Annotated in this window: 55 protein-coding genes, 1 tRNA gene, 1 pseudogene and 1 other annotated feature (2 of these 58 only partly in view); of the genes and pseudogenes, 9 read left to right on the plus strand and 48 right to left on the minus strand. The window is 40.5% G+C overall.

The genetic code is table 11. The features are described from left to right. From brnQ to rplU, 7 genes are all read right to left on the minus strand, one after another. Positions 1 to 676 carry the 5' portion of a branched-chain amino acid transport system II carrier protein gene (gene brnQ, locus FFM68_RS01435; protein ID WP_137617663.1) on the minus strand. 665 nt of this gene lie to the left of the window's left edge, so only the first 676 of its 1,341 coding nucleotides appear in the window; its start codon is at positions 674 to 676; its stop codon lies off the left edge, out of view. 374 nt (positions 677 to 1,050) lie between these two features. Continuing rightward, the gene (locus FFM68_RS01440; RefSeq protein ID WP_204652627.1) at positions 1,051 to 1,389 is read right to left on the minus strand and encodes a DUF1801 domain-containing protein; all 339 of its coding nucleotides are present in this window, start codon (positions 1,387 to 1,389) and stop codon (positions 1,051 to 1,053) included. A 56-nt stretch (positions 1,390 to 1,445) separates the two neighbouring features. Beyond that, entirely contained in the window at positions 1,446 to 2,642 is a 1,197-nt protein-coding gene (queG, locus tag FFM68_RS01445) for a tRNA epoxyqueuosine(34) reductase QueG (protein WP_137617665.1), read from the minus strand. A 2-nt stretch (positions 2,643 to 2,644) separates the two neighbouring features. Beyond that, positions 2,645 to 3,088 carry a hypothetical protein gene (locus FFM68_RS01450; RefSeq protein ID WP_239585019.1) on the minus strand — a complete coding sequence of 148 codons (444 nt, stop codon included), beginning with the start codon at positions 3,086 to 3,088 and terminating at the stop codon, positions 2,645 to 2,647. A 327-nt stretch (positions 3,089 to 3,415) separates the two neighbouring features. Next, entirely contained in the window at positions 3,416 to 3,709 is a 294-nt protein-coding gene (rpmA, locus tag FFM68_RS01455) for a 50S ribosomal protein L27 (protein WP_010745708.1), read from the minus strand. Positions 3,710 to 3,721: 12 nt separating this feature from the next. Next, on the minus strand, positions 3,722 to 4,072 hold the full coding sequence (locus FFM68_RS01460; protein WP_137617784.1) for a ribosomal-processing cysteine protease Prp: 351 nt from the start codon (positions 4,070 to 4,072) through the stop codon (positions 3,722 to 3,724). 18 nt (positions 4,073 to 4,090) lie between these two features. Further along, complete coding sequence (gene rplU, locus FFM68_RS01465) at positions 4,091 to 4,399, minus strand: 50S ribosomal protein L21 (RefSeq protein WP_137617667.1); 309 nt, start codon at positions 4,397 to 4,399, stop codon at positions 4,091 to 4,093. A gap of 20 nt (positions 4,400 to 4,419) precedes the next feature. Then, positions 4,420 to 4,491 (minus strand) — a sequence feature (ribosomal protein L21 leader region). Positions 4,492 to 4,669: 178 nt separating this feature from the next. Here rplU and FFM68_RS01470 point away from each other — a divergent pair. The 3 genes from FFM68_RS01470 to FFM68_RS01480 all read left to right on the plus strand — a co-directional run bounded on the left by FFM68_RS01470 (position 4,670) and on the right by FFM68_RS01480 (position 6,168). Next, the gene (locus FFM68_RS01470; protein ID WP_137617668.1) at positions 4,670 to 5,317 is read left to right on the plus strand and encodes a uracil-DNA glycosylase; all 648 of its coding nucleotides are present in this window, start codon (positions 4,670 to 4,672) and stop codon (positions 5,315 to 5,317) included. Next, positions 5,317 to 5,985 (plus strand): O-methyltransferase, encoded by a 669-nt coding sequence (locus FFM68_RS01475; RefSeq protein WP_137617669.1) that lies wholly within the window; start codon positions 5,317 to 5,319, stop codon positions 5,983 to 5,985. Before FFM68_RS01470 ends, FFM68_RS01475 begins: the two co-directional genes overlap by 1 nt. A 109-nt stretch (positions 5,986 to 6,094) precedes the next feature. Beyond that, positions 6,095 to 6,168 (plus strand) — tRNA-Arg (locus tag FFM68_RS01480). A gap of 74 nt (positions 6,169 to 6,242) precedes the next feature. Here FFM68_RS01480 and FFM68_RS01485 read toward each other — a convergent pair. From FFM68_RS01485 to FFM68_RS01540, 12 genes are all read right to left on the minus strand, one after another. Next, the gene (locus tag FFM68_RS01485) at positions 6,243 to 7,226 is read right to left on the minus strand and encodes an acyltransferase family protein (protein WP_137617670.1); all 984 of its coding nucleotides are present in this window, start codon (positions 7,224 to 7,226) and stop codon (positions 6,243 to 6,245) included. A gap of 328 nt (positions 7,227 to 7,554) precedes the next feature. Continuing rightward, positions 7,555 to 7,953, minus strand: a complete 399-nt coding sequence (locus FFM68_RS01490; protein ID WP_239585020.1) for a S26 family signal peptidase — start codon at positions 7,951 to 7,953, stop codon at positions 7,555 to 7,557. Positions 7,954 to 8,275: 322 nt separating this feature from the next. Then, positions 8,276 to 9,283: a lipoate--protein ligase gene (gene lplA, locus FFM68_RS01495; protein ID WP_137617671.1), complete on the minus strand. Its 1,008-nt coding sequence runs from the start codon at positions 9,281 to 9,283 to the stop codon at positions 8,276 to 8,278. Between the two features lie 62 nt (positions 9,284 to 9,345). After that, a complete protein-coding gene (locus tag FFM68_RS01500) occupies positions 9,346 to 10,083 on the minus strand; it encodes an MBL fold metallo-hydrolase (protein WP_137617672.1) in 738 nt (245 codons plus the stop codon). After that, positions 10,080 to 10,853: a DUF975 family protein gene (locus FFM68_RS01505; RefSeq protein WP_137617673.1), complete on the minus strand. Its 774-nt coding sequence runs from the start codon at positions 10,851 to 10,853 to the stop codon at positions 10,080 to 10,082. The genes FFM68_RS01500 and FFM68_RS01505 overlap by 4 nt, the downstream gene beginning before the upstream one ends. A 41-nt stretch (positions 10,854 to 10,894) precedes the next feature. Continuing rightward, a complete protein-coding gene (locus FFM68_RS01510; RefSeq protein WP_137617674.1) occupies positions 10,895 to 11,971 on the minus strand; it encodes a M42 family metallopeptidase in 1,077 nt (358 codons plus the stop codon). Between the two features lie 229 nt (positions 11,972 to 12,200). Further along, positions 12,201 to 13,343, minus strand: a complete 1,143-nt coding sequence (locus FFM68_RS01515; RefSeq protein ID WP_137617675.1) for an ABC transporter permease — start codon at positions 13,341 to 13,343, stop codon at positions 12,201 to 12,203. Continuing rightward, complete coding sequence (locus tag FFM68_RS01520; protein ID WP_137617676.1) at positions 13,344 to 14,438, minus strand: ABC transporter permease; 1,095 nt, start codon at positions 14,436 to 14,438, stop codon at positions 13,344 to 13,346. 8 nt (positions 14,439 to 14,446) lie between these two features. Then, positions 14,447 to 15,388 (minus strand): ABC transporter ATP-binding protein, encoded by a 942-nt coding sequence (locus FFM68_RS01525; RefSeq protein WP_137617677.1) that lies wholly within the window; start codon positions 15,386 to 15,388, stop codon positions 14,447 to 14,449. A 71-nt stretch (positions 15,389 to 15,459) separates the two neighbouring features. Next, positions 15,460 to 16,599 carry a sensor histidine kinase gene (locus tag FFM68_RS01530; protein WP_137617678.1) on the minus strand — a complete coding sequence of 380 codons (1,140 nt, stop codon included), beginning with the start codon at positions 16,597 to 16,599 and terminating at the stop codon, positions 15,460 to 15,462. Further along, positions 16,586 to 17,230: a response regulator gene (locus FFM68_RS01535; protein WP_137617679.1), complete on the minus strand. Its 645-nt coding sequence runs from the start codon at positions 17,228 to 17,230 to the stop codon at positions 16,586 to 16,588. The genes FFM68_RS01530 and FFM68_RS01535 overlap by 14 nt, the downstream gene beginning before the upstream one ends. 106 nt (positions 17,231 to 17,336) lie before the next feature. Continuing rightward, on the minus strand, positions 17,337 to 18,011 hold the full coding sequence (locus tag FFM68_RS01540) for a MerR family transcriptional regulator (RefSeq protein ID WP_137617680.1): 675 nt from the start codon (positions 18,009 to 18,011) through the stop codon (positions 17,337 to 17,339). A gap of 148 nt (positions 18,012 to 18,159) precedes the next feature. On the opposite strand from FFM68_RS01540, the gene FFM68_RS01545 reads away from it, so the two are divergent. Continuing rightward, positions 18,160 to 20,592, plus strand: a complete 2,433-nt coding sequence (locus tag FFM68_RS01545; RefSeq protein WP_137617681.1) for an ATP-binding cassette domain-containing protein — start codon at positions 18,160 to 18,162, stop codon at positions 20,590 to 20,592. 48 nt (positions 20,593 to 20,640) lie between these two features. Here FFM68_RS01545 and FFM68_RS01550 read toward each other — a convergent pair whose 3' ends face one another. The 6 genes from FFM68_RS01550 to FFM68_RS01575 all read right to left on the minus strand — a co-directional run bounded on the left by FFM68_RS01550 (position 20,641) and on the right by FFM68_RS01575 (position 26,048). Next, positions 20,641 to 21,411: an ABC transporter permease gene (locus FFM68_RS01550; RefSeq protein WP_137617682.1), complete on the minus strand. Its 771-nt coding sequence runs from the start codon at positions 21,409 to 21,411 to the stop codon at positions 20,641 to 20,643. After that, positions 21,408 to 22,328, minus strand: coding sequence for an ABC transporter ATP-binding protein (locus FFM68_RS01555; RefSeq protein ID WP_239585021.1), 921 nt, complete (start codon positions 22,326 to 22,328; stop codon positions 21,408 to 21,410). The genes FFM68_RS01550 and FFM68_RS01555 overlap by 4 nt, the downstream gene beginning before the upstream one ends. A gap of 1 nt (position 22,329) precedes the next feature. Continuing rightward, the gene (locus tag FFM68_RS01560; protein WP_137617683.1) at positions 22,330 to 22,662 is read right to left on the minus strand and encodes a DUF1048 domain-containing protein; all 333 of its coding nucleotides are present in this window, start codon (positions 22,660 to 22,662) and stop codon (positions 22,330 to 22,332) included. A gap of 1 nt (position 22,663) precedes the next feature. Next, entirely contained in the window at positions 22,664 to 22,987 is a 324-nt protein-coding gene (locus FFM68_RS01565) for a PadR family transcriptional regulator (protein WP_137617684.1), read from the minus strand. Positions 22,988 to 23,281: 294 nt separating this feature from the next. Continuing rightward, a complete protein-coding gene (locus tag FFM68_RS01570; RefSeq protein ID WP_137617685.1) occupies positions 23,282 to 25,291 on the minus strand; it encodes an ABC transporter permease in 2,010 nt (669 codons plus the stop codon). Next, the gene (locus FFM68_RS01575; protein ID WP_137617686.1) at positions 25,281 to 26,048 is read right to left on the minus strand and encodes an ABC transporter ATP-binding protein; all 768 of its coding nucleotides are present in this window, start codon (positions 26,046 to 26,048) and stop codon (positions 25,281 to 25,283) included. The genes FFM68_RS01570 and FFM68_RS01575 overlap by 11 nt, the downstream gene beginning before the upstream one ends. A gap of 362 nt (positions 26,049 to 26,410) precedes the next feature. Between FFM68_RS01575 and nrdD the strand changes: the two genes are divergently transcribed. Together nrdD and nrdG are read left to right on the plus strand one after the other, a co-directional pair. Further along, the gene (nrdD, locus tag FFM68_RS01580) at positions 26,411 to 28,603 is read left to right on the plus strand and encodes an anaerobic ribonucleoside-triphosphate reductase (protein ID WP_137617687.1); all 2,193 of its coding nucleotides are present in this window, start codon (positions 26,411 to 26,413) and stop codon (positions 28,601 to 28,603) included. A gap of 130 nt (positions 28,604 to 28,733) precedes the next feature. Next, positions 28,734 to 29,336: an anaerobic ribonucleoside-triphosphate reductase activating protein gene (gene nrdG, locus FFM68_RS01585; RefSeq protein WP_137617688.1), complete on the plus strand. Its 603-nt coding sequence runs from the start codon at positions 28,734 to 28,736 to the stop codon at positions 29,334 to 29,336. On the opposite strand, the pseudogene dinB reads toward nrdG, so the two are convergent. The 23 genes and pseudogenes from dinB to dnaX all read right to left on the minus strand — a co-directional run bounded on the left by dinB (position 29,328) and on the right by dnaX (position 55,055). Further along, positions 29,328 to 30,449: pseudogene (dinB, locus tag FFM68_RS01590) on the minus strand (DNA polymerase IV). The gene nrdG and the pseudogene dinB sit on opposite strands and share 9 nt — an antisense overlap. Positions 30,450 to 30,736: 287 nt before the next feature. Continuing rightward, on the minus strand, positions 30,737 to 31,267 hold the full coding sequence (locus FFM68_RS01595; protein WP_137617689.1) for a type II toxin-antitoxin system Phd/YefM family antitoxin: 531 nt from the start codon (positions 31,265 to 31,267) through the stop codon (positions 30,737 to 30,739). A 185-nt stretch (positions 31,268 to 31,452) separates the two neighbouring features. Continuing rightward, complete coding sequence (locus FFM68_RS01600; RefSeq protein WP_137617786.1) at positions 31,453 to 32,484, minus strand: DeoR family transcriptional regulator; 1,032 nt, start codon at positions 32,482 to 32,484, stop codon at positions 31,453 to 31,455. A gap of 97 nt (positions 32,485 to 32,581) precedes the next feature. Further along, positions 32,582 to 34,687 carry a heavy metal translocating P-type ATPase gene (locus tag FFM68_RS01605; protein ID WP_137617690.1) on the minus strand — a complete coding sequence of 702 codons (2,106 nt, stop codon included), beginning with the start codon at positions 34,685 to 34,687 and terminating at the stop codon, positions 32,582 to 32,584. 12 nt (positions 34,688 to 34,699) lie between these two features. Then, a complete protein-coding gene (locus FFM68_RS01610; protein WP_174784487.1) occupies positions 34,700 to 36,874 on the minus strand; it encodes a heavy metal translocating P-type ATPase in 2,175 nt (724 codons plus the stop codon). Then, positions 36,875 to 37,084 carry a copper chaperone CopZ gene (copZ, locus tag FFM68_RS13165; protein WP_174784488.1) on the minus strand — a complete coding sequence of 70 codons (210 nt, stop codon included), beginning with the start codon at positions 37,082 to 37,084 and terminating at the stop codon, positions 36,875 to 36,877. Between the two features lie 81 nt (positions 37,085 to 37,165). After that, positions 37,166 to 37,600 (minus strand): CopY/TcrY family copper transport repressor, encoded by a 435-nt coding sequence (locus FFM68_RS01615; RefSeq protein ID WP_137617691.1) that lies wholly within the window; start codon positions 37,598 to 37,600, stop codon positions 37,166 to 37,168. A 244-nt stretch (positions 37,601 to 37,844) separates the two neighbouring features. Then, entirely contained in the window at positions 37,845 to 39,902 is a 2,058-nt protein-coding gene (locus FFM68_RS01620; RefSeq protein WP_137617692.1) for a heavy metal translocating P-type ATPase, read from the minus strand. A gap of 187 nt (positions 39,903 to 40,089) precedes the next feature. Beyond that, entirely contained in the window at positions 40,090 to 41,388 is a 1,299-nt protein-coding gene (gene asnS, locus FFM68_RS01625) for an asparagine--tRNA ligase (protein WP_137617693.1), read from the minus strand. A 39-nt stretch (positions 41,389 to 41,427) separates the two neighbouring features. Continuing rightward, on the minus strand, positions 41,428 to 42,615 hold the full coding sequence (locus tag FFM68_RS01630) for a pyridoxal phosphate-dependent aminotransferase (protein WP_137617694.1): 1,188 nt from the start codon (positions 42,613 to 42,615) through the stop codon (positions 41,428 to 41,430). Positions 42,616 to 42,642: 27 nt separating this feature from the next. Beyond that, positions 42,643 to 43,146: a cell wall elongation regulator TseB-like domain-containing protein gene (locus FFM68_RS01635; protein ID WP_137617695.1), complete on the minus strand. Its 504-nt coding sequence runs from the start codon at positions 43,144 to 43,146 to the stop codon at positions 42,643 to 42,645. Between the two features lie 54 nt (positions 43,147 to 43,200). Next, on the minus strand, positions 43,201 to 45,954 hold the full coding sequence (locus tag FFM68_RS01640; RefSeq protein WP_137617696.1) for a helicase C-terminal domain-containing protein: 2,754 nt from the start codon (positions 45,952 to 45,954) through the stop codon (positions 43,201 to 43,203). 282 nt (positions 45,955 to 46,236) lie between these two features. Continuing rightward, positions 46,237 to 46,437: a cold-shock protein gene (locus FFM68_RS01645; RefSeq protein WP_010740784.1), complete on the minus strand. Its 201-nt coding sequence runs from the start codon at positions 46,435 to 46,437 to the stop codon at positions 46,237 to 46,239. A 188-nt stretch (positions 46,438 to 46,625) separates the two neighbouring features. Beyond that, a complete protein-coding gene (locus FFM68_RS01650) occupies positions 46,626 to 47,729 on the minus strand; it encodes a baeRF6 domain-containing protein (RefSeq protein ID WP_137617697.1) in 1,104 nt (367 codons plus the stop codon). A 345-nt stretch (positions 47,730 to 48,074) separates the two neighbouring features. Then, positions 48,075 to 48,935, minus strand: a complete 861-nt coding sequence (gene rsmI / locus FFM68_RS01655; protein WP_137617698.1) for a 16S rRNA (cytidine(1402)-2'-O)-methyltransferase — start codon at positions 48,933 to 48,935, stop codon at positions 48,075 to 48,077. Positions 48,936 to 49,075: 140 nt separating this feature from the next. Further along, positions 49,076 to 49,423: a DNA replication initiation control protein YabA gene (locus FFM68_RS01660; protein ID WP_167483436.1), complete on the minus strand. Its 348-nt coding sequence runs from the start codon at positions 49,421 to 49,423 to the stop codon at positions 49,076 to 49,078. Then, entirely contained in the window at positions 49,423 to 50,235 is an 813-nt protein-coding gene (locus tag FFM68_RS01665) for a PSP1 domain-containing protein (protein WP_137617699.1), read from the minus strand. Before FFM68_RS01665 ends, FFM68_RS01660 begins: the two co-directional genes overlap by 1 nt. A 26-nt stretch (positions 50,236 to 50,261) precedes the next feature. Beyond that, positions 50,262 to 51,200, minus strand: a complete 939-nt coding sequence (gene holB / locus FFM68_RS01670) for a DNA polymerase III subunit delta' (protein ID WP_137617700.1) — start codon at positions 51,198 to 51,200, stop codon at positions 50,262 to 50,264. A gap of 1 nt (position 51,201) precedes the next feature. Beyond that, entirely contained in the window at positions 51,202 to 51,531 is a 330-nt protein-coding gene (darA, locus tag FFM68_RS01675) for a cyclic di-AMP receptor DarA (protein ID WP_137609501.1), read from the minus strand. Between the two features lie 13 nt (positions 51,532 to 51,544). Continuing rightward, a complete protein-coding gene (tmk, locus tag FFM68_RS01680) occupies positions 51,545 to 52,189 on the minus strand; it encodes a dTMP kinase (RefSeq protein ID WP_137617701.1) in 645 nt (214 codons plus the stop codon). A gap of 62 nt (positions 52,190 to 52,251) precedes the next feature. Continuing rightward, positions 52,252 to 52,848 carry a recombination mediator RecR gene (recR, locus tag FFM68_RS01685; RefSeq protein ID WP_137609499.1) on the minus strand — a complete coding sequence of 199 codons (597 nt, stop codon included), beginning with the start codon at positions 52,846 to 52,848 and terminating at the stop codon, positions 52,252 to 52,254. 148 nt (positions 52,849 to 52,996) lie between these two features. Continuing rightward, positions 52,997 to 53,311 carry a YbaB/EbfC family nucleoid-associated protein gene (locus FFM68_RS01690; protein ID WP_137617702.1) on the minus strand — a complete coding sequence of 105 codons (315 nt, stop codon included), beginning with the start codon at positions 53,309 to 53,311 and terminating at the stop codon, positions 52,997 to 52,999. 16 nt (positions 53,312 to 53,327) lie between these two features. Further along, positions 53,328 to 55,055 (minus strand): DNA polymerase III subunit gamma/tau, encoded by a 1,728-nt coding sequence (dnaX, locus tag FFM68_RS01695; RefSeq protein WP_137617703.1) that lies wholly within the window; start codon positions 55,053 to 55,055, stop codon positions 53,328 to 53,330. Positions 55,056 to 55,236: 181 nt separating this feature from the next. On the opposite strand from dnaX, the gene FFM68_RS01700 reads away from it, so the two are divergent. From FFM68_RS01700 to FFM68_RS01710, 3 genes are all read left to right on the plus strand, one after another. After that, positions 55,237 to 56,472: an SPFH domain-containing protein gene (locus FFM68_RS01700; RefSeq protein WP_137617704.1), complete on the plus strand. Its 1,236-nt coding sequence runs from the start codon at positions 55,237 to 55,239 to the stop codon at positions 56,470 to 56,472. Positions 56,473 to 56,569: 97 nt separating this feature from the next. Continuing rightward, complete coding sequence (locus tag FFM68_RS01705) at positions 56,570 to 57,637, plus strand: TFIIB-type zinc ribbon-containing protein (RefSeq protein ID WP_137617705.1); 1,068 nt, start codon at positions 56,570 to 56,572, stop codon at positions 57,635 to 57,637. After that, positions 57,634 to 57,671, plus strand: the beginning of a protein-coding gene (locus FFM68_RS01710) for a TPM domain-containing protein (RefSeq protein ID WP_137617706.1). Its footprint extends 757 nt past the window's final position; only the first 38 of its 795 coding nucleotides appear in the window; its start codon is at positions 57,634 to 57,636; its stop codon lies off the right edge, out of view. Before FFM68_RS01705 ends, FFM68_RS01710 begins: the two co-directional genes overlap by 4 nt.

Raw genomic sequence — 57,671 nt, forward strand, 5'->3', positions numbered from 1 at the left:
GATCTTTTACTCCCATTGATCGAATCGTCGTTACGATAATGATCCCAAAGGCCAATGAAGCAAGTGCATCCAACGTATTATAGCCCTCAGTAAAACCTGTAAAAAAAGCCGTCGTTTGATAAGTCGGCTGCACTGCAGCATCCGATATCGAACCTAATGGCCGTGAAAAACCAAAAATAAGCAATACACCGAGCAAGATCAAAAAGATTGGATTCAAAAATTTCCCCACATAATCTAAGATTTTCGTAGGTTTACGGGAGAAGAACCAAGTTAACACAAAGAAAATGATACTAAAAACAGTCAACATGATTTTTTGCTGTCCACTAGACACAAAGGGTGCGACTCCGATCTCAAACGAGGTAGTCGCAAGCCGCGGCAAGGCAAAGAAAGGGCCAATCACCATGTAAATCAAAAACGTAAACACAAAGGCATATTTTCGACCTACCTTAGAAGCTAAATCAAGCACCCCTTCACTTTGAGAGATTCCAATCGCGATTACACCCAAAAACGGCAAGCCGATTCCAGTAGCTAAAAATCCAAGATTCGCTAAAAATACATTGCTTCCGGCAAGTTGTCCCATATTTACCGGAAAGATCAAATTTCCTGCACCAAAAAAAAGACCAAAAAGCATCGAACCGATATATATGTATTGTTTTAATGAGAGTTTTCTTTCCATAATACCTCCAGACTAAATATTTGATTAAATTTACATTAGTTAATTGTACACAAATGTTGCAACTCTGACAAAATATTTCGATCAAAAAAGAACAAATCTCCTCAAATTTTCAGAATAATCAATCTTTTGAGCAAAGGATCGACATACTTATCCCAACACCGTCAGGATACTATTCTTTTTTTCAGCTTATCTGTAAACAAAAACATATCGAAAATGGGCGACTTTGAGAAACTTAGTCTTATTTCTGAAAAAGTGATTGGAATAACGTCTATTCAATTTTCATCCCCGCTTTGAAAGCAAAACGCACTAAAGGCATAAAAAAAGAAGCGACAAAACTTTTGCCCCCTCTTCTCATTAAAAAACACTCGATACCTCTAATTCAATGCCACGGCTTGTTGGATCAACACTTTTATCGCTTCAGGTTGAATCTCTTCCACATTTTTGATACGGATGTGTCGCATCGTTTTTGCTTCGCCTTGCAATAAATGTTCAGAATCAAAGGCGGCTAATTCATTCCCGCGATGAAAACCGAGACTAGTATGTTGCTTTGCCACTTGGATAAAGCAGACCAGCCCTTGATACGAATAATTAGGCATTGACCACTTAAATTCCTCAACCAAATCCGGTGATGCTTCAAAAATCAATTCTCGCAATGCTTTTGCGATCGTTTTATTTGGTTCTGACAGTTCTGTTATAAATTGATCGACTTTCAAAATCTTACGTTCATTTTCCGTGACACACTCCCCCTTTTTAAACATCCAACAAAAAATTATTGCTCTTCCGTAGAACGCTTTGCTCTTCTTTCTTTTTTTAACGCTTTTTGCTGCAATTGTAAAATAGCCTGTTCAATTTCTGCCAATGCTTCTGGATCAACTTCTTTATTTTTTAATTCTTCCAAATGCACGAGCCATTTTTCCGGCTCACGATTGCCTAAGCGACCGATCGCCCAAGCAGCAGTTCCGCGAATCACTGGTCGCACATCTTCTTGTGCACAAGTTAAGATCTCCGGCAACGCACCGCGCTCACCAACATTCGCCAATGCGATCAAGGCATTTCGCTGCAACGGTTTTTTTCCGCGCCACGAGCCCGCCAAATGACCAAACTGTGTTTTGAATTCTTTATTGGAAAGATCTAACATCGGTTTTAATTTAGGATACACTTCATCGACTTTCGGTTCCATTTCTTCATGAAAATGGAAGTCTTTTCCTTGATTGTACGGACAGACCAACTGGCAAATATCGCAACCATAGATGACATTCCGAATTTTTTTGCGATATTCTTCCGGCATCATTCCCTTTGTTTGAGTCTGATAAGAAAGACACCGCTTAGCATTCATTCGACCATCGCCGAGCAAAGCATTTGTCGGACAAGCCGTCACACATCTCGTACAATCACCGCAGCCAAAAGGTACCGGTTCATCTACCGCAAATTGAATATTCGTAACGATTTCTCCTAAGTAGACAAACGAGCCGTACTCTTCTGTAATCAATAGACCATTTCTGCCAATGAAACCTAGTCCTGCCCGTTGCGCAACTGCTACATCGACTAATTCTCCTGTATCTACTTGTGGGGCAAAACGCCAATCCTCTTGCTCTTGCAAGTCGGATGCCTGCTCTTTAATAAAGGCAATCAACTTTTCTAAGCGATCACGCAAGATATCATGATAATCGATTCCCCATGAAGCCCGCGCAAACATTCCGCGCTTCTCATCATTTGGGACCTCTTCACGGATCTTTGTTGGGTAGGCTAACGCGATGGCGATGATCGTTTGCGGATTTTCAAATGTTTTTTCAGGATAAATCCGCTCTTCCACGATTTTGTGTTCAAATCCAGAATTATAGCCTCTTTCTCGTTGTTCATGTAAGGAAGCTTCCAATTCATAGAAAGGCTCAGCCGAAGCAAATCCAATTTTATCAATCCCGATCCGTTTACTTTCGGCGATGATCTTTTCCTTTAAAGACAACATGCTCATTCACTCTTTTCTATTCTTTGATAACGCTGAAACATTTTTACCAGCGGTTTTTTCAATAACACATAAAAGACAGCCGTTCCGATACCATGCATCACATCAAATGAGAGCCCTGCTAAATAATAAGGCCAGAACTGCTTGATTCCAAAAAACGGTGCCAACATAGCAGAAACAAGCAAACCATACAACAAACTCATTACAAAACCTAGCACAACTTCCACTAACAGAAATTTCCTCAGCAATTTACTCAACAGTCCCGTCAATAAAATAATAATAGCAAAAGCCAAAATCTGGGCGATCGTCCAAATCCCCATTCCCAAATAAAAATTTGTGATCATGATCGATAGAGAACCAATGATCATTGCCGGTGCGACCCCGATATTCAGCGTAACAATCAGCAAAATGGCCGTGATCGGCTGAACATTAGGAATTACCGAAGTCATCAACCGACCAACCACACAAACCGCTGTCAACAACGCAAGGAGCGCTAAATTATAAGTAGAAAAAAATTGTTTTTTGATCGCTCATTCCTCCCATTAACTTTAAGGTTATTTTAGCATAAAACAAAAAACAACAGCTGATTCATATTAGATTTTAACAGGTGATTTTTCTCAATTTAAGGGGCCCATTTTCATCATCGATAAACAACTCTCTTTTATCTTAATACCATTGAGAAGAAAGGGGCAGACCTTTAGAATTCTGACCAGCCAACGATCCAAATAAAAAAAAGCTCTACCTCTTGCTAATGCAAGAGATAGAGCCGATTAGTTTTAAGCTTCTTGAGCGACTGGATATACAGACACTTGTTTTTTGTCGCGACCTTTACGTTCGAAACGTACTACGCCGTCAACTTTAGCAAACAATGTGTCATCGCCACCGATACCTACGTTTACACCAGGGAAAATTTTAGTACCACGTTGGCGATAAAGAATTGATCCACCAGTAACAGTTTGACCGTCAGCACGTTTAGCACCTAAACGTTTTGATTCTGAGTCACGTCCGTTAGAAGTTGAACCGCCACCTTTTTTATGGGCGAATAATTGTAAGTTCATATTCAATAACATGAGCTGCACCTCCTATGATTTAGATTTTGTTTGGATCTCAATGAAATCCAAATATTCAGTTTCGATTGATTGCAAGCCTAATAATAAATGCTCTAGTAAAATTTGCGAGATATTCATCTGCTCTTGGGTCATCGAATCATTTATTTCCATTGAAACATGAAGATAACCACCTTCATCATCATTGGTTTCGATGTTCGGAATGACACCAGCTAAAGCATCTAAGCTATTTACTGTACTGATGGCTAGTGCAGAAACTGCGGAACAAACGATATCGCTACCGTAAGGACCAGCTTCAGCATGACCTGTCAGTATAAATTCACTGATTTGACCTGCTTGATTTCGAGCGAATGTACCTTTGATCAACTTAGGCACCTTCTTTTTTTATGCTTTGATTGAGTCAATGACAACTTTAGTGTAAGGTTGACGATGACCTTGTTTGCGGTGTGAATGTTTTTTAGGTTTGTATTTGAAAGTAACGACTTTCTTTTGTTTGCCGTGTTTTTCAACAGTTCCTTCAACAGTTGCACCTTCAACGATAGGAGCTCCTACTTTTGTAGTTTCGCCGCCTACTAAAACAACTTGGTCGAAGACAACTTTTTCGCCAGCTTCAACGTCTAATTTTTCAATGTAGACTGCTTGACCTTCTTCAACTTTGAATTGTTTACCGCCAGTTTTGATGATTGCGTACATGCTTGTGGCACCTCCTTATAATAGATACTTAGACTCGCCATCCCAAGTGACCGAAGTTCTTAATAACTTGTTCTGTGCGGTTGTAGCTGTGAGTTCCACAATTACAACATTCATAGTCTACTAAAAAAAAAGGGTGAAGTCAATGATTATTATTGACGTACGGCCGGCTTTTTTCTACTATTAGTGAGATGATGGATTGGTCGCTTTGATTTAATAAACGGATACGCGACTCTTTCCGAAAAAATTAGTTTATAAAACGAGGTGACATGGATGGATTATCCGAAAAAATTAGTCGACTTAGTCTCCGAACGTTCAAAAAATTTTCAGCTTGAGGGATTTATCGCAGGTCAAGGACCGCTTCAGCCAAAACTGATGTTAGTCGGCGAAGCACCAGGACGCAATGAAGTTGTCAATCATATCCCCTTTTCTGGTGCAGCCGGAAAAGAATTGATCCAAGCGATGGAATCGATCGGTCTTACTCGAGAAAACACCTATATCACCAGTGCTGTCAGAAGTCGGCCGTATAAAATCGTTGAACGTATTAACAAACGCACACAAGAAAATGAGCTTGTCTATCCGAATCGGACACCCAATAAAAAAGAAGTGCTGGCGCACGCACCAATCTTAGATTATGAACTAGCCACAGTCCAGCCAAAACTCATCGCGACTTTAGGGAATATCGGCCTGCAACGTCTACTTGGTCCAAAATGGCAGATCAGTGAACGCCACGGCGAGATTTATCACGGCCCGATCTTAGAACTGACTGCAGAACAAGACACTTATCAACTGTCAGAAAAAAAATACACCGTCGTTCCACTATTTCATCCGGCAGCGATTTTTTATAATCGTTCCTTGAGCGAAAAAATAAAAAATGACTGGGTAACTTTAGGAAAATTACTAGAAAAAGAGGAAAAATAATGCGCAATGAAATGATGCATCGACCAATAATCAATGAAGATATTTTACATTATTTACGAACAGAGCAAAAACCGTTAACTGGAGCTTTAGGTGAACTGGAAGAACTTGCTCATGAAAACGGCGTCCCAGTGATTCCCCATGAAACAGTTGTCTTTTTACAATTTTTATTGAAACAAAAACGTCCTAAAACTATTTTAGAGATTGGTACAGCAATCGGTTTTTCTGCTAGCTTAATGGCAAATTCACTTGCGAAAGAGGCCAAGATCACTACGATTGATCGCTTTCCTGTCATGATCGAAAAAGCAAAAGCTACTTTCAAAAAAATGGGCTTAGAGGATCAAGTGACTTTATTAGAAGGCGACGCGGCGGACTTACTGAGTACATTAGAAGGACCTTACGACTTTATTTTTATGGACAGTGCCAAAGCAAAATATATTACTTTTCTACCAGAGTGTTTGCGCCTATTATCGGCTGATGGTATTTTGATGGTGGATGATATTTTCCAAGCTGGAACCATTTTGCAGCCCATCGAAGAAATTCCACGAAAAAACCGCGCGATCCATCGCAAACTGAATGAATTTTTAGACGAAATCACCAAATCACCTGAGCTAACTTCAACTTTGTTGCCTTTAGGTGATGGTGTCGCATTGATTTCAAAAAACAATTAATAGCTGCTAGAAATTATTGAAAGAATATCCCTTTGAATCAGTAAAACAACGAATTAGGATTGACAAGCACAAGTAGTTTTTCTATAATAGCAGTTGTTGCAAAACTACTGTCACAGTAGCTCAGCCGGATAGAGCATCCGCCTTCTAAGCGGACGGTCGGGGGTTCGAATCCCTCCTGTGATATATTTAAACCGTTAGGAATGTTGATTCCTAACGGTTTTTTCTTTTCTATGTGCCAAATCGGTGCTTAGTTGTTTCTAACTATTACTTCTAAAAAAATACTTTATTCTAATTAATATCTGCTCAATTGTTAATGAAAGAACAATTGCTAGAATCATCAAAGCTGATGAGACTAGAAATGATTTAAGCGTATCCATATTCGTTCTATCGATAAGATTGTAGGCAGTAAAGTATATTATTGGATGAAAAATAAAAATATACAAAGTATGTTGCCCTATATAGCTTAAAAAACTTTTTCTTTTCGGAACTAGTCCTAACAATAGAGCTATTGCAATAGTCCCGATAATATACTGGATTAATTCTTTCAAAAAGAAAATATATTTCCCATCATCAAATTGATAATAATTTATATATCCAAAAAATACCCTCATCCATTCATTGGCATTATTTCCAAAATATAGAAAGTTGATACATACAGATATAATCATTGCAAACAATAAAGTAGGCTTAATATTTCTTAGCTTAGCTCTTACTTCAATCAATTTATCAACCGTAAAAAAATAACCTGCAATAAAAAATGGGGCAAACACAATAGTTCTCTCATATGCGAAATAATTTCCATCCACATGGAAATTTATATACCTGATGAATAAAGCAATAATAATTATTGTCAATAGCACAATGAGCGGATTGAGTCTAACCTTTTTTAAAAAAACTGAAATCAGATACCAATATGTCAAACTGAGTAAGTACCACACATGAAAAATAGGCGTTACAACAATATGAATTTCAGGAATCCACGGATAAGAAGTTAAATTTACTACACATATGTATAATAATTGCACAAATAAATATAATATCCCATAGTATAAAACCTTCTTAAAGTTTGCATTTTTTGCAAATACTCCATTTAAAAAAATAAAGGCAGGCATATGAAATGAATAAATTAGTGTTAGTAGCCAGTTATTCTCATTTGAGCTAGCTAAAAGCATATGACCAAAAACCACTAAAATAATCAACAAACCTTTTATGTTATCAATTTGATAATCTCTAGATTTCAATTTTACTCCCCTATTCAAAACAAAATTATTATGCTTAATTTAAATCAATTCAGAATAATGCCGTATTTAATAAAGATATAGTAAAACATATATTTATTAAATCGAGTATTTATATATATGTATCCCAACCTTCAGCCTTAATCTTATCTTTGAAAGCATTAAATCCATCAATATATCTTTATTCCCATATCACCCCTAAAAAAACACCAGTTATATAAAAGGTATAAAAAACCGTCTCACCTCTTAACAGCCTCCAGATAAAAATAGCGATCCTCAGCCCCCGTATTCTTTTTGAAAACTCGGTAATAAATAAACTGTATTTTAGTCATCACTTCAGATTCGCTAAAAATCCTATATACGGTAAATAAAAATGCGGGGCACCGATCAAATTGCGTTTGTGGACCAAACCCATCTCTGCTTTGTCTGCATTGTCGCCTTTAACAAAGTATCCTTCAATTTTATTATCGACAGCTAATACCCGCCGCGTTTTGATTTCTTCTTTTTGATTTGTATAATAAGTGATCGTGTCACCAACATGGATTGGTTCTGAAATATCTTTCACAAAAACTAAGCCGCCTTCACGATATTCTGGCGCCATTTTATTGTCTGAAACTGCGTAAGGCGTCACATCCAACACTTTAGGAATACCAATCATCAGTATAGCTAATAAGGACAGACAAAAAAGCAAGGCAACACCAACCATTGTTATTTTTCTGTTTTTTGGCATTCTCTTTTGCCTCCTTCAAAAAGAAAATCTCTTCATAACCATCATATCATATTACCCAAAAAATTCTATTTTTTAATTGATTATTGAATAAATTTTGCATTTTATTTTAAAAAAAGACTAAATATATTATAATTTATACTATATTTCTTGATTAAAAAAAGGAAATTACGTAATAAACCAATTAGACTTTTTATAAAAATAGTTATTTTAATAATCTTTCAGCAATAGACTTGAACAAAAAATTAACCCCCTGATTAGATGAACAGCCACCATAGATTTTTAGAAAGTATAAAAAAAGCTGCGGCTAAAGCCACAGCTTTTTTTAATAAATCAGTTCTAAAAATTCTTCTTTGGTGATATTTCCAAAATAATGAGTTAAATCCATTTGATCGATACTGTCTGCTAAAGCTTGTTTCTCGTAACGGGTGCCGATCAATTGGTTTTCCACGTCTTTGATCTCACCTAGACCGAAAAAGTCGCCAAAAACTTTTGCTTTTTCAATCTCACCGTTGACGACTGCTAAACGGACTTCGATCGAACCGATTGGGAAACGTTTTTGACGTTCCAAGTTGAATTCTGGAGAACGGCCATAGTTCCAATCCCAATTTTTGTAATACTCATCTGAGATTTGATTGATAGCTTTCCAATCTGCTTCATTCAATTCATGTGTCTTGACTTGATCTACACTGTCGACACCAAAAATCTGCAACAGAATCGCTTGCCGAAATTCTTCAGTCGTCATGTTTTGTTTTTCAGCTGGTAAGTAGTCTTTGATATTCGTTACTCGTGAACGAATCGATTTGATTCCTTTTGATTCGATCTTATCTTTTTTCACTTTTAACGCATTGACGACTTCATCGATATCACTGTCAAACATCAATGTTCCATGAGCAAACATCCGGCCGTTTGTTGAATACATCGCATTGCCTGAGAATTTTTTATCATCGATCACTAGGTCATTACGGCCTTTTAGTTGCGCTCCTTCGATTCCTAGTTTATGAAGCGCCTCAACGATCGGCTCTGTCAATTTTTTAAAGTCTCTAAACGAGTTGCCGTCATCTGGCATGATGAAACTAAAGTTTAAATTTCCTGTATCATGGTAAACAGCACCGCCGCCGCTCAAGCGTCGAACGACATGGATACCGTTTTCATCTACATATTCTTTATTGATCTCTTCAATCGTATTTTGATTACGACCGATAATAATAGAAGGTTCGTTTATATAGAAAAGTAAAATTGGTTCATCTAAAGGCATATTTTGTAATAAATAGGTCTCGATAGCAAGATTTACTCGTGGATCGCGTTCTTCGTCGTTTGGTACGTATAGCATAATTCCAACTCCTTCTTACTCTCTAATGAAATAATTCTTTTATCATTCTAGCGCTTCTTTTCTTAAATTTCAAAAGTTTTATGCGGCGCTGCCAATTCAACGGGAATCCCCTCGCTAGTAGCAACAGCTTGCCGGCGCAATTCTGCTAAGTCGCCCTGTTGCGGCAAATGAGTCAGCACCAATTTTTTAACTGCAGCGTTTTTTGCAAACGTTCCCGCTTCTCCTGCGGTAAAGTGTGCTCTATGACGTTCATTGCCATCAAATAAATACGTATCTGCTAAAAATAGATCGGCTTCTTTGGCAAACTCATTGAAAGATTCTAAATAACCGGAATCGCCGGTAAAGACGAAGACTGCTCCTGTTTTCTCTTCAATAAATCGCATCGCATAACACGGTACAGGATGGATCGTCTTCATAAAAGTGACCAGAAACGGTCCAAGTTTTAATTCTTCCGCTTCAAAATACGCATGCCCTTCAGTGACACCTTCCATCGTCAAATCATTAAAGTGAAACGCATCTTCTGTATGACCATAGATTGGTAAGATGGGTTTAGGTGTTTGTGTTGGATAAAGTTGCCAATAATATTGCAATACTCCAAGATCGGCAATGTGATCGTGATGATAATGTGTCAAGATCACCGCATCCAAAGCTAATGGGTCAATTTCTTTTTCCAATTCTACCAGCGTTGAACTACCTGCATCTAATAAAAGATTAAATCCTTCCGACTGCAGCAAATAACTGGTCGTTCCTTGACCATGATAAGGATAGGCGCCTAAACAACCGAGAACTGTTAATTTCATGCTGATTCCCCCTGATCGATTTTTTCTTTTAAGGCTTGATCATAAAAAGCGGCACTCGCAGTATTTACGTAGACTGCGACAAACAGCAGTCCTACAAACAATGCGACGAATCCTAAAATATACCAGCCGATAAATGACAACTGCAGCAAAATGTATTTGCCCCAACGATCACTCAGTAATGACCAGGCATGCTTGATCGACTGCCCAACACTTAAATCGGGATAGTCAAATTTTACCCAAACGGCAAATCTGAAAATAATGCTGATGATCGTCGTTGCAAGTAAAAAGACAATCAATAATATAAAATACAAGGCAAACAACCCCACACTAAGCAGCGTACTCATGTTGTCGACATTCGTCACTCCGCCAGAAGCGATAAGAGATAGATAGACACTGCTTCCTGCTTGTAACAGCAACGGTAAGAAAAAGAGCGCTGCTAACGCGTATTGCACGATTTGTGCGAGGATGTTGATCAACATCAATGGCACGTAATAACCTTTTTGAAAAACGATAAAAATTTGTCCCAACTCCGCTCTGCCGCCGCGCACTACATACAAACTAATGTAGTAAAGGGCGTAGCTAAACGCGAATAAGACAAAAATATTCAATAAAAAAGAACCGCCGAGTTGGGCATTTTCACTGTTGAAAACTCCCGTGACACTGCCGATAGCTCCAGTCAATAATCCGAGGATCACGATCAGCCCGACATTGATTCCCCATTGACCATTCAAACGATCTTTAGCTAGTTGACGATAGTCGCTAAGACGCATACAGACACTCCTTTGCAAGAAAAAAATTCTTGCGTTTTTTTTTAATAATTTTTCAATTCTCCAACGGCATCGTAATCCAAGCGTGCCACAACTTCGGTGACTAATTTGACTGTATTGAAATAATCTTCTTCATGGATGATTGAAGTGTGCGAATGCAAATAACGGACTGGCACGGTGATCGCTAATGAAGGCACTCCATCACGGGTCAAATGCATTTGACCAGCATCGGTTCCACCACCGGCAATTACTGTATATTGGAATGGAATCTCCAATTCTTCTGCTACGTCGATAACAAAATCTAATAATTTTTTGTGAGGTACCATCGATGCATCATAGATCAATATTTGAGGACCTTTGCCTAAAACGGAGTCTGCCTCTTTAGGTGTCATCCCTGGCGTATCTCCAGCTGTTCCAGTATCTAAAGCAAAAGCGATATCTGGATTGACGATATGCGAACTTGTCCGTGCCCCCCGCAAACCAACTTCTTCTTGCACATCACTGCCTGCAAACAATACATTATGGTGTTCACGTTTTGCTAAATTCTCTAAAACCCGCAATGCGACCGCTGTGCCGATTCGATTATCCCATGCTTTTGCCAGTAAAAATTTCGAATCATTCATCCGTTGATATTGGATATATGGCGTCACCATGTCGCCAGGCCGAATCCCCCAATCTTTTGCTTCTTCAGCACTCGTTGCACCGATATCAATGAACATGTCTTTGATCTCAAATGGTTTCTTGCGCGCTTCTGATGTTAACACATGAGGTGGTTTTGACCCGATAACCCCATGGATGAGCTTGCCTTTGCGTGTTTTGATTTCAACTTGTTGCGCCAACATCACTTGGTTCCACCAGCCGCCGATTGTTTGAAATTCTAGAAAACCTTTTTCAGTGATTTTTGTGACCATAAACCCGACTTCATCTAAGTGACCCGAAATGAAAATTTTTGGTCCGCCGCTACCTTGTTTTGCGATCACACTACCTAACCCATCAAAAAAAATATCGTCAGCAAATTCCTTCGCATAATTTTTGAATACGGCTCTAACTTCCTCTTCATTGCCTGCGATTCCGCGTGCTGAAGTCAAGTCAATCAATAACTGTTCTTCTTTTTTTTCCACACTTACTCCTCCTGTTTCGTATTGCCTAAATTTACTGCTTAATTTAACTCTCCATAAAAAAAGAATCCCCGCTGCTAAAAAAACAGCTATCTTTTTTCCATAAACTCAGTATACCATTGTCAAAAAAATCTGCGTAGTATGTTACTGCGCTGGACTAAATACTTCGACAGTAAAAAACGCCGCTGCAACTGCACGGCGTTTTTTACTGTATTTGACTTCTTCTCTTCTATTAGTCGAAAACTTCCAGATTTTTCTTTTTCATAAATCCATAAGCGGAAATACTGAAAAACAGCAATAAGAATGCCGATAATACAACAAAATTAATCAAAACATCGGCATCGCCTTGAGACTGCAACTGTTTAATACTGTCTAAAACCCAATATTGCGGCGTGATTCGCGCAATTTGCTGCATAAAATCTGGCATGATTTCATTTGGAATCAACGCACCTGAAATCAAACTGGTGATCGTAAAAAGAATACTCTGCACTCCTGAAGCAAAGGACTGACTTGGCGAATTGATCCCAATCGCGATTGACCAAGCAACTGCTACTAAGCCGAATGCCGATAATACACCAATCAACTGAATCGCTGCTAAGCCGATATCGATACGGAAAGCTAGTGTCATCAATCCAACGGTAAACACGACTTCAAAAACCATCGCTAAAAAGGCGAAGACCGCCGTTCCGACAAAATAAGCAGTCTTTGAAACAGGTGTCGTCATCAACCGTTGATAAATTTTGTTTCGTCGTTCATTTTGAATTGAATTTGCGCCGAAATTTCCTGATTGATAAAGCAGCATCATCAACATAAAGCCTAAGATCTGTAAGGTCATCTCTTGACTGACGCCGTCTTTTTTAAAGGACCGAAAATGAATCGGGGTGTTTTCCTTCGCAAAATCAAATGCAGCCTCTTCGCTGCTGACCGCGGCAAACCCAGCAATCGTCTGGACTTCATTGTAGACAGTTTTTGCTGTTGCTTTTAGTGAATCAATTGCTTCTCCCGCTTGAAACGAGCGGAATGAAATTTTTGCTAATTCCTCATGACGAATTTTTTCCGAGAAATTTTCCGGTAAGATCAATGTTGCTGTGATTTGCTGATCCGCCATCGCTTTGTCTGCCTGCTTCTGATTTTTAAGTTCTTTTACTTGTACTCGCTTATCAAATTCATCGATAAAAGATTGACTGTAGGTCGACTGATCACGATCGACGATTCCAACGCTCAAAGTGTTGGCCGAACCTGTACCTGAAGAGTTATAGATAAACAAATACATCACGATACTCAACAAAGGCACACCTAGCAAAAATAAAACTTGCAAGGGATGGCTTTTCCAAATGATGAATCGCTCACGAATGATCCATAAGATATCTTTCATTTAGAATTCCTCCCTACGATTTAATACTATCGACATACTAAGAAACATCACGACTGCAAATGTCAGATTCAAAATAATTCCTCGCCATTGCAGTGGATTATTCGTCCACAAAGCCTCACGGATCGGCCCCATCACCCAACCCATCGGAGAAAAATTCATCATTCCTTCACTGACAGGAAAATAACCACCGCCTAAAAAGGCTGCTACTTGGATAATGATTTGAGTGATACCCGTCCCGACTTCCTTGCCGACCGTTTCTAAAAAAGCGCCTAAAGCTAAAAACAAAATCATCAATGAAGATAAATTGAGAAAGGAAAAACCAAATTGCTGCTGCCATGGGACATCAAAGATCGTTTGCGTAATCACCATCAAGACAAAGACTGCGCTAAAGCCCAGCAGCATATGACCTACAAATGTGGAATTGATGATCTGTTGTCGGCTGACCGGACTGATTGCTTCTCGCTGCAATGTTTTATGCCGTCGGCTGCGCCCAAACATCTCCAAACCATTTTCTGCCATATACAGAATAAACAATGCGATCATCGCGACTGAGTAATATTGATAAGAAGTCGCTGGCTTTTTCAAATTGCTTTGATCTACAACGAGTACTTTATCCAATTCTTTGTTTGAACCAAAAATTTCTTCCGGTGCTTGATCAAAACGCTGAGCGCCTTCTAAGCGGTGGATCGTTTGGAACAGCTCGACTAAGTAGCTTTTCAACAAGGTAAATTGAATATCAGTCAATTCATTCATTTGGACATCGATGTCTTTGCCAATCGAAAGATACACATCCGCTTGCTGTTTTTTTAAAGCCTGAATCGCCTGTTTCTCATCCTCACTTGCTTTAAAAACTAATTTCGGTGCCGAAAATTCTTTTAAGACTGTTTCAAATTGTGCTGCTTTTTGTTTGTCTGTAGCAACGTATCGAATTTGAATCGGGTCGATCTTGTTTTCGATTTCAGAAGTACCAAACGCGCCTTGCAAAATTGAACCTAAAATTAACATCAACGCTAATGGGAACAGTAGAAAATAAATATAGGTAGATTTGTCGCGTACTTGTTGGATAAAAGCACGCATAATAATTGTTCGATTCATCATTTCACCTACTTATCTCTCAATTTGCGACCAGTCAGATTCAAAAAGACCGTCTCCAAATCAATTCGCTGCTGCTCAACACTGTCTACTTCGACTCCTTGTTTGATCAACTGCATCAACAGATGATTCAACGCATTGCTTTCAACAGATACAGTGACGATCAGCTGCTGGTCTTGCAAACTCGCCTGGACTACTCCTGCTTGCTGTTCTAGTTCAGATAAAACGACTGCTGCTGGATTTGCGACAGTGATCCAAATATTTTTTTGATCCGTGACAAGATTGACTAGTTCTGCTTCGGTTCCTGCAGCGATAACCTTGCCATGATCAATGATAACGACCGTATCAGCTAAGCGCTCAACTTCTTCCATGTAGTGGCTCGTATAGATTAGCGATTTGCCTTCCTGCCGCATTTTTTCGATTGTTTCCATAATATAGTTCCGTGATTGCGGATCAATTCCTACTGTTGGCTCATCCATGATGACTAGTTCTGGACCATGGACGATCGCCATCGCGATGTTCAAGCGCCGCTGCATCCCACCGGAAAAAGTCGCTGGTTTGGCTTTGCGATGTGCCCAAAGGCCTACAACTCGCAAGGCTTGTTCCGTTGCTTCTTTTAATACTTGTCCGCGCAATCCATAAAGTCCGCCGAAATAACGAACATTTTCTTCCGCACTCAGATCATAATAAAGTGCCAATTCTTGCGGGACGACCCCAACTTTTTTGCGTAATTCACGATTTTTCTCAGAAACAGATTTGCCAAACAACTTGATTTCTCCTGAGGTTTTTCGCAGCAACCCGGTGATCATATTGATCGTCGTTGATTTGCCGGCACCATTTGGTCCTAATAGCCCCAAGATTGTCCCTCTCGTCACTGTAAAATTCACATCATCAACGGCGACATGTGTGCCAAATTTTTTTGTTACCTGTGTAAGTTCCACGATACGTTCCATAGTTGCTCCCTCCAACTCTTCTTGCTCTAAGCATACGCAAAAAAAAGAAACCACACCAGTGTAGTTTCTCATCAATTATCCATGAGATTTCTCATGTTTTTCTCTGTTCTGATCGGAAGGATCGTCGTTACAGTGAATCCCCGCGTAGTATCAATCACCAATTGCCCAGAAAGCATCGCTGTCCGCTCTTCCATTCCTAGAATGCCTAAGCCTTTTTTATAGTTCTTGGTCTTTTTTCCGTTGTTGCTGACTTCAAAGCGCAAAAAACCTTTGAATACATGCAAATGAACAGTTACTTCAGAAGCTTCTGCATACTTCAATGTGTTGGTCAGACTTTCTTTCAAATTTCCCAGCAATACTTGCCATTGAAAACTGCTTAGCTGATCTACCTTGCCGAAATAATGAAAAGATGTCTTGATTTGATAATGATCTGTAAATCGCTGCAGTTCCGTCTTGATTCGATTCAAGTTCAGCGTTTCCTGTACTGGTGCTTCTGAATGTAAGATTTTTCGAATATCATCGATTCCTTCTCGCGTCGTGGCAATTGCTTGATCCAATAACTTTTCTGCCTGTTCTGCGTCTTTTTGATAAACCGCTTTTGCCGCTTCCATCTGAATCAGACCACCAGATAATTTATGCCCCAATTCATCATGGATCTCATGGATCAATCGTTGGCGTTCCGACAAGATTGCTTCTTTTTCTCTCGCTTCGCTGTTCATAATACTTTGTTCAAACAAACTGGCCAACCGGTTGCGCTCCACTCGCAACATGTCAGAAGAATCATTAAGCCCGCGTTTTTCTTGGGCTAAGCTTGCAACCGTTGTGGAAACAAAGAAAACAAAAAGAATCCAAAACAAGCCGCTGATCCTCATAGCTGAATTTGGCAGGTAAACTGTGTAAAACAACAACAGCCCGCCTCCGCCAAGCAGTATCGGTCCGCGATAATTTTTCAGCACTAAAAAATTTGTGATTGTTCCCGGCAAAAGATAAAACGCCCATGGCTGAAAGAACGAGACAACTGAAACGACTACTAACTGAAGAATTAAAAAAATAACGCGGTATTTTTGAAAACTAGCACTTAGCAATAATAAACTCAGCCATACTAAAAGTAAAATCACAGCAATCGTCAAAACAGGCAGCTGCTGCACAAAAAGCAAAGCCAAAACACTGCCGGCAGTCAACACGCTGAAAATAAGATTAAAACGCTGCATCGTGATCGCCTGCTTTACCCGTCAAATAATAAATAGCGACTTGTGTACGATGATCCAACTCCAACTTGTGGAGGATCGTCGATAAACTATTATTGACCGTTCCTTCTGTTAAATACAGTTGCACCGCGATCTGCTTGTTGCTCAGACCCGCGGCTACCAGCCTTGTAATCTCCACTTCTCGTGGTGTCAGACTAGTTAAATCTGCTGTTTTTTTTACGGGCTGAAACCCTTGCTTAGCTTTTTCCAACACGTCTTGCGAGAGGATACTTTGCCCTTTCATCACGCTGCGAATCGCTTGAATCAATTGTTGCGGTTCAGTATTTTTCAATAGATAGCCGACTGCACCATTTTTGATTCCTTCAACAATATACTCATCTTCATCGAACGTCGTCAAAATAATGACTTTCGTGTCCGTTGTTTCAGTAATGTGCTTGGTTGCTTCGACTCCGCTCATTCCCGGCATACGCACATCTAATAAAACAACATCGATCGTCTGTTGTTGACAAATCCTTACCGCTTCCTCGCCGCGATCGACACACTTAACTACAGTAAGGTCTGCTTCAACACCTAATAAAACAGCCAATCCGCCAGTAATCAATTCGCTGTCGTCTACCAATAATAGTTTGATCATGGCATTTTTCTCCATTTTTATTTTTCTTTCATTGTAGCGAAGTCCAATCAATTTGCCAACTAACAGTCAGCGAACCACCGTATTTCTCTGCTCATATAATGCTGTTTTAATTTTCCTTCAACATCGTGCAATAAATCATGAAGGCGGCGATTCCTTCCAACTGTTTTGCTAATTTTTCATCGATCTTAGCTTTGGTTTCCAAAAAGTGATGTTTTAATTTCTGAATCGTTTCTGGTTCTTTGTTTGCCAATAATTCTTTGATCTCTTCGATGGCATAGATCGTCTTTCGCAATGATGTGATAATCAACGTTTTCTTGATTTCTTCTTCTTCGTAATACCGATACCCATTTTCTCCACGCTGACTGATAAGCAATCCGCGTTCTTCCCAATAGCGGATCGCTGAAGTTTCTACTTGGGCCAATTTCGCCAGTTCACCAATCCGCAATCGTTGCTGTGCTAAATGTTCTTGCGGAAGCGAGAGGATAAATGTCCGATTTCGTCGCAAAGCCTCTTCATCTGCTACCAATTGTTTTTGTGCTTGTGCGATTAGCCCATAGCTTTGGGAAAATTCTCCGGCTAGTGCCAAACGCATCAATTCATAGGCCGTTGTGATTTCAAAACCTTGCAGCAATTTGCGAATCGTCAAAAAAGCTTGCCGATGGATTTCTTGATATCTTCGCTGACCACCAGCTGTTTTTCTAATTTTCGGTAACAAGCCAAAGTTTTCATAGCGTTTCAATGTTGTATCACTGACCTTGATCAGTGCAGTCATCTGCTTCATCGTATATTCCACTTAATCCACAACCTTCAAGTAATAGTTTCAAGACCTTCGTCTGATTTTAGCGAATATTTTTCTTATTTTATAGTGTTTATCTAAAAAAACATAGAATATTGCTTCAATCTAGTACACTGGAAATGAGGTGAAGAAAATGAAGATTGAAATCCGTAACGCTTATGAAAAAAATCTTAAACACATTGATGTCGATATCCCTAGAAATAAATTTGTTGTGATCACTGGTCTCTCCGGTTCAGGGAAAACTACACTTGTCAAAGATACCCTCTACATGGAAGCGCAACGACAATACTTAGAAGCTATGAGTTTTCAAGGGATTCAAAAACCCAAAGTCGATGCCATTTACCATCTGTCGCCGGCGATTTTGATTGATCAAGAAGATCGCAACGATAATCCCCGCTCCACACTAGGCACACAAACTGATCTTTTTACTGATCTGCGGATGATTTTTGAAAAGCTCCATACGCGTAAATGTCCGGCTTGTCATCAGCTGATCACCGCTAGCGAAGCAAAAGAAACGACTGAAAAAAAAGACGGACAATTTATGGTCTTCATGGATTGCCCCAACTGCGGTCAGCGGATGGATAAATTGACTCGCTCTCACTTTTCTTTCAACACAAAAACAGGGGCGTGTCTCACTTGTCACGGACTAGGCAAGACACTGGCGATAAAAGAAGAGGTACTGTATGATCCACAAAAATCATTGGAAGAAGGCGCCGTTACAATGTGGCCTGCTAATTATAGTACCTATCAAGCAGATATTTATTATAAATTATTAACCTTGTTAAAACTGCCAGTACCTAAAAAACTGCCCTTGAAAGATTATTCAGCCGAACAATGGGCCCTGTTAAAAGAAGGCATCAACAATAAAGAATTAGTGGAAAATATTGTTTTACCAAAGAAAGTGCAAGACGGTCGCTTTGATGGCGTAGAAACAAAAATTTGGCAAAAAATCTCAGAAAATAAAGGTGTGCCAGCAACACTAGCATCTTACATTGGTGAAGCGCTTTGTCCTTCTTGTCATGGAGAGAAATTAAATCCTGAAAGTCGTGCCGCCACTGTTTTTGGTCAACATTTACCAATCATCGAAACTTGGGATTTGACCCAGCTGATGGATTGGTTGCACACTCTTGATGCCGCAATGTCTGAACGACAACAGCAAATGGTTCAAAATTATATTGCGGACATGCTGACAAAAATCCAACGAATCCAACAAGTTGGTTTAGCATACTTATCGTTGGACCGACCTTACACAACGTTATCCGGCGGCGAAGCTCAACGGATCAAGCTAGCGGCGGTTTTAGCTTCACCCATGACAGAATTGATTTATCTATTGGATGAACCAACGATCGGTCTGCATACTGCTGATACTCAAGGCGTGATCGAAATGATTAAAAAAATTCGCGACCGACGCAACACAGTGGTAGTCATCGAACACGATGATGCGGTGATCCAACAAGCCGATTGGATCATTGAAATCGGACCTAAGTCTGGTGAAAAGGGCGGCGAGATTTTATTTACCGGCACTTATCAAGAGTTGATGAATAATCCAGACTCGCTGACTTATCAAGCACAACAAAGCCGCTACCAACAAGACAGCCAACAGCGCTCTGTTGATACTGCCGCTTTGACTGTCACTAATGCTCATGGCAACAACTTAAAAAATCTTTCACTGACATTGCCGGCAAATAGTTTGAGTGTGGTCACCGGCGTTTCCGGTGCGGGAAAATCCAGTTTAGTCTTCGGCGAAATCGCAGAAAAAAATTTGAAAAATACTGCTACAATCCATTGGGACACGGCATTTCGTCAATTGGTCACTATTAGCCAAAAACGCCCTACCCGTAATCGCCGTTCAATCATTGCGACCTATTTAGATCTTTTTGATAAAATTCGCGGACTCTTTGCTAAAGAAGCAAAAAAAGACGGCAAATCATTTAAAAGTGGTGATTTTTCCTTTAATTCCGGTAACGGGCGCTGTCCAAATTGCCAAGGCTTAGGCACAATCGAAAACAATCAGCTGTTTTTCCAAAATGTCGAAGTCACTTGCCCTGAGTGTCATGGCACTCGCTATCGAGAAGAAATTCTAGCGATAAAAATCGCGGACGCATCAATTGATGATGTCTTGATGATGGATGTAGCCACTGCTGAAAGCTTTTTGAAAAAACAAGGGTTGGATACTAAACCGTTGCAACTTCTAGCAAAAACCAATCTTGATTATGTGACACTTGGACAATCCACCGATACCCTTTCCGGCGGTGAGATGCAGCGCCTGCGCTTAGCGGCAACCATTGCAAAAGAAAAACAAAACAACAATTTATTTTTGATGGACGAACCAACAACTGGGATGCACAAAATCGATGTTTATCATTTTATGACTTTGATCCAACAGTTGATTGATGAAGGCAATACATTTATTTTTATTGAACACAATTTAGATGTGATTCGCCAAGCCGATTATCTCGTTGAATTAGGACCTGTCGGCGGCAAAGAAGGTGGTCATTTATTGTTTGCTGGAAAGATTCAAGCTTTTTTGGCAAGCGAGACTAAAACTGCCAGTTACTTAAACTAAAGCAAAACAGCGATCCCATTATTTGCGGGATCGCTGTTTTATGTTGTTTTAAAAGACTCTTTGGTATTTTCGATAAGATAGGACTCCGAAAACTACGACTAGCGCAACCAACCAACCAAAGGCTTTCATTAAGTCGCCGTTACTTAGGCTCGTTTCCATCAATAAACCACGAGCCGCTTCTACGATTGGTGTCATCGGTTGATGATCTGCAAAGATCTCGATTGGTTTTGCCATTCCATTTGTTGGAACGAAAGCTGAGCTGACAAACAACAGCATCAGTAGTAAGTAAGAAAAGCTACCGGCACTTTCCCAGCTCTTAGCTGAAATTGAAAACGGAATAGAGATCATCGTCATTGCAAAAGCAAACAAGATCGAAAGTAGTAAGAAGATAAAGAAATTACCGACTGAAAGCTCTGGACGAAAGCCCATGATCATTCCCACAACAAAAGTAGTTAATTCAGACAACAACATGAAGACGACAGACGCCACGATATGTGAGCCTAAAACGATCCAGCGTTTGATTGGCAAAGTATGCAGCCGATCTAAAAAGCCACTAGTCTTGTCCATATTGATCCGCAGCGATGTATAAGCAGAGCCCATCGTCATGGTGATCAGCATAAATCCTGGTAAAGCATAGTTCAAATAATCTACCGTATTGGTTTCTGTTCCATTTAAACTGATGCTGCCTCCAAATACATAGACAAAAAACAACAACATAAAAATCGGTGTCCCAAAAACAGTGATCAATGTATCAGTATTCGTTAGGTTTTGTTTTAAGATCCGCTTCGTTAAAGCGGTCAATTGAGTAAAAGTTTTCATTTGTTTTGCTCCTTTGTAATCATTAAGAATATCGTTTCTAAGCTGACTTCTTCTGCTATGAGTGCCACGATCGTCAATTGGTTGGCAACAAATAATTCAAGTGTCTGCTGTTGATCTTCATCATTGATGATCAATCCTTCGTTATCTTCAAATGAGATTCCTGCTTGGGTCAGCAAAGCTTTTCCTTGTTCGTGTTGTTCCGTTTCAAGTGTGATCTTGACTTTTTTATTAGTATTTTTCTTCAATTCTTCTGGTGTACCGGTCAGTACGATTTCCCCTTTATGCAAGAAAGAAATGTGGTCAGACAGACGATCCGCTTCATCCAAATATTGTGTGGTCAAAAAAATCGTTTTGCCAGCGTCGCTGATTTCACGAATGATACGCCAAATCTCCAAACGATTTTTTGGATCGACACCTGTCGTGGGTTCATCTAGAAAAAGGATCTCCGGATCGCCAACTAAAGACATCGCGATATCTAAGCGTCGGCGCATCCCACCGGAATACTCTGCTACTCGCCGATCAATAAATTCTTCTAGTCCAAGACGTTTGGCTAATTGCTGGATCTCAGCTTTTTCATTTTTCACTCCGCGCAAACGAGCAATCAGCCGCAAATTCTCATAGCCGCTAAAAAACATATCCACCGTCGCTTCTTGGGAGTTCAAACTGATCAGCTCCCGCACTTCATTCGGCTGTTTAGTAACCGATCGACCAGCAATTGTGATCTCGCCGCTATCTGGTTGCAAAAGAGTCGTCATCATTTTGATCAGTGTCGTTTTACCAGCACCATTTTCTCCTAATAAGGTGTAGATTTCGCCTTTTTGAATCGTCATAGAAATATCTTTTAAGACGCTGACCTTGCCAAATTGTTTTTTTGCATGGTCAATCGTGATCATTGGTTTTGTCTGAAATGTATTCATTTTATTTTTCAATCCTTTCAAATTCATCTTTTAATTTTTTTCGTGTCTTGCTGAACCAAAGAACTTCCGGATATTCAGCCATGATCTCATCAGCAAATTTTACTGGGTCGTTGCCGACAAGCTCATTGATCGAACGTCCTTCTGCAGCCCCATCTGCAAACAATTGCAGCAAATCTTCAAAGATTCCCATAAAATCACTGTTACCAACAAAATTCATCATATAATGATCCAATGCTGTCAACGCTTGTTCGTATTCTTTCGGCAGCTTTGCTTTTGCTTTTAAATAATCTTTGTATCGCTTTTTCTCATCTCGCATCTTTCTATACCATTTCATCTTAGTTCTCTCCTTTTAATTCTTTCAATCGTTCTTCTAAGAAATTCCACTTTTCCCAAAATTCTTCTAAATACGCTTGCCCCGCTTCATTCAGTGAATAGAATTTACGCGGCGGTCCCAATTCGGATTTACGTTTTTCAACAGCCAGCAATCCTTTTTTCTCCAATCGCAGCAAAACTGTATAAACCGTTCCTTCCACAATATCTTCAAATCCAAGATCGACTAAATAGTTGGTGATTTCATAACCATAAGTCTCTCCTTTGGCGATTTTTTGAAGGACGATTCCTTCCAACACGCCTTTAAGCAGTTCTGTTAATCCTTTCATCGCGGTTTCCTTTCTTTCATCCAATTTAATGACACTATGTATATAGTCACACTAGGTAGTTAACGGACGATAAAACTAATTGAACGATTCTTCATTTACGGTACTCGTTGTTACTAGGTTCTGGTATATAATAATACTATATAGTGGGATGGTCAAGTACTTTGCTTGAATTTTTTTAAATATTTCGCGTCAGTTCTTTCTAATTACTTTGGCGCTTGTTTTTTCAAATTGGCTATTATTATAGAAGCTTTAGCTCATAAAAAACAGCTCATTGAATCAACAATGAGCTGTTACTTATACTATTTTTTTCTGATAGGCACAGGCTGCCCAGTAAAATAATACATAGACTACCAACATCAAACCGCAGAAAAGATAAACAAAACCATAGTTTGCATTTTTAGCGATATGAGCGATTACTGAAAGTGCCAGCATACTGTGAATCAGCGCTAAAATGGCTGGAATAAAAAAGACGACACGATTCTCACGTTTGATTTCTTGATAGATTGCTTTATCTGGAATCCCCATTTGCCGCAACAAGCCATATTGTTTTTTCTTCTGTTTGAATTCTGAGAGCTGACGTAAGGTCACCATACTAGCTGTCGTAATAATAAACGTTGTTGTAACAAAGGTCACTACAAACAAAACTAACCCTACACTGCTACGCGTCGTTCGATACGTTTCTTGATGTGAAGTGTATTCTGAGCGATAAATCGTCGAGTCTGTCTTTTCTCCTTTTCCTTCAGCGATCTCACCAATGATCTGCTGATTTTTCCACGCAAGATTATAGTGGATTGGATGATCCCAATCCCCTTCTAAATTTTCGCGGATCAGCTGATTTAACTTATTCTCAAACTGCGGATCTACATCGATTACTTCAGTCGTATAGGTCAAACCGGCCGTTTTATTGAACAATTCATCGGAAACAACGATCAACCCCGTGCCGTAACGCAAATTCATATCGCCAAAAAAATTGGTATGAATTGCTTGAACTGTTATATTTTGTTCTTTCAAATTGATCGTCTCGCTGTAGCGCGTATAATCGTTCAAATAGCGTTGATAAGAACTTAAGACAACTGTCGAATGATCAGAATTCAATTGGATATCTTGCAACGTCGGATTGATTTTTTGAAAGGCCCGATAATCTGAAACAGTGATCATATCCATGACTTCTGGTCCTGAGTTTACCCCTTCGCCGCGAATCTCAACATTTTGTTTTGCTGGTACTGCTTTGAAATGCAAGGTTTGTCGTTGATATGGAAGTGTACTTTGCAGTTTTGGTGCAAATTTCTCATAACTCTCACGCGTAAGCATCAGTGAAGCTGGCGCGATTTCATCTACTGCGCGCATCTCTAGTGAAACAAGTGCGACCATGCCGCCCAAAATCGCTAATGCCAAACCTAAAGCAACGGTGATTGAGCCAAAAAAACGCCATTCGCTGAATAACCGTAATTGCCACTCGCTTCTTGACAACATCCCAAGATTTTTATTCAGCCGTTTGGGTCGATACGAATTGTACCAGCGCAGTGTAAATGCAAAAAAGAGATAGCTGCCAATCACGCACAAGCCAAAGATCACACTCATCAACAGCAAAGTTCCTTGAATTAATCCAAAAAGGTCACTCGCTTGGCGAACAAAAAAAGTATAGGCCGCGGCCATCGTCCAACCGCTCAGTAAGAATAAAGCGCCAAAGATCCCTAATATTTTTTGCCACAGCGAGATTTTCATCGCTTGAACTTTGCGTAACCGCTGCTTTTTCAGATGTGAAAATTTATAACCTGATACTAGCCATAAGATTTGAAAAGAAACGACTGCAAGGATGAATAACACGACTAAGCCCGTTGTGATAATCGCATCTGGAGAAAAAAAGAAGTGTACTTGCAAGGAAAGATCCATTGCCTTGACTAAGATCATACTGAACAACTTAGACAATAAGATTCCTAGACCAATCCCAATCCCAAAAGAAAAGATCCCGATAAAAAAAATCTCTGAAATGAACCAAAGACAGATTTGATAATAATTCAACCCGTATAAATGAAAGATACTGATATCTTTGCGGCGATTCTCAATAAAAAATCGATTGGTATTTGCCATAAAAAACAACAGGATCAATACTACCGCAAAACTACCGAACCCCAGCATTCCAACAAGTTGAGTATTTTTTCCAGCACTGCGGATCAACGGCTGTTCATAGGTCATGGCGGTGAAAGAATAATAGACCATTACCGCAAAAATCAAACTGAAGAAAAAAATCAGATAGTTGGCTAATTGTTTTTTGAACCCGCGCCAAATAATGCTAATCAGCATTGGCCTTCCCACCTCCGCCGATCGTCGCTTGCATATCGATGACTTTTTCAAAAAAGGCTTTTCGTGAAGAACGGCGAACGACTTCTGAGAAAAAGCGCCCATCTTTGATGAACAATACCCGATTGCAATAACTTGCCGTGTAAGGATCATGGGTCACCATCAAGATCGTCATTTCTTCATGGAGATTCACTTCATCCAAATAGTTCAAAAATTCAGTCGCGGCTTTTGAATCCAATGATCCGGTCGGCTCATCAGCAAACAAAACTAACGGCTGGCTGATCAGCGCGCGAGCCGCCGCAGTGCGCTGCTGCTGACCGATAGAAATTTCTTCTGGATACCGTGCCAAGATAGATTCGATCTTTAAAATCTTTGCTAAGTGCTGGATCCGTTCTTCAATCTCAGCGTATGAAAGTTTGCTGACGGCTAATGGCAAAATAATATTATCTTTTACTGTTAAACTATCGATCAAATTAAAATCTTGAAAAATAAAGCCCAGCTTTTCCCGCCGAAAATCGGTCAAATCTTTCTCCCGCATCTGAGTGATGTCTGCTCCGGCGATTTTAACAGCACCCATCGTCGGCAATAAAATGGTCGAAAGAATAGTCATCAAGGTTGTTTTCCCCGCACCGCTTGGACCCATAATGCCGACAAATTCGCCTTTTTCTACTGTAAAATTCAAATCGTTCAAGACAGTGACTTTATTATTGCGTGTGCCAAAACTTTTGCTAAGGTGCTGCACATCGATCATTCTTTTCATCCGATCCCTCCTATTCCTAATTTGAGCGGTTCTTTTTATTTTTCCAGAAAACTCTCGACAAATTCTTTTTTTACCGTCTTATTTTTTTCTTTTATGGTATCATATAAAAGTTGGATTCTTACGTGAAACGACCTTTAATCAACTTACAATTTTTTCACTTTCTCGAAAAAATATTTTGTAGTTATTTTATTTTAAATAGAAACTTGACCTCATCGGTTTCTTCTTATTTATTATTAAACAAACACACTATATATAGTGTGTTTTTCTATTTGTATAAAAAAATAATACTATATATCGTTGCAACGATATTGGAAATGCTATATGATTGATAGTGAAGTTTAAAGGAAATGGAGTTGTTTATAATGATGGAGATCCATACAAAAGATTCATTAATTAATAAGTATCAGCCGTCGCTAAAAAATATCAAGGTTATCAAACGCGATGGCCGTCGTGCATCATTTGATGATCAAAAAATTTATGATGCCTTGATCAAAGCAGAAACAAAAATCAAGGGATCTGTTGACCCATTGGCTCATGAACGTATCCAATCAATTGTTGAACGAGTAGACGCTGAAATTTCAGAACGCTTTACTAATGACATCAAAATCTATGAAATCCAAAATATTGTGGAACACACATTATTAGAACACAACGAATATGAATTAGCTGAAGAATACATTAATTATCGGACACGCCGCGACTTTCAACGGAGCAAAGCTACCGATATCAATTTTACGATTGGCAAATTGATTAACAAAGACCAAACCGTCGTGAATGAAAATGCTAATAAAGACAGCGATGTCTTCAATACACAACGGGATTTGACTGCCGGGATCGTTGGTAAATCGATTGGTTTGAAAATGTTGCCGGCACATGTTGCAAACGCGCATCAAAAAGGGGATATCCATTACCATGATTTGGATTACCATCCATACACACCAATGACTAACTGCTGCTTGATTGACTTCAAGGGCATGTTGAACGACGGGTTCAAAATCGGAAACGCCGAAGTTGAAAGTCCTAAATCGATCCAAACAGCAACGGCTCAAATCTCTCAAATCATCGCCAACGTCGCTTCTAGTCAATATGGCGGCTGTTCTTCTGATCGAACGGATGAATTATTAGCACCTTTTGCCCGCTTGAATTATAAGAAACATTTGAAAGACGCAGAAGAATGGATTGAAGATCCGGAAAGACAAAAAGCTTTTGCGAAACAAAAAACACAAAAAGATATTTATGACGCGATGCAAAGTTTAGAATACGAAATCAACACATTGTTTACTTCAAATGGACAAACACCATTTACTTCATTAGGTTTTGGTCTGGGAACGGATTGGTTTGAACGGGAGATCCAAAAAGCGATCTTACAGATTCGAATCGAAGGCTTAGGCAGTGAAAAACGGACGGCGATCTTCCCTAAATTGATTTTTACTTTGCGCCGCGGAACAAACTTAGAACCAACGGATCCAAACTATGACATCAAAGAGTTGGCACTGGAATGTGCGACGAAACGGATGTACCCAGACATCTTGAATTATGACAAATTGATCGAACTGACCGGCAGTTTCAAAGTACCGATGGGTTGTCGTTCATTCTTGCAAGGCTGGAAAGATGAAAATGGCGAAGAAGTAAATGTTGGCCGGATGAATCTAGGCGTCGTTACGTTGAACTTGCCACGGATTGCAATGGAATCAGGCGGCGACAAAGATAAATTCTGGTCTTTACTAGAAGAACGGCTGCAAATCGTTAAAGATGCGTTAGTCTTCCGAATTGATCGTTGCAAAGAAGCGACTCCTGCAAATGCACCGATCCTTTATCAATATGGCGCATTTGGCAAACGATTGAAACGAACCGATTCCGTCAATGAATTGTTCAAAAATAAACGTGCGACGATCTCTTTAGGTTATATCGGTCTTTACGAAGTAGCCAGTGTTTTTTATGGCGGCGCCTGGGAAGGCAATCCTGAAGCAAAAGAATTTACTTTAGATATCATGAAAGACTTGAAGGAACATGCTGATACTTGGGGAGACGAATACGGTTATCATTTCAGCGTCTACTCAACGCCAAGCGAAAGTTTAACGGATCGCTTCTGTCGTTTAGATACTGAACGTTTCGGCCTTGTCGAAAATATTACCGACAAAGACTATTACACAAATAGTTTCCATTATGACGTGCGAAAAAATCCAACACCTTTTGAGAAATTGGATTTTGAAAAAGATTATCCCGCTTATTGCTCTGGCGGATTTATCCACTATTGCGAATACCCTGTTTTGCAACAAAATCCTAAGTCGTTAGAAGCTGTTTGGGATTACGGTTATGATCGGATCGCTTATCTAGGAACCAATACACCGATCGATCATTGCTACAAATGTGGTTTTGAAGGAGATTTCAAACCAACGAAGCGTGGTTTTGAATGTCCACAATGTGGCAATCATGATCCAAAATCTTGCGACGTCGTGAAACGGACTTGCGGTTACTTAGGAAATCCGCAAGCACGTCCAATGGTCCATGGCCGTCACGAAGAAATCGCTTCGCGCGTAAAACATATGAAATAATCAAAAACAATTTGAGCTATAACTCTTAAAAGTAAAACTTGTTAGAAAACCGCTCATTCAGCAAAAATAATCAGAAATGACAGGGACGGCGCTCTTTGCCGCTCCCTGTTTTACTTGAAAGGTGGAAAACATGCGTAATCCTAAACCAAAAGAATGGCTGGCTAGTGAACTTAGCCAACAATACATCGCTGACTATAAACCCTTTAATTTTGTCGATGGCGAAGGCGTTCGCAACAGTCTATATGTCAGCGGCTGTCCCTTTGCTTGCGAAGGCTGCTTCAACGCCGCGGCGCAAAATTTTCGTTATGGCAAACCGTTTACCCAAGCTCTAGAAGATCAAATCATTGCCGATACCGCTCATGATTATGTTCAAGGACTTACTTTTTTAGGCGGCGAACCTTTTTTGAATACTCAAGTCTGTTTGAAAGTAATCGATCGGATTCGCAGTGAATTTGGCGCCAGCAAAGACATTTGGTCTTGGAGCGGTTATACGTTTGAAGAGTTGTTGTTAGACAGCGAAGATAAACTAGAAATGTTGAGCAAAATCGATATTCTCGTTGATGGACGCTTCGAACTCACTCAAAAAAACTTGATGCTGCAATTTCGCGGCAGCGCCAACCAGCGCATCATCGACGTCAAAAAATCGTTGGCACAAGGTGAAGTCGTAATCTGGGAAAAACTCCACGACTCAGAAAAAGCATTTGAACAAATCAAAAAGAGCGACCTAATTTGATCGCTCTTCCCATAAAGGCAACACAATATTTTCATAGGCGACGGGATCTAGATTGGTCAAGGTGATACCAACCAAGCGGATCCCTTTTTCAATTCCACCGATTTCTTCCCAGATCAAACTTGCTTGAGAAAACAATTCTTCTTTCTTTTCTATTTAATACGGCAACGTCACTCGGCGGGTCACTGTCGTATAGTCCGCATAGCGAATCTTGACTACGACTGTTTTCCCATGGCGTTGGACACGTTTTAGTGCTGTTTCGACTTTTTCTGCCAATTGCCGCAACTGACTCAAAACTTCTTCATCTGTTGATAAGGGGCGGCCATAGGTATGTTCTTTCCCTACTGATTTTCGTTCCCGTGTGATGCTGACGGGTGAATCGTGGATCCCGCGCACCTTACGATACAAAGAATAGCCCATCTTGCCAAACTCTTGGATCAAAAACATTTCACTTTTATCATAAAGATCCGCACCGGTAAAAATACCCAATTCATTCATTTTCGGTACCGTCTTCTTGCCGACACCGTGAAATTTTTCAATCGGTAAACGTTTCAAAAAGATGACCGCCTCATCTGGAGAGATCATTGTCATGCCCTGCGGCTTTTGATAATCAGAAGCCAGCTTAGCCAAAAATTTATTGTAGCTGACACCGGCAGAACAAGTCAATTGCAATTCTTGCCAAATATCTTGCTGGATCAAACGAGCGATCTTAACGGCTGAACGAGCATTGATTTTATTTTCAGTCACATCAAGGTACGCTTCATCGATTGAAACCGGCTCGATCGTCTCCGTATAACGACTGAAGATCGCCCGAACTTGTTTTGAAACGGCACTATATTTTTCATGATCTCCCGGCTTAAAAACTGCCTGCGGACACAATTCGAACGCTTTTTGCGCACTCATCGCCGAATGGATTCCGTAAATCCGTGCTTTGTAATTGGCGGTGGTCACGACCCCTTTGCCGCCAGTATCAGACGGGTGGCGGGCAATCACTAGCGGATGTTTGGCTAACTCCGGATCATCTCGTTCTTCGACGGATGCAAAAAAAGCATCCATATCTATATGGATAATTTTTCGCGAAGTATCATTTTTTAACGGAAAAACCAACTCAGCCATCCTACCGCCTCCTTCAAATAATTTTCTATGTCCATTATAGCCGAACATCCGTTCACGGACAATTATGCCAGTTGATTTAATTTTCAAGATGAAACCAGTCGTGTTCATTTTTGATTTGTTTGTGGAAAAAATTCCGATAACTCGTATATTTATCTAAATTTTGATTTCAGTAATGAATCGAGCATAAAAAAAGAAGTTATGACAAAAAATTTTTTGTCATAACTTCTTTTTCCGAATAAATGGTAAGGAGCAGCGTATTCTTGACGTTGTCTACCTCTATTACATTCTCATCGTTCGATCAAATTCACTTTGCGGATCATTATCTTATCAGCGGCCGCGCGTTGAAATTCTTGCGGTTCACCAAATATCTCAGCATAGATGACTTTATTATGTTCCCGTCTGCGCAATTGATAGATAATCTTTCCTGTATCTTCCAATTCTTTCATCATTTCCGTCACGCCGCCGAATCCGGTTTTTTTAGTGATAAAGCCGGTTGCCACCATGCGTTCATCCAAATAACGTGCTGTAATGACCGACCCTTTTACTAAAGTCGTTCGCAAAGCGGTCGCAAGTTCTTCCAACTCTTCCGGTACGGGCAATTCTCGTTCCACCGGTTGATATAACGTGTCGCGCAGCGTATCTAATTCTTCAACCAGTGCTTCATATTGTTCTTTAGTCAGCATCACACCGGCGATCTTTTCACGATTAAAGATATACACGCCGGTCTCTGCTTTACGAGCTTGAGCGAAAACATCCATTGGTGATTTTTTTACTTCAGTGATCGAAGATGTCGGAACATCTAATTTGCGTAATCCCATTCTGCTCTCCTCCTGCTTCTTACTAATGGAATTAGTTTTTCAAACGAAAGAACTCACTCCTGTTTTTATTTGTCTGTCATTTTACTTATTACGCTGAAACTTTAAAAAGTTTGGCAAGTAAACGGCGATTGTTCGCTTAGTCCCCATTATTATAGCATAACCTTTCTTGAAGAAAAATCTTCGCCTTACTTTCCTTCCGTAAAAGACAAAAAAGCCTGATACCGTTCCTGTATCAGTAAAGAGGATCTTAAATCAGGATTCAGTGCCAGCACGATTTGACGGCTGGAAGAAAAAATCGTTTCTAATACATTCGCTAATTCATCTAAGCGGCAGTTGCTTAATAGCGGCAGCCGCTGTTTCATTTTTTTACTAAGTATATAAAAATTTTCAGCAGTCGTTTCAGTTTGAGAGTGGTCCATGACTGCAAGCGGCAACCCTTGGTAAATCCCTAAAAACAACTCAAATAATTTTGTTTCAACGATTTTTTTCGTTAATTCTGTCTCCCAATCTATCATTTGTTCGACGAGGATCATTGCTTTACGTATTTCTTGATACAGCTTCGTTCGATGCGCCTGATGGCTTCGATAAAAATCGGCACAAAATTGATAATGATACCGCGTATAATCTAAGAAAAAATACTCAGCCCGCTCAGCAGACAAACCAAACTTTTTTATGAAGCTTTCAACCATTTTTTGATCAGGAAATAACGCTGGATTTAAGAAATCAGAAGCAGCTGGGCAATACGGTTCCATTTGTTTGTATAGCTCCGCCTCATCAAATTGATAAAAATCACGCAAATATCGCAGCTGTAAATGCATGATCACTGACTTTTTTCCAATCAAACCACCTGTTTGAAAGTTCGTAAAAAGGTTCCAACAAATCAAATATTGGTTTATTTTTTTTAACTGGGAATCGTTTACGTTCGGTGGTCCCAAATTCCAAAGGTACTGCCGAAAAAGCTGAAAATACGGATCTGACAGCAATAGTTTCCGATAGAGTTTCGCGTAGTTTGGTTCATGCTGCCAATCGATCTGCCAATATTTTGCTCTTCGCACATATTTTTTTTGCCGCAGTTCAGTCAAATCGCGGAGAATCGTTTTAGCACTCACCTTAGTTTGATTCGCCAATTCACTGACTGAATAACATTCATTTTGTAATAATTCAATCACTCGTAGCTGTCGGCGGCATTTTTTCCCAGTCATCGCTTGCCAGATCATCCGTTTCACCTACTTCTCGTCTTTTCTTTCAAAATAGCATAAGTCACGATCAGTTTTTTTCTCAGCTTTTTTACAAGAAAAAAAAACGCCTGAATTCTCAGACGTTTAAAGTCATCGCATTGATTGCCACGATAATCGTACTTAATGACATCAAGATTGCTCCGACAGCAGGGCTTAAGAGGATCCCGATAGGTGCTAGGACACCCGCAGCTAGTGGAATCGCTATAATATTATAACCTGCTCCCCACCAAAGATTTTGGATCATCTTGCTGTGTGTTCGTTTAGCTAACTGAACAAATTTCAGAATGTCTCGTAAGTTGCTGTTAGTTAAGACGACATCGGCTGAATCAATCGCGATATCGGTACCAGCACCGATTGCCATACCGATCGAAGCTCTTGCCAAAGCCGGCGCATCATTGATTCCATCACCGACCATCATGACCTTCTTGCCTTGATTGGTATAGCGTTTAATGATTTTTTCTTTATCATCCGGTAACAGTTCACTATAAAATTCTTTGATTGCCAAATAATCAGCGACTGCTTTTGCTGCTTCGTTGTTGTCTCCGGTCAACATTACCGGTTCGATCCCTGCTGCGCGCAAATTCTTGATAAAGTCTTGTGCTTGATCTTTTAACGTATCTCCCATCGCAAAGAAGGCAATCAACTGTTGATCAATTAACAAGAAAGAGATTGTATTCCCTTGTGCTTGATAATCTTTTAATTTTTCTTGATCAAAATGCAGCTCACGTTTCTCAATTTCTTTTTGGTTAGCTAAAACAACTTGATGACCTTCTACCGTTCCGCTGACTCCAACACCTTTGATTGTTGAAACATCTTGTGCTTGATAAGGCTCGATCGTTTCTGATTTCAAATAATTCATGACACCAACTGCTAACGGGTGGTTCGTTTGACTTTCTAAAGCGCCAATATATTTTAACGCCTCTGCTTGACTGACATCCGTCAATACTTCTACACCTGTCACCGTGAATTTGCCTTCAGTCAATGTTCCCGTTTTATCGAGAAAAACATAATCCAATTGATTTCCTTGCTCTAAAGCTTGCCGACTTTTTAACAACAGACCATTTTTAGCTGCTAAAGAAGTTGAACGAGCAATCACCAATGGAATCGCCAAACCTAATGCATGGGGACAAGCAATTACGAAAACCGTCACCATTCGTTCCAATGCTTGTGGTAAATCTGCTAGAAACAGCCAAGTAATGAATGTCAAAATCCCAGCAGACAGCGCAATATAAAACAACCACTTCGCTACTTTATCCGACAGCGATTCTAATCTCGATTTTTCTTGCTGAGCTTGTTTTACCATCGCCATAACTTTAGCAAGATAACCGTCTGCACCTGTCCCAGTAACTTTTAACTGGATAGTCCCATCACCATTGACAGAGCCGCCGATGACCGAGTCACCAATTGTTTTTTGAACACCTTTCGATTCACCAGTAACCGCAGACTCATCTGCAATCGTAGAGCCGTCGATAATTTCACCGTCAGTCGGCATCTTATCGCCAGCACGTACGAGTACTTGATCGCCTCGTTGGATCTCTTGTAATTTCACTTTTTTAGTAGTGCCGTCTGCTTCGATCTTATTGACCTCATCTGGCAATAACTCTGCCAACTTTTTCAGCGCATTGCTGGCATTTGAAACAGCGTTCATCTCCACCCAGTGACCTAACAACATGATCACAATCAAAGTTGCCAATTCCCAGAAGAAATCCATCACGTGTTCATGTGGGTTAACTTTATTAGCGACAAATGAATACAGACTGTAGATATATGCGACCGAGATCCCCATAGCGATCAATGTCATCATCGCAGGGCTCTTCATTTTCAATTCCATCTTAGCCCCGCTCAAAAATGGCTGACCGCCGTAGATGAAAAGAATCGTTGCTAAAACCAATACGACCCACTCAGAACCAGGAAAAGTAAATTGAAATGGAAGCTGGATACCCATCATCGGTGAAAGAACGATGATAGGCAGCGACAAAACAAGCGAGAGCCAAAATTTTTGCTTAAAATTTCCCATATGCATCGAATGATCCATCCCACCATGGTCATGATCATGTCCATTCATTTCATGGTTCTCATGATGAGGGCCATGTCCATTCATTGTAGCCGAAGCGTGATCATGATGGTCATGTTTTGAATGATCCATCTTCATTGATTCATCCATTTGTTCTCCTTGCTTCATGCTAAACGCCTCCTACAATTTTTTTTGATTCAAGCTGAGCGAATTTAACAACACACTGACAGAACTAAATGCCATCGCACCACCGGCAATGATCGGATTCAAAAATCCTACTGCGGCAAATGGAATCCCAATCACGTTGTATAAAAATGCCCAGAACAAATTTTGCTTGATTTTTCTTAAGGTCAGTTTTGATAAACGAATACTCTTTTCAACGGATAAAAGATCGCTGTTCATCAAAGTGATGTCTGCTGTCTCCATCGCGATATCTGTTCCGCTGCCCATTGCAATACCAATATCTGCCAAAGCTAGCGCAGGGGCGTCATTGATTCCATCACCAACCATCCCTACAGACTCGCCAGCGGCTTGTAACTGTTTAACAACTTGTGCTTTGTCCTCTGGTAAAACTTCCGCCACGATATCAGCGACTTGCAAACCGACTTGTTCACCGATATAACGCGCCGTTTGGGGATTGTCTCCCGTCAGCATTTTCACTTTGATTCCAAGCTGATGCAGCGCCGCGATTGCCGCTTTTGAAGACGCTTTGACTTGGTCAGTTACTGCAATCAGCGCCAAAATTTTAGTTTGATCAGTCAAAAACATGACTGTTTTGCCTTCTTCTTCTAACGCTACCACACGCTCTTTCGGAAATGAAATTTCCCGCTCCTTCAGGCCACGCTTTGAACCAACGAAATAACTTATTCCGCCGATCTCTCCGACGACACCTTGTCCTGTTAAACTCGCAAAATTTTCAACTGGCAAAATGTCTATCTGATCTTTTCCATATTGATAAATAGCTTTGGCTAAAGGGTGTTCTGATTGTTGTTCTAAACTAGTTAAATAGGCTAATGCTTGCGGATCAAAAGCCTCAAAATCGGCCACTACAGGTTTTCCTTCTGTAATAGTTCCTGTCTTATCTAAAACAACCGTAGTTAAATGTGCAATTTTTTCTAACGCACCGCCGCCTTTAATCAAGATTCCTGATTTTGCACCCAAACCAGTTCCTACCATAATAGCGGTTGGTGTCGCTAAGCCCAATGCGCAAGGACAAGCAATCACTAAAACAGAAACACTATGAACGATTGCTTGCTGCCAGTCTTGCGTGACTAAACCAGTCACAAGTAACGTTAATAGGGCGATTCCTAAAACGACTGGAACAAAAATTTTAGAGATTTTATCAGCGATTTGCTGGATTGGAGCTTTTTCACCTTGAGCATCTTCTACCATGCGAATAATCCGTGAGAGGACCGTCATGCTGCCGACTTGAGTCGCAATAAATTGGATGCTCCCAGTCGTATTGACCGTTCCGCCAAATACTTGATCATCGACTTGTTTGTCTACTGGCAAACTTTCACCTGTCAGCATACTTTCATCGATTGTCGTCTGGCCAGCAAAAATCTTTCCGTCGACTGGAATTTGTTCTCCTGGACGAACGCGTAAAAGATCGCCGGCTTGTACATCTTCAATCGGTACTTGTTTTTCTTCGCCATCTACAATCCGTGTCGCAGTCTTAGCTTGTAAACTCATCAACTGTTTGATTGCATCGCTGGTTTTTGTTTTTGCCTTTTGCTCTAAATATTTGCCTAATAAGATCAGCGTAATGATCATACCGCCGCTTTCAAAATACAAATCTGAATTGTGCGGATTGAAGAATCCATTATATACGCTCAGTGCAAAAGCCGCTGTCGTTCCCATTGCGACTAAGACATCCATGTTCGGTGCATTTGTTTTTAAAGCATGATACGCTCCGCGATAAAATCGGCGGCCCACTCCGAATTGAACCGGTGTCGCCAAGATCAGCTGAACTAGCGGTATATGCAGAAAATGGACCCATTCAGCATGACTGCCTAACAACATTGCGATCATCGCGACCATTAAAGGTGTCGTTAAAACAGCACTCAAAATCAAATCACGTTTCATTTTTGTGAGATAGGCTGCTTTTTCTTGTTCAATCTTTTGCTTATGTTCCTCATCAAAAAGAATCGCGCCATAACCAATAGATTCCACTCGTTGAATTAAATTTTCTGCAGTAAGACTGTCGTCAAATTGAACAGTCGCTTTTTCAGTGGCTAAATTGACGTTTGCTTCCAACACGCCTTTTGTCGCCTTTAATTCTTTTTCCACACGGGCAGAACAATTGGCACAAGTCATGCCGGTGATCGCAAATGTTTCTACCGTTGCTTCTGCCAATTAGATCACCTCAGTTTCATATCCTGCTGCTGTCACAGCTGCTGCAATTTGATCTGCAGATACTTGTGTTTCGTCAAATTTAACGACACCTTGATTTTTCTTTAGATCGATTTTCACTTTGTTGATTCCTTCTAATTGATTGATCGCCTTTTCCACGTTTGCCACACAGTGATTACAGCTCATTCCATTGATTGCAAATTGTTTTTTCATTTTTGATTCGCTCCCTGTCTTAAATATAATTTTTTCTGTTGGATAACAGCCAACTGTATTTTTATTAATGAGTACCTATGTTTAGTTATGATGATTGCATTCGCATTGTCCGGGAATACAGTTACATTCGATCGTCGCTACAGTCTGTTTATTGAGCAGCTGTTCTTTGATCAAATCGACGTCTGCATCTGTCAGCTCTGCTTCTGCCACTAACTCAGCGATTGTTTCGCCGATTCGTTTCGCACAAATATGAGAAAACAAATTTTCTGTTGCACTTTTGACAGTCTCACCTTCACTGATCGCCGGATAATAAATATATTTCTTTCCCGATTGTTCTGTTCGAACAGCTTCTTTTTTTACTAGACGCCCTAATAATGTTTTGATCGTCGCTGCTTTCCAGTCCATCGTTTGACCAAGAATATCAACGATTTCTTGTGCAGTGGTAGATCCCTGCGTCCAGATCACACGCATGACTTCCCATTCTGAATCGCTGATCTTAATTGGCGTATTCGTCATTGTCTTAATTCTCACTCCTTTCGTTTACAATTGTAATCCACTTTTAAAGTTTACAGTTGTAATCGATATTCGTCAACCCTTTTGCTGTTTTTTTTTAGTTTTTTTGCGGGCAGCCACATTATCTGCTGATCTGACTCTGTTTAGCATGCGTTCTTTATTACATTTTTTTTGTTAAATAAACTTGATTGCGTTGCAAATTGTACAAAAAAACAGCCTTCAAAAAAGAAGACTGTTTCTTGCGCAACTATTTTATTTTCAAACACCGCATCGCATTTACTACTGCGATCACGGTTACTCCGACATCCGCAAAGACCGCAGCATACATAGTCGCAAATCCTAGTGCGCCTAAAATCAACACTAGAATTTTTACACCAATTGCAAAAACGATATTTTGTTTGACGATGCTCATTGTCTTACGAGCGATTCGAATCGCTACTGGGATTTTAGCCGGCTGATCATCCATAATCACAACATCCGCCGCTTCAATCGCAGCGTCTGAGCCAAGTCCGCCCATCGCGATCCCGATATCTGATCGTGCTAAAACGGGCGCATCATTCATTCCATCACCCACAAAGGCCGTTTTGTGTTCGCGTTTTAATTCTTCTTCTAAATAATGGACCTTATCTTCTGGCAATAATTCGCTATACACTTGATCGATCCCAATTTTTTTGCCGATCGTATCAGCGATTCTTTGATTATCTCCCGTCAACATCACCGTACGTTTCACACCGAGTTCTTTGGCCTTTTCCAATGCTTCTGCGACGTTGTCTTTTAATTCATCTGCGATCACTAAATGACCGATGTAGTTTCCATCCATTGCGACATAGACAATCGTTCCGATTTGATCGATTACTGGAAAAGAAACCCGAGCTTCCGCTAATAATTTTTCATTTCCTACTAATAAACGATGTGTTTCAATCATTACTGAAATACCAAACCCAGCGATTTCTTTTAGTTCACTCACTGGCAACAATGGTTGATCGACATATTTTACGATTGATTGTGCCATTGGATGACTAGAACTTTGTTCGGCACTTGCCACATAGCGTAAAAATACATTCCGATCGATGGTTGTTTCAACTTGTTGTACTTCAAAGACACCTTTAGTCAGTGTTCCTGTTTTATCAAAGACAAGCGTTTCAACATTGGCTAAGGTTTCGATATAATTGCTGCCTTTAATCAGGATACCGGCTTTGCTGGCACCACCGATTCCGCCAAAGAAGCTTAATGGAACGGAGATAACTAAGGCACAAGGACAAGAAATAACTAAGAAAGTCAACGCGCGGTAAATCCAATCATAAAAAGGATCCCCTGTCACAAGCGGCGGAACAACAGCCAATAAAACTGCCAATCCGACAACAATCGGCGTATAGTAACGGGCAAAACTAGTAATGAAATTTTCTGCTGGCGCTTTTTTGCTGCTGGCATTTTCAACGAGATCCAAAATCTTGCTGACAGTCGATTCACCAAACGTCGTAGTTACTTCAACTGTTAATTGACCACTTTGATTGATGAAGCCACTAAGAATCTGATCCGCTGGATAAATACTGCGGGGAACCGATTCGCCGGTCAACGCTGAAGTATCCAACATCGAATTGCCTTCCTTGACGATTCCATCTAACGGAACCTTTTCTCCTGGTTTAATCAAAATCTGATCGCCGACTTTGATCGTTTCCGGCGCTACTTTTTTTACTGCATCGTTTTGGATCAAATTAACTGAATCAGGTCGGATCGCTAGCAGTGAACGGATGGATTTCCTTGATTTTTCTACAGCATAATCTTGGAAAAATTCGCCGACTTGATAAAACAACATGACTGCTACAGCTTCTGGATATTCACCGATGGCAATCGCACCAATCGTTGCGATCGCCATCAAAAAGTTTTCATCAAAGATCTCTCCATGAAAAATATTAATGAGCGCAGTCTTTAATACGTCATAACCAATCCATAAGTATAAAATCAAATAAGCCACCAATTTCCAAGGCATAACTGGCGAAAAAATAAGCAGCAGACCCAATCCGACAAGTGCTGTTGCGATCTGAATAATTTTTCCTTTCGCACTTTCTTCGTTTTTTTCAGTTTGGATATTATTTACTTCAACTTCCGGTTCTAATTTATTAATGACTGCTTTTGCCTCTTCACTGACACGTTCAATGTCTTTTTCAGGTGCGACAATTGTCAGTTTCGTACTGATGAAGTCCACTTGCGCATTTTCAACCCCATTGATTTGTTGGACCGATCGTTCAATTTTTGCGGCGCAATTCGCACAATCCAACCCATCTAATCGATATACTTTTTCCATGAGATTCCCTTCTCTCTTACATATGAATATTTCCTCATGCTTATTATATATGAATGGCTATTCATATGTCAACCAAAATGAAAGCTTTTTCAAATGTGAAAACAGCTATTTTTTTATACCCAACCCTCTGCACTTGAATGCAACAAAAAGGAAGTATCGAGAATCTCGACACTTCCTTTTTCTTTTATTATGGATAGATTCGATTCAACAAACGTGGGAATGGAATAGCTTCACGCACATGATCGATTCCTGCGATAAACGTGATCGTCCGTTCAAGCCCTAAACCAAAACCGGCATGCGGCACTGTACCATATTTACGCAAATCTAAATACCATGAATATTCTTCTTCACTTAAACCAGCTTCACGGATTTGTTCTAATAAATAATCATAATCTGTCGCCCGTTCTGAACCACCGATAATCTCGCCGTAGCCTTCTGGCGCGATTAAATCAGCACAGATCACGACGTCTTCACGTGTTGGATGTGGTTTCATGTAAAAGGGTTTGATTGCTTTTGGATAATTTAAAATAAAAACAGGACGATCAAATGAATTGGCGATAAAAGTTTCATGCGGCGAACCAAAATCATCGCCCCATTCAATATCATCAAAGCCATTTTTCTTCAACAATTCAACCGCATCATCGTAAGAAATCCGAGGATAAGGAAGTTTTGTGTAATTCTTCAAGACTTCTTTGTCGCGGCCTAAAACATCTAGTGCATAATCGCAATTAGTTAAAACACTTTGAACTAAATACGCAACATATTGTTCTTGAACTTCTAAGCTTTCTTCTTGATGCATGAAAGCCATCTCTGGTTCGATCATCCAAAATTCGATCAAATGACGACGTGTTTTTGATTTTTCAGCTCGGAACGTTGGACCGAATGAGAAGACTTTGCCTAACGCCATCGCTGCAGCTTCCATATACAATTGGCCACTTTGAGAAAGGTAGGCTTTTTGGTCAAAGTAATTAGTTTCAAATAAATCGCTGGTTCCTTCTGGCGCTGAACCAGTTAAAATCGGCGGATCAACTTTAACAAAGCCGTTGTCATTGAAAAATTCATACGTTGCACGGATCACTTCGTTACGGATCAACATGATTGCGTGTTGTTGTGATGAACGCAACCATAAATGACGATGATCCATTAAGAAATCAACCCCATGTTCTTTCGGCGTGATTGGATAATCATGACTTTCACCGATCACTTCGATCTCTTTTACGCCTAATTCATAACCGAATTTTGAGCGTGTGTCTTCACGAATTTCACCCGTTACGATGATCGATGTTTCTTGTGTCAATTCTTTGGCTAAATGGAAGACCTCTTCAGACACTTCGCTTTTTACAACAACTGCTTGGAAATACGCCGTCCCATCACGCAGTTGTAAAAACGAGATCTTTCCGCTTGAACGTTTATTTGCGACCCAAGCGCCGATTTTTACTGTTTCGCCAACATGATTCTTGGCATCGATGATTTGAATTTGTTCCACAAATGTCTCTCCTAACTTTAGTTATCCCGAAATGATTTTTTACTGCTTACTATTTTCAATAAAGCGGCGAATCCGTACAACAGCTTCTTCTAAATCCTCCATGCTGGCTGAGTAACTCATCCGGACATTATCAGGAGCGCCAAAACCTTCGCCTGTCACCAGCGCAACGTGTTCTTGTTCCAGCAGATCATTCACCCAAGTCGTTACATTGTCGTAACCGCCCATTGCCATCGCTTCCTTGATATTTGGAAACAGATAAAATGCACCTTGGGGTTTGTTCAATTTAAAACCAGGCAAGTCAGCAAGTTTAGGATAGATTGTATTCAACCGCTCTTCAAATGCTTGACGCATTTTTTCTGCAGTCACTTGCTCACCCGCTAAAGCTTCTACTGCAGCGGCTTGGCTGACTGACGCCGGATTGCTGGTTGCTTGTGAAGCAATTGAAGTCATCGCTCCGATGATCTCAGCATTTCCGATTGCATAGCCAATTCGCCAACCTGTCATCGAATATGTCTTTGATACACCGTTGATAATTACTGTATGGTGGAAAATCTCGTCAGATAAAGAAGCAATGTGAGCTGCCTCGTTTCCATTATAAACAAGATGATCATAAATATCATCTGAAACTATCAACAGCTCATGACGAACTGCCCATTCGCCGATCTCGCGTAATTCAGCTTCTGTGTAAATCATTCCCGTTGGATTCGATGGCGAATTGATGATCAAGGCTTTCGTCTTTTCAGTTCGGGCAGCTTCAAGCTGATCAAGAGTGATCTTGTAATCATTTTCCTGTGATCCTGTTACAAAAATCGGATTGCCTTGCGCTAATTTGACTTGTTCGCCGTAGCTGACCCAATAAGGAACTGGGATGATCACTTCATCTCCCGCATCCAAAATCGCTTGAAACAATGTATACAAAGCAAATTTGGCACCGCTAGTTACGATAATATTTTTAGGTTCAATCATCAAGCCATAATTTTTCTCAGTAAAACCTGCAATTGCAGCCTTCAATTCTGGAGTCCCGCCAGAAGGGGTGTAGAAGCTGACCTTGCCGCTTTTGATTCCCTCAATCGCAGCGGATTCGATATTTTCCGGAGTAGTAAAATTCGGCTCTCCGACGGTCAGATTAATGACATCTAATCCTTGGGCTTTCAATTCTTTCGCTTTAGCAGCCGCTGCCAAAGTGACGGACGGTTCTAGGTTTGTTACACGTTGAGATAATTTCATGACTGATAACTCCCTTACCAAGATTTTTTAGATTTTTTTGATGACTTTGATTTCTTCACCGTCTTTAAATGCCAGCAAATAGTAATAGATTTCGCCTTGCTCATCTTTTGCGGTGATTTCCCAAGCCGTTTGATCCTGATAGATCCCCAGATTGGCCTTTTCAAAAATCAGCTTTGGATGATCTTTTTCAAAAAGTTTTTCGACTTGCTGTTCTGTCAGGCCGTCTTTTTGACTTAGAACACGGACCTTTTCACCAGATTTCGGAACGATCACAATGATTGCTTCACCAGTGTTGTTTTCACCTGTGACTGTAAAATAAGTCTTTTCACGATTGAACCAATAAAATTGATCCACCGTTTTCAAGTCGGCATATTTTTCTGCCATTTGGACAGCTTCTTTTTTGGCTTGCTGCATCGGACGATTTGAACGAATAAAAATCATAGTAGCTCCTACGATAACGATCAATAAAAAAGTCACGATTCCTAATAGCCAACGGTTGAGTCTTTGTTGACCTGCACTATTCGTATCCAAAATCATCCTCCTTCCAGACAAGCTACATTATACCAAAATAAGGGCTCCCCCTCATTAATTCTCTTCATTTTTGTCAGAATTTAAAAATTGATCGATCTCCAACAAAATTTCTGCCAATGGCAATTGTTTGATCGGCAATTCTTTCGGCAATGCCTTGCGCAACTTTTCGCCATATTTAGCAGTGATGAACCGCTGATCTAATAACAGCATCACGCCTTTGTCTTTTTCCGAACGAATCAAACGGCCAAGTGCTTGACGCAACCGCAGTGACGCATGAGGGACTGCCTCTTGATAAAACGGATTGATCCCCGCCGCTGCTAGAAAATCATTACGGGCTTTCACTTGCAGCCGCTTTGGATTTTCAAATGGCAGCCGCGTTACGATCAAAATTTGCAAGATATCACCAGGCAAATCGATGCCTTCCCAAAAACTATCTGCTCCAAATAGTAATGCATCCTTAGAGAGCAAAAAGCGTTTCAACAGTTTCTCCCGACTACCACCGATGCCTTGCGCTAAGAGATCTCTGCCTTCATTCAGCAATGGAACGCGGACTCGCTGATACACACGGTTCAAAATATCGTGAGAAGTAAACAGCACTAGGATCGGTCGCTGTTGACTTCTTGCCATTTGATGAACGACATTTGCCACATAGTGCGCATATTGATCCGGAGATGATGACTGGATGCTGATGCCTTCCGTTGGTAGATAGACCCTCGCTTGGCTGGCGTAATCATATGGACTGCTGATAATTTTCAGTGCTGCCTCAGGAATTCCCCAACGTTTCGCGAAATAGTGCCGATCACCGCCGATTTTTAATGTACCGCCTAAATAAAGAATCTGCTGATAGCGTTCGTACCATTTTGTCTCGCTGATCATCGATGCTTCCAAGTCTTGTACCTTGAACGTTTTACGACTCGCATTGAACCAATGAACATAACGAGCCGCCCATTTTTCACTGAAAGTTTCAAAGGCTGTCTTTTGTTGAGCCAAACTATCTAATAATGCTTGCAGATTGCTCCACTCAGCTTGCTCTTTGATAGTAAACGTTTCTTTATACAGTTTAAAGTAAGCTTGCAGCTGATCCCCTAACGTTAATGCGTCCTGATACAAAAGCTCGATTCGCTGCAAAAGTTGTTCGCCGGCTGGAGAGAGCTGGTCAATCATTTCTTTTGTGATCAAACGCTCTTCTTGCGCAGGAAACGCCACTTTAAATATTTGATAAAAATCGATCAGATCTTCATTTAATTCCTGCAAGACATCTTGAAAAATCTCAAGCATGTGCTGCGTCTGCTGATCTTTTTGGACCAATAGCTGCCATACAGAAAACTGCTGATCGTCCCACAAATGATTGAACATGCGTTGGACTGCGATAAAATTGAACTGCTGAGTACTATTTTTTTCCAATACATGATTTAAATGATGTGCTTCATCGATGATCAAATACGGACTTTTCGGCAATTGCGGTTCTTTGCGTTGATCTTCTTGTGCTAAATACGCATGATTGGTGATGATCAAATTGCTTTGCGCCAGCTTTTCTTGCCGATGATAAATAAAATCTGCTGGATAAAATGGGCTGTTAGGATTTAATGTGTGGACGCCCAAATGCGCGACCTCTTGCCAAAAAGGATGCTTTAAGCTGGTCATATTCAGTTCATCAAAATCGCCCGTTTCCGTCTGCGTCAACCAAACCAACAGCGCCATCTGGTAAAAGGTATATTGTTTTTGTTCTGATTTTTTTTCGAAACTTTGATAAAAACGATCCAAATCGAGATAGTGACGGCTGCTCTTCATTACTACCGCCTGCAGCGGCTGATCTAGCAAACGATTGATCAATGGCAGATCATGTTTCAATATTTGTTCTTGCAGCAATAAGGACACAGTACTAATCACCAGCGGTTTTTCTGGCGTCGCCAAATAACTCAGCGGCAATAAATACCCCAGCGTCTTGCCAATCCCGGTGGCAGCTTCTACTAATACGTTCTTGTCTTCCTTTTTATTAAAAAAATCATACACTAAATTCATCAAACGCGCTTGTTCTTTGCGAAAATCCAATTCGCCGCGATACACTTTTTCCTTATCTTTACGAGAACGTGGGTATGCCTTTTTACCAAAATAAGTTTCCGCAAAAAGCGGGACGTTTTTTTTGCGCAGGGCTAAGCCATGAATAATAACTAAATCTTTTGATAACGGCTTAGGATCTGCCTGCATACTTGTCAAACAATCTTCTAGATAGGCTTTTGTTTGATAAGCCATTTGATTGGCGGCCGTAATAATCTTTTCCAGCGTAATGATCGGCAACTCTTTTATTTTTCCCTCTAAATGCAATAAAAGCTGGGCGGTAACATCCGCATCACTATCGGCTTGATGAGGATTTTCATGCTTCAGGTGCAGTTCTTGCGCCAAATCTTTTAGGCGAAAACTCAAAGAAGTCGGCATAAATACTTGCGCCAACTCTACGGTATCGATCCCTGGAATCGTTAGCGGCGCCATGCCGCACCGCTCTAATTCGTTGCTCAAAAAAGGATAGTCAAAATGAATATTGTGGGCCACAAAGACCGTATCTGCTAATAGATTAGTAATGGTTTGAGCCACATCTTCAAAATAAGGGGCTTTTTTGATTCGCTGATTGGTGATTCCGGTCAGTGTTTGGATCTGTGTGGGAATATTTTGATCTGGATTGATATCTGTTGAAAAATGCGTCACGATCTTGCCATCTTCGATCAGTGCACAGCCGAATTGGATGATTCGATCCGCTTGGGGATCCGTCCCAGTCGTTTCGATATCCACGACTGCATAGCTTTTTTTCACATTTGCCCCTCCTTCCTCAAACTAGTAAATTTTCTATTTAAATTATTTTATAAATCATCATCTTTACCAAGTGATCAAGTACTCACTGTTTAGATTCAGTATTTTCTAACAGGATGATTTCAATCGACCTGCCGAAAAAGCGGACAATCATTTGTCAGCTTCCTCACGCATTATATCTGAATAGTACCACTTTCTACAAGAAAGTTCTTTAGTTAAAGCGATTCCAATTCTAAAACAAAAAAAAGCCAGATGCTTGCGCATCTGGCTTTATAAGTCTACTAATTAAGCTTTGTTAACGTTTGTAGCTTGAGGTCCACGTTGGCCGTCTTCTACGTCGAAAGTCACTGCTTGACCTTCTTCTAAAGTTTTGAAGCCGTCGCCTTGGATAGCTGAGAAATGTACGAATACGTCATTTCCGTTTTCAGCAGTGATAAATCCGTAGCCTTTTTCTGAGTTGAACCATTTTACTGTACCTTGTTCCATGTTAAACATCCTCCTAGGATAAAAATTAATTTGTAATTACTTGAATGGTGAAATAGGAAAGATGTTGTCTGAAACAAACTTGCCAATATTACCGTACAAAAACTACAATTAGAAGTATAACACACATTAAGCGATAACACTAGCTCATTGCTTAATATTTTTATTGTTCCATCTGAACGACTTAACTATCAATACCGCAAAATCGCTAGTAAACTCTTCTCATCTGGTGCATCTTTTTGATCCAATACAAAGACTTGTCCACCATTTTTTATCACATTGTCAGCAATCTCGTTCAAGACTTGACGCCGGTCATACTCTACAGCTGGATCTTCTCCGAATCCGTTCACTAGATTTGACGTTGCGATAAATAGATGAGAAACTTTGCCTTCTTTTGCGGCAGGTACGATATCAACTAGTTGATCAACGAATTTTCGATCGCTCAATTTTTGGTACGATTTTGTTTCTACCGCTGCTAATTGATCAGAAATTTTTTGAATCTCTTGTTTGATCTCATTGATGTTCGCTTGTGCCGGTGAACCGCTAATTGCTGCTTTATCTGAATAATATGGATTTTTCGCAATCTTTTTGAATTGCGTTTGATTTTCCGGTAAAGCAAAAAGATATAGTGGCAATTGATCGGGATTCTCAAATTCTTTCAAGAAATTGTCGACAGCTTGATAATAATTTACCCAGTCGATTTCAACTTCTTCATCTTTTGTGTTCACCCCGTGAAAACTACCGACTTCACCGCCACGGGCTGAAACATTCAGATTTCCGCCGGTCAATTCGTCACCAAGAGCCGTCACGATGTCTTTGGGTGCATCTGCTGGAAGTTCAATCGCAGTAATTTCTTTATTGCGGACAGCGTAGAGTTTCATTGAATCGCGATTCAACCCCATCAAGTAATACGAATAGTTAAACTGCATATTCTTGATGATCGCCAATAAATAGGGCAAGTCGCTGACATAATATTGATCATCGACTGGAATAGTTAAGCGATGGCTATATATTTCATCTGCGGTCAAAATCACCGCAACACTTTCTGTTCCGCTGCGCCAAAAATCACCATCTGCTAATAATTGATCAATTTTTTCTTGGAATGGTTCAAAGCTGTGATCAGTGTACTTTTTGTCAAAGCGTTGTTTTGCTTCTTTAGCAAAGTTTTTAAACATGATTTGGTCTTTTTCAACAGCTTGATGCCCATGATGCGTATTTAACATAAATGTGATAAACGGACCGTTCGCTTCTTCTGAAGTCAATTCAGTTAGTAACTTTTTACTGATATTTGCCATAAATGTACCCTCCTATTTAGATCTTCCAATTTAAGTGTAACATAGCTCTTAAATTCCCCGAAACAAAATGCAACCCTTACATTATGAAATATAACGAAAAATTCCACCGAAAATTGCATAAATTTTTTCTAATTCATTTCTTAGTAATTAACAAACAACCATTCATGAAATCGCTGACCGTTTGCTTTATTATGAAAATATACCAATTATCCCGAATTGGTTTTTTCATACTTACTCCTACCAAGAGTAAATAACAACCTTCATTTCCACCATAGTGACGGCTATGGTGGTTTTTTCTTTACTTTTGGTCTAGGCTAGAAAAAAAGAGCAGAAAAATTTCTGCTCTTACAGTTCATGATATTCTTTGTAGACATCTTGTTTCTTTAAATCGTGTCGTTTTGCGACTGTTTTGATTGCTTCTTTTGGCGCTTGTCCTTCTTCGATCAACTGCTCTACTTGCTCTTTCAATGAGCCGACAAAGATTTCGGCTGCTTCTATCTCGACCGCACCGGAGACGAGCAGGCAGCATTCGCCTTTTAACGAATGTTCTGATAGATAATCAATCAGTTCTTCAGCCGTTCCTCGCAAGTATTCTTCATACACTTTCGTCAATTCGCGGCAGATCACCACTTCACGATTGCCAAAAACTTCCAAGATATTTTTTATGGTCTCTTTTACTCGATGAGGCGATTCATAAAAAATCAATGTTGCTGTCTGATTTTTTAGATCTGTTAATTCTTTTTTTTGAATGCTTTTTTTCCGCTGCAAAAAGCCATAAAAATAAAATGGCTGGGGCATTAAGCCTGATGCAATCAACGCTGTCATTCCCGCTGTCGCTCCCGGCAAGGCAACGACTGGAATATTTTCCTCGATGCAAGCTACGACTAATTCGTGACCAGGATCACTAATCGACGGCATCCCTGCATCACTGACTTGCGCGATCGAATTGCCATTTTTCAAAAAAGCTAGCAATTCTGGAATTCGTTCATTGTAATTGTGTTCATGCAAACTTTTTTGCGGCGTCTTCACTTCAAAGTGATTCAACAATTTTTGTGTATTGCGCGTATCTTCACTCGCGATTAATTCAACAGTCTGCAATGTCTTGACTGCGCGAAACGTCATATCTTCTAGATTGCCGATCGGCGTTGGTACTAAATACAACGTCCCCACTGCTTGCGCGAAACTTTTTTGGATCCTCACAGTCATTTCCCCTCTCTTCCTATTCTACACAGCGAACCCATTTTCCAGCTATTCAAAACGAATCTTCACTAGACGCTTTTACAAAAAAAGGGCGTGACATCAGCGACGTCATACCCATTTTAAAATAAACAGCTTTTTGTCATGAGCTACTTTTGTTTGCTTTCGCGATAAATGACATCTAAACAAAACGCACACGGTTCATCTTGTTCACGCCTTGAACCATAGAGCAGATTGCAGACATGAAACCCATCTTCGTATATTTTCTCAAGATTCAAACGTGATTCTGATAGTTCTTGCCGCTCGTCTAAGACAGGAGACTTCTTCTCATCGATTGCACGGATCCGTTCCCGCAACCGTTCATTTTCCATCTCCAATGTCGTATTTTTTTCTACGAGTTCCAGCAATGTTTCTTTCATCGAAACGAGATCTTCAAGATTTTTGTGCATGTCTTGTTCTAATTGATTCAAGCCATCATACAAAGAACGCCGATCCATCATGCTAGATCACCTGCTTCAACTAGTTCTTGATAATCAAAATCAACCGTTGCATCGCGGCCGAATAATCGGACTTTTACGACTTTGCTGAGCAGGTTCAAGCCAATGACTTTCCCCCGTCCTTCTGGTGTATTGATTTCTTTGCCGTAGTCAGGCATCGCTTTTTTGGCCGCTTCGTATTCACTATTTTCGTATTTCAAACAGCACATCAAGCGCCCGCAAAGACCGGAAATTTTCGTTGGATTCAATGATAACCCTTGTTCCTTAGCCATCTTGATAGAAACTGGAATAAAATCTCCTAAAAAAGTTGAGCAGCATAACGGGCGGCCGCACGGTCCGATGCCGCCAAGAATCTTGGCTTCATCCCGCACACCAATCTGACGCAGCTCAATCCGAGTGCGAAAAATTCCTGCTAAATCTTTAACCAATTCGCGAAAATCAATCCGTCCATCTGCCGTAAAACTAAAGATCATTTTACTGCGATCGTATGTGTACTCTACTTGAATCAGCTTCATTTCCAACTCATGCGCACGAATTTTTTCTTTGGCAATCTTAAATGCTTCGCTAGCATCCGCCGCATTTTGTGCCGCTTTATTCAATTCTTTATCTGAGGCTTTATGTAAAATCATTTTTAAATCATCAGATAGATCTTTTTTGGCGATCTCTATTTTTGGAATTGCCACTGTCGCAATCTGGTGCGCCTGCTGTGACTCAACCAAGACTTTATCATTATAAAAATATTCGCTTTTCCCTGGCGCATAATAATAAATACGGCCTGCGTCACGAAAACGAACACCCACAACTTCAACCATGGTTTTCCCTACTCTCTTAAATAACGTTACGGAAAAATAATATGCAACGTTATTTGTTCTGCGATATTTTGAAATGATACGTTCGCTTCTAGTTTTTGATTGGCTGATAAAACTTCCTCTAACAGGCGATTGTAATTTTCCAAGCCTGACTGTTTCTGTCTCATCACTTGATTGCGTTTTTCCTTAACAAAATACGCCAAAATTTCAAAAGCGAATTGTTGTTGTGTTTTATCTTTAAACGTCTTCACCAATTTTTTTTGAACATAGATAAACGCTTGCGGATCATTTTTTTCGAGATAATTAAACCATTGAATAACAGCATCTCTAGCTTCATTAAACCATTCATCTTTTGAGATTTCAACAGCTTTTCCATAACTATTTGTTAAATTCGCCAAGAGTTCGGCTGTTTTTGCGGGGATTTGTTCTGCTTCCAAACGAGATTGTAGACGTTTTGTAGACAACGCTTGGAAATGAATGATCTGACAGCGTGATCGGATCGTCGGCAAAATTTTCCCCAATGACTGGGTCTCTAAAATAATCATAAAATTAGCTGGCGGTTCCTCTAGAAACTTCAATAAGCTGTTCGCTGAATTTGTATTCATTTTTTCCGCTTGATGGATGATCACGACTTTCTTCGCAGATTCAAAGCCGCTTTTGGTCAACTCGCTTTGCAGCGCACGAATCTGATCAACTTTGATCGATTGGCCGTCGGGGTGGATCTCCACGACATCGGGATGATCTTGACTGGCGATTCGCAGACAATTGTTGCATTTTTCGCAAGGCATATTCTCCTGTAACGCTAAGCAAAATAGATGCTTCACAAACCATAAAGCCAACTCAGCCTTGCCGGTCCCTTGATCCCCTTCAAAAAGATAAGCATGGGCCATACGCCCATGCTCAAAACTGTTTTGTAATTGGCGAAAAACAATCGGCTGAATTGTCTGGAGTCTTTGTGCTTCGTTCATCTTAGTACTGATGGAAGCCTTCAACTGGCAAGACAAAGACTGTCGCGCCGCCGACTTCAACTTCAACAGGATAAGGGACTTGTCCGTCTAAGGAGATGTCTAAGGTTACTGGTGTCGTCACATACTGAGTCCGTGCTTGACAAGTTTCTTTGATCAAAGCCAAGGCAGCCTCTACTCGTTCATCTTCGATCCCAATGATAAACGTGCTGTTGCCCGCTTTTAAAAAACCGCCGGTAGAAGAAAGTTTAGTTGCTCGAATATTAGCATCAATAAATTCATTGGCTAAGCGGTTAGAATCTTTGTCTTGGACGATTGCTAAAATAAGTTTCATAGTTTGCCACCTCTCATGAATGAAAATAGTTTGGATAACGTGTCAACAACTCGTAAAAACAAGCACTCACGACTTCGTCTAAACGTTTCCGAGCATCGATTTTGATAATTCGATCGGGATTTGCTTCTGCCAATTTTAAATAAGCATGCCGCACCCTCTGATGAAATTGTAACCCTTCTGAGTCCAAACGGTCAATTTGATTGGTCCGATTCTTCATAATTCGTTGCAAACCAGTGTCTGAATCGATATCCAAATAAAGAGTGACGTCTGGCACCGTGCCTTCGACTGCAAACTCATTGAGTTTAGCAACTTCTGCCATGCCGATACCTCTTCCTGCTCCTTGATATGCCAACGAGCTGTCAGTGAAACGATCGCACAAAACGATTTTATCTGCTTCAAGCGCAGGCCACACTTTTTCGACTAGATGTTGACGGCGAGAAGCTGCATACAGCAAGGCTTCTGTTCGATCATCCATTCGGTCATGGCTGGGATCAAGGATCACGTGACGAATTTTTTCAGCGATCGGAATGCCTCCAGGTTCTCTTGTCTTGACGATGGCTCGTTTCGCCGTTAATTGTAATCTAGGATAAAGTTCATTCAGCACACTCGTTTTGCCTGCGCCGTCTGGTCCTTCAATCGTAATAAATAATCCGCTCACGTTCTTGTCCTCCAAAATATTTATGATCTTATCTATCTTTTTAAAAAGACACCGCGAAATCTTTATAATTCACGGCGTCCTTCCACTGCTTTTAACAAAGTGATTTCATCAGCATACTCGATATCGCTGCCGACAGATAGTCCGTGAGCCAATCGAGTGACTTTGATTCCAGCTGGTTTAATCAGACGCGACAGATACATTGCCGTCGCTTCGCCTTCAGTCGTGGCATTGGTTGCGATGATGACTTCTTTGATTTCGTCATCATGCAGCCGTTTAATCAAAGGCGCGATATTGATATCTTCTGGTCCGGTTCCTTCCATCGGTGATAGCACACCATGGAGCACATGATAAAGTCCGTGGTATTCACGAACTTTTTCCAGCGACATCACATCTTTAGGTTCTTCTACAACCAAGATTGTACTGCGGTCGCGCGTTGTATCCGAACAAATCTCACACGGATCTTCTTCTGTGATATTTCCACAGACACTGCAAAAACGCAGATCGCGTTTGACACTGATCAAAGAACGTGCAAATTCATTAACTGATTCGTCTTTCATGTCGATCGTGAAAAAGGCTAAACGGGTCGCGGTTTTTTGTCCGATTCCCGGCAGCTTCATATAACTTTCAATCAGCTTCGCAATTGGTTCTGGATATTGCATCCTGTTCATCCTCTCTTTCAGAAAGGCTTCACGGACTCGTTTTACTTTTGAATACTAAGACCAAAAGCTAGTTCGTTCAGCCGGACATGAATTCTACCGCTGACTTGTTTATAAAAAATCAGCAGCCAACAACTAAAAACAAAGTCGCTTACATTCCAGGAAGTCCCTTTGTATATTTTCCCATTGTTTGATCGGTTTCTTTAGTAATTTTTGTAATCCCATCATTGACTGCTAAAACGATCATATCTTGCAGCATCTCTGGATCTTCTGAATCGATCAATTCAGGATTAATCGTCATCGTCTTCATTTTTTTATCACCGGTAAAGGTTACTGTGACTAAGTCATTCGTCGAACTTCCAATGAATTCTTTAGCATTCAATTCATCTTGAGCTTTGACCATTTCCTTTTGCATTTTTTGCATTTGTTTCATCATACCTTGCATATTTCCCATTCCGCGCATCATTGTTTTTTTCGCTCCTCTAATCTTTTTTGATCGTTACTAGATCGCCAAACAAACTTTTTGCTTGTTCAACGACTTCATTCGTTTCTTCAGGTAGTACGACTTCATCTTCTGTCCCTATCTCTTTGGTCGCTTCCGGGCGATCGTGATGTTGACTGAGAAAAGCTTGGCGCAAGCGCGGCCAGCTTTCACGAGTAATAAAGACAAATTCTGGCGTGTAATCTTTGATCATCATACTTAAACTATTCTGCATATTCAAGCGCAGTTCCTCATTACTGTCTGCACGCTGACAAACGATCTCATAATCAAAAGTCACCAACATAGAATTTGGTCCTGCCGCCATCGGTTCACTCGCTTTCAACATCGCACGTTGAGTCACTGGTAAAGCCATCAATAGATCTTCCCAAACGTTCTTCACATTTATCAAATGATCTTTGGTCGCTTCACTTAATACTTGATAGACCCGTTCTGTCGGTACGCGATAACTGCTGACAGTTTTTTTCGGCGTTGCTTTGTGCTCCATTTTTTCTGTTGGATTGGCTTTTATTTGCTGGATTTCTGTTTGCAGTTGTTGCAGTTGCTGTTTCAAGGAAGCTAATTCGGCTTGATCAGCTGGCTGTGCTGCTGAATTCGGTGGCTGACTTGACGTTGGCATTTCGCTTGGCGTTTGTGGAGTCGCCAGTTTCACCGTCGCAACTTCTAAATAAACATTGGCGTGATTGGTAAAACGAATCTCATTTTGTGTCTCGCTTAAAACCTTGATCATCGCATATAAGCGTTCAGAGGCCGTCGTTTCAGCTAATTGTTTGAATGTATCGGTCAAATACGCGGCACGAGCTTCCAAAAGCTGCGGCGCTTGCTGATAGATCAACACGTCTCGGCAATACAATAATAAGTCTTCCGTTAAACGGCGAGCTTCTTTTCCTTCTGCCAAAATATTTTCTAGGATTTCTAACGCACCACTGACGTTTTGCTGCAGACATGCTCCAATGAAAGCATCCATCATCTCAGTCGTTAAACTGCCGGTCACTGCTAATGCATCGGCTAACGTGATTGTTTCATTACTGAAAGAAATCGCTTGATCCAAAATACTCAGTGCATCACGCATCCCGCCTTCAGCTGCACGGGCGATCACTGACAATGCTTGTTCTTCATACGGCTGATTGCTTTCTCCAAGAATATAAGCCATCCGGCCAATGATCGCCGGAACACCGATTCGCTTAAAATCAAATCGCTGTGTCCGTGAAATGATCGTTGCCGGTATTTTATGCGGCTCTGTCGTTGCTAAGACGAAAATCACATGTTCTTTTGGTTCTTCTAACGTTTTTAACAACGCGTTGAACGCACCAGTCGAAAGCATATGGACTTCATCGATGATATAGACTTTGTAGCTAGCCGCAGTCGGTGCATAATTTGCCCGATCACGGATAAAACGAATCTCTTCCACTCCGTTATTACTAGCCGCGTCGATCTCGATCACGTCTTCTTGTCGTCCTTCGGTGATCGAACGACACATCTCACACTTGTTACAAGGTTCCCCATCAACGCTGTTGGGACAATTGATGGCTTTAGCAAAAATCTTCGCGGCACTGGTCTTTCCTGTTCCGCGGGGACCGGTGAACAGATATGCGTGGGAAGTTTTTTGTTGCTGAATCGCATTTTTAAGTGTCTTTGTGATCGCTTCTTGTCCGACCAAGTCATCAAAACGTTGCGACCGCCAAACGCGGTAAAGTGCTTGATACGCCATAATTCTCCTCTTTCCTTTTAAAATCACTGCTTTTTATTATACGTGATTTTATATAAAAAAACTATAGAAACCAATTGTCTATCTCAATTGTTTAGCGACTCTTAATCTGTCTAACTGTATCTTTTCTATTTCAAAAATACTCTATGGTATAATGGGAAAAACGCTTTACGGAGGGATATTCATGGGTCTATTTAAAGCAGCAACAAGCAGTCTTGGCGGCGGACTGGCCGATCAATGGTTAGAAATCATTGAACCCGCTGACATGGGACAAACTACTGTCATGACAAAAGGAGTCGCCGTGCGAAAAAACGATAAACGCGGCAGCAATAAAAAAGGAACCAGCGATGTCATCACCGACGGTTCAGTCATTCATGTCTATCCAAATATGATGATGTTGCTAGTTGACGGTGGAAAAATTATTGATTACACCGCAGAAGAAGGTTATTACACGGTTAAAAATAATTTGGCGCCATCGATGTTCAACGGTTCCCTAAAAGAAGCGGTCACCGAAACTTTTAGCCGTTTCAAATTTGGTGGCACGACACCACAGAAACAACAAGTTTTTTACATCAATCTGCAAGAAATTAAGGGAATCAAATTTGGTACCAGCACGCCATTAAATTATTTTGATAATTTTTACAACGCAGAGTTATTTTTACGCGCGCACGGTACATACTCAATCCAAGTGACCGATCCAATTTTATTTTTTGCTAATGCGATCCCGCGGAACATGGCACAAGTCGAGATCAGCGATATCAATGAACAATACTTGCAAGAATTTTTGACCGGCTTGCAAGCGGCGATCAATCAAATGTCTGCCGATGGTCAGCGGATTTCTTATGTTCCATCTAAAAGCTTGGAACTAAGCAATTATTTATCTGATGCATTAGATGACAGTTGGCAAAAATTACGCGGAATGGAAATTATTTCGGTCGCTGTTGCCAGCATTTCTTACACGGACGATTCTGCGAAATTAATCAATATGCGCAATGAAGGCGCGATGTTAGGTGATCCTGGCATACGGGAAGGCTACGTTCAAGGCTCAGTTGCACGCGGAATGGAAGCAGCGGGTAAAAATCCAGCAGGCGCTACGACAGGTTTCTTTGGTGTAGGCATGGGAATGAACGCAGGTGGAGATTTTCTCAACCAAGCTTCACAAAGTAATAATCAACAGATTCAGCAAAATCAGCAAGCTCAACAAAAAGCAGCTGGTGATCAATGGACTTGTCCAAAATGCGGCGAAGAAAACACGGGTAAATTCTGCGGCAACTGTGGTGAGCCAAAACCAGCACCGGCAACTGCGGCAAAAATCCAAATGAAATGCAGCGAATGCGGTGAAGCTATTGATTTGACAACTGGCGTACCTAAATTCTGTCCGCATTGCGGCAAACCTTTCAAAGGCGTCCCACTAGACTAACTTTTTAAGATTCACAACTTAGGGAAACACTCGCGAAATCTCAAAAAAATGTGACATCCAGCATCTAGTTACTTTTATGAAATAGGAGGATCTGCAAATGGCAGATATATTGACGCATCATTGCCCCAATTGCGGCGGTCCTTTGACATTCAATCCAAGTGATCAAAAATTCCATTGTGATTATTGCTTGAGTATTTTTACGGTGGAAGACATTGAACAGTTTGAAGCACAAGAAGCTCCGCCAACTGCTGAATCGACAGACACCGGTGTCGAGGAAAAAAACACGGCTGATGACATGGATCTTTTTCTTTGTCCCAGCTGCGGTGCTCAAATTGTGACAGATCACACCACCGCCGCTACTTATTGCTATTTTTGTCACAACCCAGTCGTATTATCGGGGCGCTTGACTGGCGCATTTTTGCCTAACAAAGTTTTGCCATTTAAAATCGAGAAAGAAAAAGCAATCAGTGATTTTTTAGCTTGGACCAAAAAGAAACGCTTCATTCCAAAAGATTTTTTCAACGAACAGCAGATTGAGAAAATGACGGGTGTCTATTTCCCTTACTGGGTGATTGACGCGGAAACGGCGGGCAATTTGACTGGTAAAGGGACTTCATTGCGAGTTTGGATTATTGGAGACATTGAATATACTGAAACGAAAGTTTATCAAATTTTCCGCCAAGGCAAGGCAAAAATCCAACATCTGACTAAAAATGCTTTGACTAAAAATCTCCAGCAAAAAATGGTCGAAGGTGTTCAGCCCTTTCCTATCGATCAAGCAGTCGATTTTCATACAGAATACTTATCAGGTTTTCAAGCAGAAAAACGAGATATCGAAATCGCAGAGCTGTCTGAACAGATCAATCATGAACTGACCGAATATACAGAAGATTTGCTGCGTGATACAGTTGCCGGCTACACGACGTTCACTCCAAATAATCGGTCAGTCACTGTTGAAAAACAAGACAATCACTATATGTTGCTGCCAGTCTGGCTAGTGACTTATCAAGATGCCACAGACAAGACGTATTACTATGCCATGAATGGGCAAACCGGAAAAGTCAGCGGAATTTTGCCAGTCAGCAATAAACGTTTAGGGCTATTTTCAGGCGGGATCTTTGCGGTACTGCTGGTAATTGCTCTGATTGCGGGGTACTTGATATGAAAAAACTCCTACTATTCATTGTTTTTTTGTCACT

It is taken from the genome of Enterococcus xiangfangensis (genome assembly GCF_005405365.1).
Lineage (GTDB): Bacteria > Bacillota > Bacilli > Lactobacillales > Enterococcaceae > Enterococcus_A > Enterococcus_A xiangfangensis.

Coding starts and splice junctions, on each gene's coding strand:
- FFM68_RS01705 (WP_137617705.1), top strand. CDS start 56,570: ATGGCAGATATATTGACGCATCATTGCCCCAATTGCGGCGGTCCTTTG.
- FFM68_RS01520 (WP_137617676.1), bottom strand. CDS start 14,438: ATGAATCGAACAATTATTATGCGTGCTTTTATCCAACAAGTACGCGAC.
- rplU (WP_137617667.1), bottom strand. CDS start 4,399: ATGTACGCAATCATCAAAACTGGCGGTAAACAATTCAAAGTTGAAGAA.
- holB (WP_137617700.1), bottom strand. CDS start 51,200: ATGAACGAAGCACAAAGACTCCAGACAATTCAGCCGATTGTTTTTCGC.
- FFM68_RS01560 (WP_137617683.1), bottom strand. CDS start 22,662: ATGAAATGGTATAGAAAGATGCGAGATGAGAAAAAGCGATACAAAGAT.
- dnaX (WP_137617703.1), bottom strand. CDS start 55,055: ATGGCGTATCAAGCACTTTACCGCGTTTGGCGGTCGCAACGTTTTGAT.
- FFM68_RS01565 (WP_137617684.1), bottom strand. CDS start 22,987: ATGAAAGGATTAACAGAACTGCTTAAAGGCGTGTTGGAAGGAATCGTC.
- copZ (WP_174784488.1), bottom strand. CDS start 37,084: ATGAAAAAACAATTTGCAATCAATGGAATGAGCTGTAATCACTGTGTG.
- FFM68_RS01630 (WP_137617694.1), bottom strand. CDS start 42,615: ATGAAATTATCTCAACGTGTAACAAACCTAGAACCGTCCGTCACTTTG.
- FFM68_RS01555 (WP_239585021.1), bottom strand. CDS start 22,328: ATGAATACATTTCAGACAAAACCAATGATCACGATTGACCATGCAAAA.
- FFM68_RS01600 (WP_137617786.1), bottom strand. CDS start 32,484: ATGATCTGGCAAGCGATGACTGGGAAAAAATGCCGCCGACAGCTACGA.
- nrdG (WP_137617688.1), top strand. CDS start 28,734: ATGCGTAATCCTAAACCAAAAGAATGGCTGGCTAGTGAACTTAGCCAA.
- rsmI (WP_137617698.1), bottom strand. CDS start 48,935: ATGACTGTGAGGATCCAAAAAAGTTTCGCGCAAGCAGTGGGGACGTTG.
- rpmA (WP_010745708.1), bottom strand. CDS start 3,709: ATGTTATTGAATATGAACTTACAATTATTCGCCCATAAAAAAGGTGGC.
- FFM68_RS01545 (WP_137617681.1), top strand. CDS start 18,160: ATGAAGATTGAAATCCGTAACGCTTATGAAAAAAATCTTAAACACATT.
- FFM68_RS01515 (WP_137617675.1), bottom strand. CDS start 13,343: ATGAAAGATATCTTATGGATCATTCGTGAGCGATTCATCATTTGGAAA.
- lplA (WP_137617671.1), bottom strand. CDS start 9,283: ATGCTATACGTACCAAACGACGAAGAACGCGATCCACGAGTAAATCTT.
- FFM68_RS01540 (WP_137617680.1), bottom strand. CDS start 18,011: ATGAAGCAGATGACTGCACTGATCAAGGTCAGTGATACAACATTGAAA.
- recR (WP_137609499.1), bottom strand. CDS start 52,848: ATGCAATATCCAGAACCAATTGCGAAGCTGATTGAAAGTTATATGAAG.
- FFM68_RS01505 (WP_137617673.1), bottom strand. CDS start 10,853: ATGCGTCTTAGCGACTATCGTCAACTAGCTAAAGATCGTTTGAATGGT.
- FFM68_RS01690 (WP_137617702.1), bottom strand. CDS start 53,311: ATGATGCGCGGAATGGGAAATATGCAAGGTATGATGAAACAAATGCAA.
- FFM68_RS01570 (WP_137617685.1), bottom strand. CDS start 25,291: ATGCTGATTAGCATTATTTGGCGCGGGTTCAAAAAACAATTAGCCAAC.
- FFM68_RS01645 (WP_010740784.1), bottom strand. CDS start 46,437: ATGGAACAAGGTACAGTAAAATGGTTCAACTCAGAAAAAGGCTACGGA.
- FFM68_RS01575 (WP_137617686.1), bottom strand. CDS start 26,048: ATGAAAAGAATGATCGATGTGCAGCACCTTAGCAAAAGTTTTGGCACA.
- FFM68_RS01470 (WP_137617668.1), top strand. CDS start 4,670: ATGGATTATCCGAAAAAATTAGTCGACTTAGTCTCCGAACGTTCAAAA.
- queG (WP_137617665.1), bottom strand. CDS start 2,642: ATGTTGTCTTTAAAGGAAAAGATCATCGCCGAAAGTAAACGGATCGGG.
- FFM68_RS01500 (WP_137617672.1), bottom strand. CDS start 10,083: ATGAAATTAACAGTTCTCGGTTGTTTAGGCGCCTATCCTTATCATGGT.
- FFM68_RS01615 (WP_137617691.1), bottom strand. CDS start 37,600: ATGACGAATACGCCAATTAAGATCAGCGATTCAGAATGGGAAGTCATG.
- FFM68_RS01595 (WP_137617689.1), bottom strand. CDS start 31,267: ATGGGATTACGCAAATTAGATGTTCCGACATCTTCGATCACTGAAGTA.
- FFM68_RS01525 (WP_137617677.1), bottom strand. CDS start 15,388: ATGGAACGTATCGTGGAACTTACACAGGTAACAAAAAAATTTGGCACA.
- FFM68_RS01605 (WP_137617690.1), bottom strand. CDS start 34,687: ATGAAGCAAGGAGAACAAATGGATGAATCAATGAAGATGGATCATTCA.
- FFM68_RS01700 (WP_137617704.1), top strand. CDS start 55,237: ATGGGTCTATTTAAAGCAGCAACAAGCAGTCTTGGCGGCGGACTGGCC.
- FFM68_RS01535 (WP_137617679.1), bottom strand. CDS start 17,230: ATGATCAAACTATTATTGGTAGACGACAGCGAATTGATTACTGGCGGA.
- FFM68_RS01660 (WP_167483436.1), bottom strand. CDS start 49,423: ATGGATCGGCGTTCTTTGTATGATGGCTTGAATCAATTAGAACAAGAC.
- darA (WP_137609501.1), bottom strand. CDS start 51,531: ATGAAACTTATTTTAGCAATCGTCCAAGACAAAGATTCTAACCGCTTA.
- FFM68_RS01665 (WP_137617699.1), bottom strand. CDS start 50,235: ATGGTTGAAGTTGTGGGTGTTCGTTTTCGTGACGCAGGCCGTATTTAT.
- FFM68_RS01530 (WP_137617678.1), bottom strand. CDS start 16,599: ATGCAGCGTTTTAATCTTATTTTCAGCGTGTTGACTGCCGGCAGTGTT.
- nrdD (WP_137617687.1), top strand. CDS start 26,411: ATGATGGAGATCCATACAAAAGATTCATTAATTAATAAGTATCAGCCG.
- FFM68_RS01450 (WP_239585019.1), bottom strand. CDS start 3,088: ATGACTTCGGTAATTCCTAATGTTCAGCCGATCACGGCCATTTTGCTG.
- FFM68_RS01475 (WP_137617669.1), top strand. CDS start 5,317: ATGCGCAATGAAATGATGCATCGACCAATAATCAATGAAGATATTTTA.
- FFM68_RS01490 (WP_239585020.1), bottom strand. CDS start 7,953: ATGCCAAAAAACAGAAAAATAACAATGGTTGGTGTTGCCTTGCTTTTT.
- FFM68_RS01550 (WP_137617682.1), bottom strand. CDS start 21,411: ATGAAAACTTTTACTCAATTGACCGCTTTAACGAAGCGGATCTTAAAA.
- FFM68_RS01620 (WP_137617692.1), bottom strand. CDS start 39,902: ATGGAAAAAGTATATCGATTAGATGGGTTGGATTGTGCGAATTGCGCC.
- FFM68_RS01650 (WP_137617697.1), bottom strand. CDS start 47,729: ATGGCAAATATCAGTAAAAAGTTACTAACTGAATTGACTTCAGAAGAA.